This is a genomic window from Streptomyces sp. NPDC001156 (genome assembly GCF_053598275.1).
Genome location: NZ_JBSFJX010000050.1, coordinates 1 through 55,380 on the forward strand (window position 1 = coordinate 1; position 55,380 = coordinate 55,380).

52 protein-coding genes and 3 tRNA genes are annotated in these 55,380 nt (G+C 71.1%); 28 read left to right on the forward strand and 27 right to left on the reverse strand.

From position 1 onward, the window contains the following. The first annotated feature begins 425 nt into the window (after positions 1-425). Complete coding sequence (locus ACWDA7_RS23255; RefSeq protein WP_450606138.1) at positions 426-1,283, forward strand: fumarylacetoacetate hydrolase family protein; 858 nt, start codon at positions 426-428, stop codon at positions 1,281-1,283. Positions 1,284-1,786: 503 nt separating this feature from the next. Beyond that, positions 1,787-3,145: an IS4 family transposase gene (locus ACWDA7_RS23260; RefSeq protein ID WP_450606139.1), complete on the forward strand. Its 1,359-nt coding sequence runs from the start codon at positions 1,787-1,789 to the stop codon at positions 3,143-3,145. 36 nt (positions 3,146-3,181) lie between these two features. On the opposite strand, the gene ACWDA7_RS23265 is transcribed toward ACWDA7_RS23260, so the two are convergent. Continuing rightward, positions 3,182-3,655: a heme-degrading domain-containing protein gene (locus ACWDA7_RS23265; RefSeq protein WP_450606140.1), complete on the reverse strand. Its 474-nt coding sequence runs from the start codon at positions 3,653-3,655 to the stop codon at positions 3,182-3,184. Beyond that, complete coding sequence (locus ACWDA7_RS23270) at positions 3,652-4,737, reverse strand: Gfo/Idh/MocA family oxidoreductase (protein WP_450606141.1); 1,086 nt, start codon at positions 4,735-4,737, stop codon at positions 3,652-3,654. The genes ACWDA7_RS23265 and ACWDA7_RS23270 overlap by 4 nt, the downstream gene beginning before the upstream one ends. A gap of 56 nt (positions 4,738-4,793) precedes the next feature. Here ACWDA7_RS23270 and ACWDA7_RS23275 point away from each other — a divergent pair, with 56 nt between their 5' ends. The 12 genes from ACWDA7_RS23275 to ACWDA7_RS23330 all read left to right on the forward strand — a co-directional run bounded on the left by ACWDA7_RS23275 (position 4,794) and on the right by ACWDA7_RS23330 (position 15,884). Continuing rightward, complete coding sequence (locus ACWDA7_RS23275; RefSeq protein WP_450606142.1) at positions 4,794-6,032, forward strand: ROK family transcriptional regulator; 1,239 nt, start codon at positions 4,794-4,796, stop codon at positions 6,030-6,032. Positions 6,033-6,325: 293 nt separating this feature from the next. Beyond that, positions 6,326-7,093: a hypothetical protein gene (locus ACWDA7_RS23280; RefSeq protein ID WP_450606143.1), complete on the forward strand. Its 768-nt coding sequence runs from the start codon at positions 6,326-6,328 to the stop codon at positions 7,091-7,093. A gap of 59 nt (positions 7,094-7,152) precedes the next feature. Continuing rightward, a complete protein-coding gene (locus ACWDA7_RS23285; protein ID WP_450606144.1) occupies positions 7,153-7,908 on the forward strand; it encodes a GntR family transcriptional regulator in 756 nt (251 codons plus the stop codon). Between the two features lie 174 nt (positions 7,909-8,082). Next, the gene (locus ACWDA7_RS23290) at positions 8,083-9,204 is read left to right on the forward strand and encodes a TIGR03364 family FAD-dependent oxidoreductase (protein WP_450606145.1); all 1,122 of its coding nucleotides are present in this window, start codon (positions 8,083-8,085) and stop codon (positions 9,202-9,204) included. 8 nt (positions 9,205-9,212) lie between these two features. Further along, positions 9,213-9,905, forward strand: a complete 693-nt coding sequence (locus ACWDA7_RS23295; protein WP_450606146.1) for a phosphonatase-like hydrolase — start codon at positions 9,213-9,215, stop codon at positions 9,903-9,905. Then, positions 9,902-10,951, forward strand: a complete 1,050-nt coding sequence (locus ACWDA7_RS23300) for an ABC transporter ATP-binding protein (protein WP_359391566.1) — start codon at positions 9,902-9,904, stop codon at positions 10,949-10,951. Before ACWDA7_RS23295 ends, ACWDA7_RS23300 begins: the two co-directional genes overlap by 4 nt. Then, a complete protein-coding gene (locus ACWDA7_RS23305; RefSeq protein WP_450606147.1) occupies positions 10,944-11,762 on the forward strand; it encodes a 2-aminoethylphosphonate ABC transporter permease subunit in 819 nt (272 codons plus the stop codon). Before ACWDA7_RS23300 ends, ACWDA7_RS23305 begins: the two co-directional genes overlap by 8 nt. Continuing rightward, positions 11,749-12,546 carry an ABC transporter permease gene (locus tag ACWDA7_RS23310; RefSeq protein WP_450606148.1) on the forward strand — a complete coding sequence of 266 codons (798 nt, stop codon included), beginning with the start codon at positions 11,749-11,751 and terminating at the stop codon, positions 12,544-12,546. Before ACWDA7_RS23305 ends, ACWDA7_RS23310 begins: the two co-directional genes overlap by 14 nt. A gap of 50 nt (positions 12,547-12,596) precedes the next feature. After that, positions 12,597-13,658 carry a 2-aminoethylphosphonate ABC transporter substrate-binding protein gene (locus ACWDA7_RS23315; RefSeq protein WP_450606149.1) on the forward strand — a complete coding sequence of 354 codons (1,062 nt, stop codon included), beginning with the start codon at positions 12,597-12,599 and terminating at the stop codon, positions 13,656-13,658. A gap of 48 nt (positions 13,659-13,706) precedes the next feature. Then, positions 13,707-14,486, forward strand: coding sequence for an HAD-IIA family hydrolase (locus ACWDA7_RS23320; protein WP_359391562.1), 780 nt, complete (start codon positions 13,707-13,709; stop codon positions 14,484-14,486). Between the two features lie 204 nt (positions 14,487-14,690). Next, positions 14,691-15,215, forward strand: a complete 525-nt coding sequence (locus tag ACWDA7_RS23325; RefSeq protein ID WP_450606150.1) for a hypothetical protein — start codon at positions 14,691-14,693, stop codon at positions 15,213-15,215. Between the two features lie 3 nt (positions 15,216-15,218). Continuing rightward, positions 15,219-15,884: a class F sortase gene (locus tag ACWDA7_RS23330; protein WP_450606151.1), complete on the forward strand. Its 666-nt coding sequence runs from the start codon at positions 15,219-15,221 to the stop codon at positions 15,882-15,884. 107 nt (positions 15,885-15,991) lie between these two features. Here ACWDA7_RS23330 and ACWDA7_RS23335 read toward each other — a convergent pair whose 3' ends face one another. Together ACWDA7_RS23335 and ACWDA7_RS23340 are read right to left on the reverse strand one after the other, a co-directional pair. Then, on the reverse strand, positions 15,992-16,687 hold the full coding sequence (locus tag ACWDA7_RS23335) for a FadR/GntR family transcriptional regulator (RefSeq protein ID WP_450606152.1): 696 nt from the start codon (positions 16,685-16,687) through the stop codon (positions 15,992-15,994). A 90-nt stretch (positions 16,688-16,777) separates the two neighbouring features. After that, positions 16,778-16,851: transfer RNA gene (locus ACWDA7_RS23340), tRNA-Lys, on the reverse strand. Positions 16,852-17,075: 224 nt separating this feature from the next. Here ACWDA7_RS23340 and ACWDA7_RS23345 point away from each other — a divergent pair. The 4 genes from ACWDA7_RS23345 to ACWDA7_RS23360 all read left to right on the forward strand — a co-directional run bounded on the left by ACWDA7_RS23345 (position 17,076) and on the right by ACWDA7_RS23360 (position 20,829). After that, entirely contained in the window at positions 17,076-18,248 is a 1,173-nt protein-coding gene (locus tag ACWDA7_RS23345) for a peptidoglycan-binding protein (protein WP_450606153.1), read from the forward strand. Between the two features lie 89 nt (positions 18,249-18,337). After that, positions 18,338-19,477 (forward strand): SPFH domain-containing protein, encoded by a 1,140-nt coding sequence (locus tag ACWDA7_RS23350; RefSeq protein WP_450606154.1) that lies wholly within the window; start codon positions 18,338-18,340, stop codon positions 19,475-19,477. A 119-nt stretch (positions 19,478-19,596) separates the two neighbouring features. Then, positions 19,597-20,220 carry a lytic polysaccharide monooxygenase auxiliary activity family 9 protein gene (locus ACWDA7_RS23355; protein WP_450606155.1) on the forward strand — a complete coding sequence of 208 codons (624 nt, stop codon included), beginning with the start codon at positions 19,597-19,599 and terminating at the stop codon, positions 20,218-20,220. A 144-nt stretch (positions 20,221-20,364) separates the two neighbouring features. Continuing rightward, complete coding sequence (locus tag ACWDA7_RS23360) at positions 20,365-20,829, forward strand: DUF3592 domain-containing protein (protein WP_450606156.1); 465 nt, start codon at positions 20,365-20,367, stop codon at positions 20,827-20,829. 282 nt (positions 20,830-21,111) lie between these two features. Here ACWDA7_RS23360 and ACWDA7_RS23365 read toward each other — a convergent pair. The 7 genes from ACWDA7_RS23365 to ACWDA7_RS23395 form a co-directional block, all read right to left on the reverse strand. Then, positions 21,112-21,185: transfer RNA gene (locus ACWDA7_RS23365), tRNA-Lys, on the reverse strand. 77 nt (positions 21,186-21,262) lie between these two features. Next, the gene (locus ACWDA7_RS23370; protein ID WP_450606157.1) at positions 21,263-22,021 is read right to left on the reverse strand and encodes an IclR family transcriptional regulator; all 759 of its coding nucleotides are present in this window, start codon (positions 22,019-22,021) and stop codon (positions 21,263-21,265) included. 204 nt (positions 22,022-22,225) lie between these two features. Then, positions 22,226-23,002: an ectoine/hydroxyectoine ABC transporter ATP-binding protein EhuA gene (ehuA, locus tag ACWDA7_RS23375; RefSeq protein ID WP_450606158.1), complete on the reverse strand. Its 777-nt coding sequence runs from the start codon at positions 23,000-23,002 to the stop codon at positions 22,226-22,228. A gap of 10 nt (positions 23,003-23,012) precedes the next feature. Continuing rightward, complete coding sequence (gene ehuD / locus ACWDA7_RS23380; protein ID WP_450606159.1) at positions 23,013-23,663, reverse strand: ectoine/hydroxyectoine ABC transporter permease subunit EhuD; 651 nt, start codon at positions 23,661-23,663, stop codon at positions 23,013-23,015. Beyond that, complete coding sequence (ehuC, locus tag ACWDA7_RS23385; RefSeq protein ID WP_450606160.1) at positions 23,660-24,358, reverse strand: ectoine/hydroxyectoine ABC transporter permease subunit EhuC; 699 nt, start codon at positions 24,356-24,358, stop codon at positions 23,660-23,662. Before ehuC ends, ehuD begins: the two co-directional genes overlap by 4 nt. After that, a complete protein-coding gene (gene ehuB, locus ACWDA7_RS23390) occupies positions 24,355-25,260 on the reverse strand; it encodes an ectoine/hydroxyectoine ABC transporter substrate-binding protein EhuB (RefSeq protein ID WP_450606161.1) in 906 nt (301 codons plus the stop codon). The genes ehuC and ehuB overlap by 4 nt, the downstream gene beginning before the upstream one ends. A 137-nt stretch (positions 25,261-25,397) precedes the next feature. Beyond that, positions 25,398-26,360, reverse strand: coding sequence for a D-2-hydroxyacid dehydrogenase (locus tag ACWDA7_RS23395; RefSeq protein ID WP_450606162.1), 963 nt, complete (start codon positions 26,358-26,360; stop codon positions 25,398-25,400). 355 nt (positions 26,361-26,715) lie between these two features. On the opposite strand from ACWDA7_RS23395, the gene ACWDA7_RS23400 reads away from it, so the two are divergent. Next, positions 26,716-27,432 carry a maleate cis-trans isomerase family protein gene (locus tag ACWDA7_RS23400; RefSeq protein ID WP_450606163.1) on the forward strand — a complete coding sequence of 239 codons (717 nt, stop codon included), beginning with the start codon at positions 26,716-26,718 and terminating at the stop codon, positions 27,430-27,432. A 90-nt stretch (positions 27,433-27,522) separates the two neighbouring features. Next, entirely contained in the window at positions 27,523-28,605 is a 1,083-nt protein-coding gene (locus tag ACWDA7_RS23405; protein WP_450606164.1) for an LLM class flavin-dependent oxidoreductase, read from the forward strand. 100 nt (positions 28,606-28,705) lie between these two features. Here ACWDA7_RS23405 and ACWDA7_RS23410 read toward each other — a convergent pair whose 3' ends face one another. After that, positions 28,706-30,589: a putative bifunctional diguanylate cyclase/phosphodiesterase gene (locus ACWDA7_RS23410; protein WP_450606165.1), complete on the reverse strand. Its 1,884-nt coding sequence runs from the start codon at positions 30,587-30,589 to the stop codon at positions 28,706-28,708. A gap of 464 nt (positions 30,590-31,053) precedes the next feature. On the opposite strand from ACWDA7_RS23410, the gene ACWDA7_RS23415 reads away from it, so the two are divergent. Further along, positions 31,054-32,430 carry a M6 family metalloprotease domain-containing protein gene (locus tag ACWDA7_RS23415; protein ID WP_450606184.1) on the forward strand — a complete coding sequence of 459 codons (1,377 nt, stop codon included), beginning with the start codon at positions 31,054-31,056 and terminating at the stop codon, positions 32,428-32,430. Positions 32,431-32,673: 243 nt separating this feature from the next. Here the strand turns inward: ACWDA7_RS23415 and ACWDA7_RS23420 are convergent. From ACWDA7_RS23420 to ACWDA7_RS23450, 7 genes are all read right to left on the reverse strand, one after another. Next, positions 32,674-32,747 (reverse strand) — tRNA-Lys (locus tag ACWDA7_RS23420). Beyond that, the gene (locus ACWDA7_RS23425) at positions 32,738-33,367 is read right to left on the reverse strand and encodes a bifunctional DNA primase/polymerase (protein WP_450606166.1); all 630 of its coding nucleotides are present in this window, start codon (positions 33,365-33,367) and stop codon (positions 32,738-32,740) included. The genes ACWDA7_RS23420 and ACWDA7_RS23425 overlap by 10 nt, the downstream gene beginning before the upstream one ends. A 161-nt stretch (positions 33,368-33,528) precedes the next feature. Beyond that, positions 33,529-33,894, reverse strand: coding sequence for a hypothetical protein (locus ACWDA7_RS23430; protein ID WP_359391544.1), 366 nt, complete (start codon positions 33,892-33,894; stop codon positions 33,529-33,531). A gap of 305 nt (positions 33,895-34,199) precedes the next feature. Next, the gene (locus tag ACWDA7_RS23435; protein ID WP_450606167.1) at positions 34,200-35,552 is read right to left on the reverse strand and encodes an AAA domain-containing protein; all 1,353 of its coding nucleotides are present in this window, start codon (positions 35,550-35,552) and stop codon (positions 34,200-34,202) included. Beyond that, entirely contained in the window at positions 35,549-37,183 is a 1,635-nt protein-coding gene (locus ACWDA7_RS23440) for a hypothetical protein (RefSeq protein ID WP_450606168.1), read from the reverse strand. Before ACWDA7_RS23440 ends, ACWDA7_RS23435 begins: the two co-directional genes overlap by 4 nt. Then, the gene (locus tag ACWDA7_RS23445; protein ID WP_450606185.1) at positions 37,174-38,322 is read right to left on the reverse strand and encodes a hypothetical protein; all 1,149 of its coding nucleotides are present in this window, start codon (positions 38,320-38,322) and stop codon (positions 37,174-37,176) included. The genes ACWDA7_RS23440 and ACWDA7_RS23445 overlap by 10 nt, the downstream gene beginning before the upstream one ends. Then, entirely contained in the window at positions 38,273-39,226 is a 954-nt protein-coding gene (locus tag ACWDA7_RS23450; RefSeq protein WP_450606169.1) for a phosphatase PAP2 family protein, read from the reverse strand. Before ACWDA7_RS23450 ends, ACWDA7_RS23445 begins: the two co-directional genes overlap by 50 nt. Before the next feature lie 202 nt (positions 39,227-39,428). On the opposite strand from ACWDA7_RS23450, the gene ACWDA7_RS23455 reads away from it, so the two are divergent. Further along, positions 39,429-40,025 carry a histidine phosphatase family protein gene (locus tag ACWDA7_RS23455; RefSeq protein ID WP_450606170.1) on the forward strand — a complete coding sequence of 199 codons (597 nt, stop codon included), beginning with the start codon at positions 39,429-39,431 and terminating at the stop codon, positions 40,023-40,025. 9 nt (positions 40,026-40,034) lie between these two features. On the opposite strand, the gene ACWDA7_RS23460 is transcribed toward ACWDA7_RS23455, so the two are convergent. Beyond that, positions 40,035-41,498, reverse strand: a complete 1,464-nt coding sequence (locus ACWDA7_RS23460) for a hypothetical protein (protein ID WP_450606171.1) — start codon at positions 41,496-41,498, stop codon at positions 40,035-40,037. A gap of 302 nt (positions 41,499-41,800) precedes the next feature. Here ACWDA7_RS23460 and ACWDA7_RS23465 point away from each other — a divergent pair, with 302 nt between their 5' ends. Then, the gene (locus ACWDA7_RS23465; RefSeq protein WP_450606172.1) at positions 41,801-42,235 is read left to right on the forward strand and encodes a hypothetical protein; all 435 of its coding nucleotides are present in this window, start codon (positions 41,801-41,803) and stop codon (positions 42,233-42,235) included. 84 nt (positions 42,236-42,319) lie between these two features. Then, positions 42,320-43,186 (forward strand): spermidine synthase, encoded by an 867-nt coding sequence (locus tag ACWDA7_RS23470; protein WP_359391538.1) that lies wholly within the window; start codon positions 42,320-42,322, stop codon positions 43,184-43,186. 40 nt (positions 43,187-43,226) lie between these two features. Here ACWDA7_RS23470 and ACWDA7_RS23475 read toward each other — a convergent pair whose 3' ends face one another. Continuing rightward, entirely contained in the window at positions 43,227-43,760 is a 534-nt protein-coding gene (locus tag ACWDA7_RS23475) for a hypothetical protein (RefSeq protein WP_450606173.1), read from the reverse strand. Positions 43,761-43,891: 131 nt separating this feature from the next. Here ACWDA7_RS23475 and ACWDA7_RS23480 point away from each other — a divergent pair, with 131 nt between their 5' ends. The 3 genes from ACWDA7_RS23480 to ACWDA7_RS23490 all read left to right on the forward strand — a co-directional run bounded on the left by ACWDA7_RS23480 (position 43,892) and on the right by ACWDA7_RS23490 (position 47,577). Next, entirely contained in the window at positions 43,892-44,596 is a 705-nt protein-coding gene (locus ACWDA7_RS23480) for a response regulator transcription factor (RefSeq protein ID WP_450606174.1), read from the forward strand. Next, positions 44,593-45,990: a sensor histidine kinase gene (locus tag ACWDA7_RS23485; RefSeq protein WP_450606175.1), complete on the forward strand. Its 1,398-nt coding sequence runs from the start codon at positions 44,593-44,595 to the stop codon at positions 45,988-45,990. Before ACWDA7_RS23480 ends, ACWDA7_RS23485 begins: the two co-directional genes overlap by 4 nt. A 111-nt stretch (positions 45,991-46,101) precedes the next feature. Next, entirely contained in the window at positions 46,102-47,577 is a 1,476-nt protein-coding gene (locus ACWDA7_RS23490; protein WP_450606176.1) for a glycoside hydrolase family 18 protein, read from the forward strand. 68 nt (positions 47,578-47,645) lie between these two features. Here the strand turns inward: ACWDA7_RS23490 and ACWDA7_RS23495 are convergent, their stop codons facing one another. The 4 genes from ACWDA7_RS23495 to ACWDA7_RS23510 all read right to left on the reverse strand — a co-directional run bounded on the left by ACWDA7_RS23495 (position 47,646) and on the right by ACWDA7_RS23510 (position 52,503). Further along, complete coding sequence (locus tag ACWDA7_RS23495; protein ID WP_450606177.1) at positions 47,646-49,082, reverse strand: GH1 family beta-glucosidase; 1,437 nt, start codon at positions 49,080-49,082, stop codon at positions 47,646-47,648. Positions 49,083-49,247: 165 nt separating this feature from the next. After that, positions 49,248-50,156, reverse strand: coding sequence for a carbohydrate ABC transporter permease (locus tag ACWDA7_RS23500; protein ID WP_450606178.1), 909 nt, complete (start codon positions 50,154-50,156; stop codon positions 49,248-49,250). Beyond that, positions 50,153-51,181, reverse strand: a complete 1,029-nt coding sequence (locus ACWDA7_RS23505; RefSeq protein WP_359391531.1) for a carbohydrate ABC transporter permease — start codon at positions 51,179-51,181, stop codon at positions 50,153-50,155. The genes ACWDA7_RS23500 and ACWDA7_RS23505 overlap by 4 nt, the downstream gene beginning before the upstream one ends. Further along, the gene (locus ACWDA7_RS23510) at positions 51,178-52,503 is read right to left on the reverse strand and encodes an ABC transporter substrate-binding protein (protein ID WP_450606179.1); all 1,326 of its coding nucleotides are present in this window, start codon (positions 52,501-52,503) and stop codon (positions 51,178-51,180) included. The genes ACWDA7_RS23505 and ACWDA7_RS23510 overlap by 4 nt, the downstream gene beginning before the upstream one ends. Positions 52,504-52,876: 373 nt before the next feature. Here ACWDA7_RS23510 and ACWDA7_RS23515 point away from each other — a divergent pair, with 373 nt between their 5' ends. Beyond that, positions 52,877-53,932, forward strand: coding sequence for a LacI family DNA-binding transcriptional regulator (locus tag ACWDA7_RS23515; RefSeq protein ID WP_450606180.1), 1,056 nt, complete (start codon positions 52,877-52,879; stop codon positions 53,930-53,932). Positions 53,933-54,708: 776 nt separating this feature from the next. On the opposite strand, the gene ACWDA7_RS23520 is transcribed toward ACWDA7_RS23515, so the two are convergent. Together ACWDA7_RS23520 and ACWDA7_RS23525 are read right to left on the reverse strand one after the other, a co-directional pair. Continuing rightward, complete coding sequence (locus tag ACWDA7_RS23520) at positions 54,709-54,906, reverse strand: DUF397 domain-containing protein (RefSeq protein ID WP_450606181.1); 198 nt, start codon at positions 54,904-54,906, stop codon at positions 54,709-54,711. Positions 54,907-55,093: 187 nt separating this feature from the next. Next, complete coding sequence (locus tag ACWDA7_RS23525) at positions 55,094-55,324, reverse strand: hypothetical protein (protein ID WP_450606182.1); 231 nt, start codon at positions 55,322-55,324, stop codon at positions 55,094-55,096. Positions 55,325-55,380: the final 56 nt, after the last annotated feature.

Genomic DNA, 55,380 nt, shown 5'->3' on the forward strand with positions numbered 1-55,380 from the left:
CCACGACATCCCGTCCCCCTACCCAACGACCCCCGGCCGCGAAGGTCACGCATTCGGCAGACAAACTCCCGTTCCCATCGACCGGAAACCCGCCCGCACGCCCGGCTGCCGACGCGAGCACTCACTCACGCTCACCAAAGCGCACTCCAGCACGGTCAATCGGCAGCAGTTGCGAACCCCTGTCACGGTGGCGGTGGTGCCGCTGGCCGCCGCGCTGTACGTGGTGACCAGTACGACGTGGAGCGCGGTCGAGCGGACGGTGCTGTACCGCTGGGCGCGGGCGACGACGGTCCAGTCCGTGAACGGGGTATTGCAGACTGGACGGCTACCTTGGAGGATCGACCAGTCCTCCGATGGCTGCGTCCCCTGCCGCACTCAGGCCGTACCCATCGACCGGGCTGCCCGCGATCGAGGAGATGGGGATCATGAAGCTGCTGCGAGTCGGTACGGCGGGGGCGGAGCGGCCCGCGCTGCTCGACGCCGACGGGATCCTGCGGGACCTGTCGGGTCTCGTCCCGGACATCGACGGTCCGCTGCTCGCCGACGAGGCGGCGCTGAGCCGGATCCGGACTGCCGCCGAGGAGGGCGGGCTGCCGGAACTGGACGCCGCCGGGTTGCGTATCGGACCGCCGCTCGCCCGCATCGGCAAGATCGTCTGCATCGGCCTGAACTACCACGATCACGCGCGCGAGACCGGCGCGGAGCCGCCCGCCGAGCCGGTCATCTTCTTCAAGGCGGCGGACACGGTCGTCGGGCCCGACGACACCGTGCTCGTGCCGCGTGGGTCCGCCAAGACCGACTGGGAGGTCGAACTCGCGGTCGTCATCGGACGCACGGCCCGCTATCTGGAGTCGCACGAGGAGGCGCTCGCGCATGTCGCCGGATACGCGGTGGCGCACGACGTCTCCGAGCGCGAGTTCCAGATCGAGCGTGGCGGGACCTGGGACAAGGGGAAGAACTGCGAGACGTTCAACCCGTTCGGGCCGTGGCTGGTGACCGCCGACGAGGTGGCGGACCCGCAGGACCTGGCGCTGAAGCTCTGGGTCAACGGTGAGCTGAAGCAGAACGGGACCACGGCGGAGCAGATCTTCCCGGTCGCCGAAGTCGTGCGGTACGTCAGCCAGTTCATGGCGCTGTACCCGGGGGACGTCATCAACACCGGTACGCCGGCGGGAGTCGCGCTCGGGCAGCCCGACCCGAAGCCGTACCTTCGGGCCGGGGACGTGGTGGAGCTGGAAATTTCGGGGTTGGGGCGGCAGCGGCAGGAACTCAAGAATGCGTGAGCGCTCCGCTGGGGGTGGGGGGATTGCGTCCTTCCCCGCGGCCCCTGTTGGGCGTGACGGCCCGGGGGTTGCGGGGGGTTTGACGGGTGCGGGGCGCCGGGGGGTGTTTGCGCAGTTCCCCGCGCCCCTTTCGGGGCGCGGGGATTGGGGGCTGCGCGTGTGCGCGGCTGCGGGTTGTCGGGGGTGATTGCGTAGTTCCCCGCACCCCTATTGGGGCGCGGTCCTGTGGTGGGGACTGCGCGTGTGTGGCGGCCGCGGGCCGGCGAGGGTTGATCACGCAGTTCCCCGCGCCCCTTTCGGGGCGCGGGGATTGGGGGGTCGTGCGTGTGTGGCCGCTGACCGTTGTCGGTGGTTGAGCGCAGTTCCTCGCGCCCCTTTCGAGGCGGACTAGCCCCAATGCCGTGTAGATAGGCGTGGGGCCCGGGTGCGTCGAGTCGACCGCAAGAGGACGGAGCTCCTGCTAGAACCGTGTCGACCAAGATCACTGTTCGGCGGGAGCTCCGTTGGGTGCCCAGTCTGTCATCTCTCGTGAGGTTGTCGTTGCTGCGGGGGCTTTCGCACCCGGCCATCTGGGCGAGCTGACCCGGCTTGTCCCGTTCGAGATGGTCGACGAGGCGTTGACGCAGACGGGCAGGGTGCAGGAACGGGTGCGGGATCTGCCGTCCCGGGTGGTGGTGTATCTGCTGCTGGCCGGGTGTCTGTTCCCCGGACTGGGCTGGCGGCAGGTGTGGCAGCGGCTGACGGCGGGCCTGGAAGGGCTGGCAGTCGCGGACCCGACGGGCGGTGCGCTGGCGCAGGCCCGCAGGCGGGTGGGGGCCGAGCCGCTGCGCTGGCTGTTCGACCTGCTGCGTGGCCCGGCCGCCGGGATCGGCACCGCCGGCGTGTGGTGGCGCGGGCTGCTGGTCTGCGCGATCGACGGCACGACAATGGCGGTGCCCGACAGCCCGGCGAATCTGGCCGAGTTCACCAAGCACCGCTGCAACAACGGCGGTTCGGGATATCCGGCGTTGCGGCTGCTGGTACTGGTGTCCTGCGGCACTCGCACGGTCATCGACGCGGTGTTCGGACCGACCACTGACGGCGAGACGACGTATGCACCGCGCCTGCTCCGCAGCCTGCGCGAGGGCATGATTGTGTTGCTGGACCGGAACTTCGCCGCCCAAACGCTGGTAACCGCCATGGCCAAGACCGGCGCGCACGTGCTGGTCCGAGTGAAGAACGGCCGCCGACTGCCTGTGCTGGGCCGCTGTGGTGACGGCTCCTACCTGTCGGCGATCGGCGCCGTCCCCGTGCGTGTGATCGACTTCGAGATCACCATCACCACGGTCACAGGCCGCCGCACCGGCCTCTACCGGCTCGTCACCACCCTGACCGACCACCGAACCCACTCCGCCGCCGAACTGATCACGCTGTACCACCAGCGCTGGGAAATCGAAACCGCCTACCTGGAGATCAAGTCCACCATCCTGGGCAGCCGCGTCCTGCGCGCCCGCACCCCTTCTGGCATCACCCAGGAGACCTACACACTGCTGGTCACCTACCAACTCCTGCGCCTGGCCATGGCCGACGCCACCAGCACCTGCCCCGACATCGACCCCGACCGGGCCAGCTTCACCATCGCCCTGAACACCGCCCGCGACCTGGTCATCCAAGCCGCGGGTGTCATCGCCGGCTCTGTCATCGACCTCGTCGGCACCATCGGCCGCCGCGTCCTGGCAGACCTCATGCCCGACCGGCGCATCCGCAGCCGACCCCGCGTCGTCAATCGCGCGATCTCCAAGTACAACGCCAAAGGCACCATCGACCGGACCAGCTACAAGGCCACCATCAGCATCGACATCCTGAGCGCACCAGGACCTTGACACCCAGCCCGGCCGCCTATCTACACGGCATTGGGACTAGCCCTCCGTCCTGAAGCGCTCCAGCGCCTCCACCACCATGGCGTGGTCCTGCAGTTGGGGTAGGCCGGAGACCACAACCGTGCCGATCACGCCTGCGCCCTCGACCGTGATCGGGAACGCGCCGCCGTGTGCCGCGTACACGTCGGGGTCGAGGCGGGAGGACTCCTCGAACGTCGTGCCCTTGGCGCGGAAGCGGGTGCCGACCAGCAGGGACGAGCAGCCGTAGCGCTCTACGACGCGGCGCTTGCGGTCGATCCAGGCGTCGTTGTCCGGCGTCGAGCCGGGCAGTGCCGCGTGGAAGAGCTGCTGGCCGCCGCGGCGGATGTCGATGGCGACCGGGGCCTTGCGTGCCCGGGCCAGCTCCACCAGCAGCGTGCCCAGGGCCCATGCGTCGTCGTACGTGAAGCGGGAGAGCGTCAGGCGGCGCTCCTGCTCCTCGAGTTCCGCGATCTCGGGTGCGGTCGTGGTCACAGCTTCACCGCCACACCCTCGCGGGCCGAGCGTCGGGCCGCCTCGAGGACGTCCAGGGCCGCGGCCGCCTCGAGCGCGGTGACCGGGTTGGGGCCGCCCTCGCGTACGGCCTTCGCGATGGCCGCGTAGTACGCCGGGTAGTCGCCGGGGACGGTCGGCACGGGGTTGCCGCCGCCGGTGAGCGGGGACTCGCCGGCACCGATGCGGCCCCACAGGGGCTCGGGTTCCTGACCCCAGCCGGTGCCGGGGCGCAGGCCTTCGCGCAGGGCCGCCTCCTGCGGGTCCAGGCCGTACTTGACGTATCCCGCGCTGGAGCCCAGCACCCGGAAGCGCGGGCCGAGCTGGGCCGTGGTCGCGGAGACGTACAGGTGGGAGCGGACGCCGTTGGTGTGGGTGAGCGCGATGAACGTGTCATCGTCTGTCTCAGCGCCGGGGCGGCGGATGTCCGCCTCGGTGTAGACGGAGGCAGCGGGGCCGAAGAGGACCAGTGCCTGGTCGACCACATGGCTGCCGAGGTCGTAGAGCAGACCTCCGATCTCTGCCGGGTCACCGGACTCACGCCAGCCGCCCTTGGGCTGGGGGCGCCAGCGCTCGAAGCGGGACTCGAAGCGCCAGACGTCGCCGAGTTCGCCCTCGGACAGGAGCTTGCGGAGGGTCAGGAAGTCGTTGTCCCAGCGGCGGTTCTGGAAGACGGAGAGCAGCACGCCGCGCTTCTCGGCCAGCGCCGCCAATCCGCGCGCCTCGGCCGCCGTGCCCGCGATCGGCTTGTCGACCACGACCGGCAGGCCCGCCTCCAGGGCGGCCGTCGCGATCGGGACGTGCGTCTTGTTCGGGGAGGCGACGACGATCAGGTCGAGTTCGCCGGCGCGGGGCCACAGTTCGTCGGCCGTGGCGGCGATGCGCACGCCGGGGTGCTCGGCGCGGGCCTGCTCCTGCCGCTCCGGGTTCGAGGTTACGACCGTGTCGAGGACGAGGCCCTCGGTGGCGGCGATCAGCGGGGCGTGGAAGACGGAGCCCGCGAGGCCGTAGCCCACGAGGCCCACGCGGAGGGGGGTGTCGGTACCAGGGGCTGTGCCAGTCATGGGCACTACTTTCGCAACGCTGTTGCCAAAGTGCAAGCGCGAGAGAGAATGGCTGGGTGAACAGGACGTATGCGGGAGCCGGAGGAGGCAGGCGTGGGGTCGCGGGGACCGTGGCGGGTGGAGTGAACCTGCCGGCGCTGCGCAGCCACAACACGGCCCTCGTGCTGGATCTGCTGCGCACGGCGGGGGAGAGCGGGATCAGCCGTCTGGAGCTCGCGGAGCGCACCGGGCTGACCCCGCAGGCCGTCAGCAAGATCACGGCCCGGCTGCGTGCGGACGGACTCGTGGCCGAGGCGGGCCGCCGCGCCTCCACCGGGGGCAAACCGCGGACCGTGCTGCGGCTGGTGCCCGGAGCCGGGTACGCCGTGGGCCTGCATCTGGATCGGGACGAACTGCGGGCGGTGCTGTGCGACCTCACGGGCGCGGTGGTCGCCGAGCGCCGGGCCCCGCTGGACCTGGGCGCAGGAGCGCAGGCCGTGGTGGAGAGCGCGGCCCGGGAGGTGGAGGCGCTGCGAGCACAGGGCGCGGCGGTGCGTGCCGCCCGGGAAGCGGGGGCGGGACCGGAGTCCGACGAGGAGCCGGGGGCGCCCGCCGGCACGGGCGGTTCCGTGCCTGTGCTCGGGGTCGGCGTCGCGCTTCCCGGTCCCCTGGACCATCTGCACGGCGTGCTGCATCGCGTCACCGGGTTCCCCGAGTGGGACGGGTTCCCGCTGCGGGACGCGCTGGCGCGGCGGCTCGCGATGCCCGTGGTCGTGGACAAGGACACCAACGCCGCCGCGCTCGGGCTCGCGCTCGGGCTCGTGCTCGGCGGGGCGGATGGGGACGCCCACGCGTCGTTCGCCTATCTGCACCTCGGGACCGGGCTCGGCGCCGGCCTCGTCATCGGCGGGACCGTGCACCGGGGGGCCCGAACCGGGGCAGGGGAGTTCGGGCACCAGGTGATCCAGCTCGACGGGCCGTCGTGCGGCTGCGGCGACCGCGGGTGCGTCGAGGCGCTGTGCCTCGCCGCCGTCGGACGCGGAGACCTGGCCGAGGCGGCGCGCGTCCTCGGCGCGGGCGCCGCGAACCTGGTGGGGCTGCTCGACATCGACCTGGTGCTGCTCGGCGGGCGTACCGTCGCCGCCGATCCGGATGCCTTCGTACGGGGAGTGGGCGCCGTCCTCGACGCCCGCGCCCGGCGCGAGGGCTCGGCCGCGGCCGTCCCCGTGCGCCTCGCACCCGGCGGGGCGCGGGGCGTCGCGGAGGGCGCGGCCCAGCTGCTGCTCGCGCCGCTGTTCGGCCGGGCGGAGGACTGACTCCCGGGCGCGGGCGCCCGCCCGTGCCGATGTCCGACCGTCCCGCGCCCGCACCGGTGTCCAGTCGCGCCGCGCCTGCGCCGATGTCCGCGCCGGTGTCCAGCCGCGCCGCGCGCGCCGGTGCCCGGCCGTCCAGCGCCCTCGCCACTGTCCGCCCGCACCGATGTCCGCGCCGCCCCCCGCCCGCGCCGATGCCCGGCCGCTGCGCTGATCGAGGGGACTTGGCCGGTGGGCTGAGGCCGGTCGGGCGTGGCGTGCTTCAGGGGCCGCCGTCCATGGCCGGTCATGCTTCCATGCGACTGTCCAGACGCTCCCGACTGTCCCTGGTGGCGCTCTCCACGCTCGCCGCCGGCGCCCTCCTCCCGCCCGCGCTCGCCGTTGCGTACCCCGCCGACCAGCAGGCCACCTGCACCGCTTCGGCCGGCGGCTCCTTCCCGCTCGCCACCAGCATCAAGGGCGGCCCCGACCGGTACGAGCCCGGTGGTGCCGCGCAGACCTGGTTCATCGACCTCAAGAACACGACCAGGCAGGTCTGCGGCGCGATCCACCCGGTGCTGGTCCTGGTGGACACCAAGCGGGCGCTGACGGTCACCCAGCCCCAACTGGAGTTCTTCGACGGTGACCGCCCGCACCGGGTCACCTTCCGGCGCACCGACCGGGCCGAACTGGTCGGCGTCTTCGACGACGGCTTCCCCGGTTTCAGCATCGAGCCGGGCCGGACGCTCACCGTCAAGGTCCGGCTCGCGATCGGCTCCGGCGCAGGCGCGAACGACGTCGTGGCGAACGCCGCGATCGTGCAGCGCCACGGGAACGACGGGGACTGGGTGGGCGAGTCCAACGACTACCGGTTCCGGATCGTGGGGGCGGCCGGTGCCGGCACGGACCCGCCACGGAAGACGGCGTCGCCCACCGCGGGGCGCAGTCACGGCGCGGAGGAACTGGCCTCCACCGGGCCGCGGCAAGGGCGCGGGCTGAGGGGGGTCCTCAAAGGGCTGCTGCTCATGGCGGGCGGAGTCATCGTCGCGGGCCTGCCCATCCTGCTGTTCCGCAGGCGCCGCTGAGCCACCCGGCGCGCAGCCCCTCGACCCGGCGCCCCGGATTCGTCTGCGACGATCAACCCGTGGACTACCCGAACGACCAGGACCCCGGAGCCCCCGTCCGCTCCGGCATCCCCGAGCACGGCCGCATCCCGAAGTACTACGCGGTGAAGGCACAGATCGCGGCACTCGTCGCGGAGTTGGGCGAGGGCGGGCTGCTGCCCACCGAACGCGATCTGTCCGAGCGGTACGACGTGGCACGCGAGACCGTGCGGCAGGCACTGCGCGACCTGCTGCTGGAGGGGAGGCTGCGCCGTCAGGGCAGGGGCACGGTGGTCGCCGGGCCCAAGCTGGAGCAGCCGCTGTCCCTGGCCAGCTACACCGAGGGCGTCCGCAGACAGGGGCGCACCCCTGGCCGAAGCCTCATCACGCTCGACCGTTTTCCCTGCAACGACACCCTCGCCGCCGAGAGCGGACTGACCCGGGGCGAACCGGTCTGGCACATGGAGCGTGTGCTGCTCGCCGACGACGAACGAGTCGGCTTGGAGAGCACCTATGTGGCGGTGGCGCGGGTCCCGCGGCTCGACATCGACTTCGACCCCGACTCCTCCTTCTACGGCTACCTGCACGAGCAGGGCATCGGCTTCGGCGACGCCGACGAGCGCATCGAGACGGTGCTCGCCGCCCCGCGCGAGGCCCTTCTCATCGGGACCCCGCCGGCCCTGCCGATGCTGCTGATCCACCGTGTCTCCCGGGACACCGCGGGGCGGCCGCTGGAGCGGGTGCGGACGCTGTACCGGGGGGACCGGTTCTCCTTCTCGGCGCATCTCGGAGGCTGAGGGCGGCGGTCGGGGCGGGCCGGGTGCCCGCCCTTTTCGCATTGCTTTGCGTCGCATGCCCACTGTATTTCATCACGGAAAGATAACGGGTCTAGCCCAAACTTGAGGGTCGGTTCACCATCTGGTTGCCAGGAGGATCCTTTCGATTTCCCGATTCCAAGGAGCGTGACCGACGTGAGAGTGACAGTCGTCGGAGGCGGCGTGGTGGGCACCATGCACGCCTGGCAAGCAGTGGAACGCGGCCATGAGGTCGTACAGATCGAGCGGGAGGCCGAGGCCCGCGGCGCCTCGTTGCGCAACTTCGGTCAGGTCTGGGTGAGTGGCCGGGCGGGCGGCGAGGAGCTGGAAACGGCTCTGCGCGCCCGGGAGCTGTGGGAGGAGATCGGCGCCCGCGTGCCCGCGCTCGGCTTCCGCGCCAACGGCTCGCTGACCCTCGTCCGCACCGGCCGTGAACTGGCCGTCGCCGAGGCCGCCCTGGCCCGTGCGGACGCGGCCGCGCGCGGCTACAAGCTGCTGTCCGCGACCGAGGCGCGGGCCGTGAACCCGGCCCTGCGCGGCACCTACGAAGCGGCTCTGTACTGCGAGCGGGACGCCGCCGTCGAGCCCCGTACCGCCCAGCTCGCCCTGCGCGAGGCGCTGAAGAAGTCCCCGAACTACACCTTCCTGCCGGGTCGTGAGGTCCGCGAGGTCACTGGCCCCGGCACGGTCCGCGACGACCACGGGGACGTACACCGCGCCGACGCGGTCGTGCTGTGCACGGGCGCCTGGCTCGGCGGCCTGGTCAAGGAACTGGCGCCCGACCTGCCCGTGCGCCGCGTACGGCTGCAGATGATGCAGACCGCCCCGCTCGGCGAGCCCCTCCCCACCTCGGTCGCCGATGGGGACAGCTTCCGCTACTACCCGGCCTACCGGAGCGAGGCCCTCGACGGCCTCGAAGCCGAGGAGCCGCAGACGCCGACCGCCGCCGCCCACCGTATGCAACTGCTGATGGTGCAGCGTGCCGACGGCGGACTGACCATCGGCGACACCCACGAGTACGAGCACCCCTTCGCCTTCGACACGCTCGAGGACCCCTACGACCACCTCACCGAGGTCGTCGAGGGATTCCTCGGCCGGCCGCTGCCGAAGATCCGCCGCCGCTGGGCGGGGGTGTACGCGCAGTGCACCGACACCACACGCGTCGTGCACCGACAGCAGGTGCGCGACCGGGTGTGGCTGGTCACCGGGCCCGGTGGGCGCGGAATGACCTGCGCGCCCGCCATCGCCGAGACCACCGCGAACGAATTGAGCTGGTGATTCACCTCATGACCGACATACGTCTCGTCGTGCTCGACATGGCCGGCACCACTGTCGCCGACGGCGGTCTCGTCGAGCGCGCCTTCGCCGCGGCCGCCGCCGAACTCGGCGTACGGCCCGACTCCGCCGACCACGCCGAGAAACTGGCCTATGTACGCGCCACCATGGGCGAGTCCAAGATCTCCGTTTTCCGGCATCTGTTCGCCGACGAGAGCCTCGCCCAGCGCGGCAACGCCGTCTTCGAGAAGGCGTACGGGGACCTGGTCGACGAAGGGCTCATCTCCGAGGTGCCCGGGGCCCGCGCCGCCGTCGAGCAACTGCGGGCCGACGGGCTGACCGTCGTGCTCACCACCGGGTTCGCCCGGGTCACCCAGGACGCGATCCTCGACGCCCTCGGCTGGCGGGATCTGGTGCCGCTCACCCTGTGCCCGGCGGACGCCGGAGGCCGCGGCCGGCCCTACCCCGACATGGTCCTCGAGGCCTTCGTGCGGACCCGGACGGCCGAGGACGTCCGGCAGGTCGCGGTCGTGGGGGACACCTCCTACGACATGCTCAGCGGGGTGCGCGCCGGGGCGGGACTGGTGGCCGGAGTGCTCACCGGCGCCCACGACGGCACGGCGTTGCGCGCCGCCGGCGCCACGCATGTGCTCGGCTCGGTGGCCGAACTCCCGGCTCTGCTGAGTGGAGTCGGCGCGGCATGACCGGTATTCGCTTCGACCGGGTGTCGGTCGCGTACGGCGGGACCACCGTCCTGGACGGTCTCGACCTCACCGCTGAACCGGGCGAGGTCATGGCCCTGCTCGGGCCCTCGGGCTCGGGCAAGACGACCGCGCTGCGGGCGGTCGCCGGGTTTGTGCGCCCGTCCTCCGGGCGGGTGTTCCTCGGCGGACGCGACGTGACCGGGCTGCCGCCGCACCGGCGTGGCATTGGGATGGTCGTCCAGCAGTACGCGCTCTTCCCGCACATGCGGGTCGAGGAGAACGTGGCGTTCGGGCTCAAGGCGCAGAAGGCGCCCCGGCGGGAGATCCCCGGCCGGGTCGCCGAGGCCCTGGAGATGACCGGCATGGGCGAGTACGCCCGCCGGTACCCGCGCGAGCTGTCCGGCGGGCAGCAGCAGCGGGTCGCGATCGCGCGGGCGCTCGCCGTACGCCCCGGCGTGCTCCTCCTCGACGAGCCGCTGTCCGCGCTGGACGCCCGGCTGCGCTCCGGGATGCTCGCGGAGCTGGCCCGGCTGCACCGGGAGCTGCCCGACGTGACGATCCTCTACGTCACGCACGACCAGGTCGAAGCGCTGACGCTGGCGGACCGGATCGCGGTCATGGACCGCGCCCGGCTGCAGGACGTCGGCACACCGCAGGAGCTGTACCGGGCGCCGCGCACCGAGTTCACGGCGTCCTTCGTCGGGAACGCGAACCTGCTGCCGGTGACCGTGGGGGCGCAGGGAGTCGCCTTCGGCGGCGTCGACCTGCAGGTGGACACGCAGGGGGCGGCCAAGGGGGCCGCGGCGACCCTGTGCGTACGACCGCACCTCGTCCGGCTCGGGCCGGGACCCAATCGGCTCGCCGGAGTCCTCGGCGAGATCCAGTGGCGCGGCGCCACCCACCGCCTGTACGTGGACGTGGCGGGCCACCGGGTCATGGCCGATGTCGGGGAGCTGCGGCGCCCGCCCGCGCCGGGGGAGACGGTCGAGGTGCACTTCGCGCCCGAGGACGGCGTGCTGCTGGCCGCAGGGGTGAGCCGTGACTAGGCGTCTGGCCTGGGCACTTCCTCCCGCGGTCCTGCTCGCCACCGCGTTCCTCTACCCCCTGTCCCTGGTGGTCCGGCAGTCCTTCCAGCCGGACACCGGGGGCACCTCCCTCAAGCCGTACGCGGACGCCTTCGCCTCCGTGGCGTTCCGCGAGGCCCTGTGGACCACCGTCTGGCTGGCGCTCGCCGCCACCGCCTGCTGTCTGGTCCTCGGGTTCTTCCTCGCGCTGGTGATCGCCTTCGTCCCGTTCCCCGGGGCGAAGGCGGTCGCCCGGTTCGTCGACGTCTTCCTGTCCTTCCCTTCCTTCCTCATCACGCTCGCCCTGCTGTTCCTCTACGGCAGCGTGGGCATGGCCAACGGGCTGTGGAGCGAGGTGACCGGTGCGGCCTCGGGGCCTTTCCAGTTCCTCACCACGCCCTGGGGTGTCCTCCTCGCCGAGGTCACCTACTTCACGCCGTTCGTAATGCGGCCCCTCCTCGCCGCGTTCTCGCAGCTCGACACCGCGCAGGTGGAGGTCGCGGCGTCGCTCGGGGCGCGGCCCGCGCGGATCGTGCGGCGGGTGATCCTGCCCGAGGCGCTGCCCGCACTCACGGCCGGCGGAGGACTCGTCCTCGTGCTCTGCCTCAACGAGTTCGGCATCGTGTTGTTCACCGGCGCCAAGGGTGTCACCACGCTGCCCATGCTCGTCTACAGCAAGGCGATCCTGGAGTCCGACTACCCGGGCGCCTGTGTCGTCGCTGTCGTCAACGTCCTTGTCTCCGTGGGCCTCTTCGCCCTCTACCGGGTGGTGAGCCGCCGTGCTGGTGCATAGCCGCACAGGGAAGTGGGCCCTGTGGACCTGCTTCCTCGTCCTCTTCCTCCCGCTCTTCGCGCTGCCGCTGCTCGTCATCCTGGCCGCCTCGTTCGCCGGTCACTGGTCGGGGGCGCTGCCGTCCGGCTACACGACCGCGCACTACACCGCGGCCACGCACGGGGACTCGCTCCAAGCGCTCATCACCAGCCTGGTCACCGCGGTCACCGCCAGCCTGCTCGCGCTCGCCGTCGGCACCTGGGGCGCGATCGGTGCGCACGCCCTGCCGAAGCCTCTGAAGCGGGTGATGGACGCGCTGTTCGTACTCCCGGTCGCCGTGCCCTCGGTGGTGGTCGGGCTCGCGGTCCTCGTCGCCTTCTCGCAGCCGCCCGTGCTGCTCAACGGCACCCGCTGGATCGTGATCCTCGCGCACACCGTCCTCGTCACGGCCTTCGCGTACCAGTCGGTCTCCGCGGCCGTCCTCCGCCTCGACCCCGCCTACGAGCAGGCCGCGGCCTCCCTGGGGGCCCGTCCCGGCTATGTGCTGTGGCGGGTCCGGCTCCCGCTGCTGCTGCCATCCCTCACGGCCGCGGCCGGCCTCTGCTTCGCCCTGTCCATGGGCGAGTTGAGCGCCACGATGATGCTCTATCCGCCCGACTGGGCTCCGCTTCCGGTGCAGATCTACGCCGCCACCGACCGGGGCTCGCTGTTCACCGGCTCCGCCCTCGCCGTCGTCCTCATGACGGCCACCCTCCTCGTCCTGTTCGCCGTGGCCCGGATCCGTACCCGGGCCGCCTACCGCTGACCACTCGCTCCACCCCGACTCTCCCGTCCACGCAAGGAGTTCATCCCGTCATGCCCAGAAACCACATCAAGCCGATCGCCGCCGTCCTCGGCAGCCTCGTCCTCGCCGGTTCCCTCACCGCCTGCGGTGGCGACTCCTCCGCCGCCGACGCCAAGACCGTCACCGTCTACAGCGCGGACGGCCTCAAGGGCGAGAACAACGACGGCTGGTACGACCGCGTCTTCAAGGACTTCGAGAAGCAGACCGGAATCAAGGTCAAGTACGTCGAGGGCGGCTCGGGCGAGGTGGTGCAGCGCGCCCTGCGCGAGCGCAGCAACCCCCAGGCCGACGTGCTCGTGACCCTGCCCCCGTTCATCCAGCAGGCCGACGGCAAGGGGCTCCTGGCCAAGTACGCGCCGCAGGGCTCCGACCAGGTCTCCGGCCCCGACAAGGCGGCCGACGGCACTTGGACCTCCGTCGTCAACAACTACTTCGGGTTCGTCTACAACAAGAAGGAGCTGAAGCAGGCCCCCACCACCTGGGAGGAGCTGCTCGACGCGAAGTACAAGAACAAGCTGCAGTACTCCACCCCCGGTGTCGCCGGCGACGGAACCGCCGTACTGGTCAAGGCGATGCACGACTTCGGCGACAAGCAGGCGGCGCTCGACTACCTGAAGAAGCTCCAGGCCAACAACGTCGGCCCGTCGGCGTCGACCGGCAAGCTCGCGCCCAAGATCGACAAGGGCGAACTGCTCGTCGCCAACGGTGACGTCCAGATGAACTACGCCCAGTCCAAGAGCATGCCGAACCTCGGCATCTGGTTCCCGGCCAAGCAGGGCGGTAAGGCGACCACCTTCGCCCTGCCGTACGCGGCCGCTCTCCTGAACAAGGCCCCGCAGAGCGAGAACGGGAAGAAGCTGCTCGACTTCATGCTCGGCCGCACTGCGCAGCAGCAGGTCAGCGAGATCGGCGGCGGCTTCAGCGCCCGTACGGACGTCAAGGCCACCGACGCCAACGCCATCGCCCTCACCAAGCTGATGGACGGCGTCGAGGTCTTCGAGCCGGACTGGAACGACATCGACAAGAACCTTCAGACGTACGTCGACGACTGGAAGTCCGCCACGAACAGCTGATCGCTACGCTGGGACTCACGCAGCACCACGTAGGGCAGGAGATGGCACATGGCAGAGCGCAAGCCCATCGAGTCGTGGCTCACCGACATGGACGGTGTGCTCATCCACGAGGGTGTTCCGATCCCCGGTGCCGATGCCTTCCTGAAAAAGCTGCGTGAGTCCGGCAAGCCGTTCCTGGTGCTCACGAACAACTCCATCTACACCCCGCGTGATCTGCACGCCCGGCTGCGCCGAATGGGTCTGGAGGTGCCGGTCGAGAACATCTGGACCTCGGCGCTGGCCACCGCCCAGTTCCTGGACGACCAGCGCCCCGGCGGCTCGGCCTACGTCATCGGCGAGGCCGGGCTGACCACCGCGCTCCACGACATCGGCTACATCCTGACCGACCAGGAACCCGACTACGTCGTCCTGGGCGAGACCCGCACCTACTCCTTCGAGGCCATGACCAAGGCGGTCCGGCTGATCAAGGGCGGCGCCCGGTTCATCGGTACCAACCCCGACGAGACCGGCCCGTCCCCCGAGGGCCCGCTGCCCGCCACCGGCGCGGTCGCCGCGCTGATTACCAAGGCGAGCGGGAAGAAGCCGTACTTCGCGGGCAAACCGAACCCGTTGATGATGCGGACCGGGCTCAACACGATCGGGGCGCACTCCGAGACCAGCGCGATGATCGGCGACCGGATGGACACCGACGTACTGGCCGGAATGGAGGCCGGCATGCAGACGTTCCTGGTGCTCACCGGGCTGACCACGCCGGAGCAGATCGACAGGTTCCCGTTCCGCCCCTCCCACATCGTGAACTCCATCGCGGACCTCGTCGACCTCGCCTGACACCCCTGGCGGGCGGCGACGAGAGCCGCGTCCGAGGCCCGCTCGGCACAGGTCCCCCGGCACCCGGACGGAGTAGCCGGGGGTCCCGTCCGGATGCGCCGGAGTGCCTGAAAGGGGAATCTCCTGGTATCGGGAGGTTTCACGATGGGTTCACTACGGCTCACTCTGTGTGCTGGGGCCGCTGTCGCGACCGCCCTCGTTCCGATGGCGTACGCGGCGGACCAGCAGGGCGTCTGGATGACCCCTGCCTCCCCCGCGCCCGGCACCGACATCCAACTGGCCGTACGGGGTTGCCCCGGTGCGACCGGCACCGCCACATCGGACGCGTTCGTCGCGGATGCGCGGCTCGTCGGCGAGGACGGCCTGCTGACCGGTGACACCCGGGTCCGCACCGCGCTGGCGCCCGGCACCTACTCCGTCACCGTCGGCTGCGACGACCAGGAGGTCAAGGGCATGATCAGCGTCGCCGAACCGACGGCGACGGCGCCGTCCGCCCAGCCTTCCCCGAGCGGCTCCGCCTCCGCCATCCCGGCGGTCCCGCCCTCCGCCCCCTCCTCGCCGATCGCCCCGGTGCACGCGGGCGGCGGCGGTACGGCGCGCGGCTCGTCCGCCGACGCCCGGGTCGCGGGGCCCGGCGCCCTGCACGCGATCATCGGCCTCGTCCTCGCCGGCGTCGCGTGCGCCGCGGTCGTGGCCCGTAGTGCCCGCCGGGGCAGAGGCGCGGAGTGAGCCATGTCGGTACATGAACGTTCCTCCGTCACCGGACGCATGCTGATGGGCGTCGCCTGGGTGGTCCTGCTGCTGGGGCTGTGGCAGTGGGGCCGTGACGTCACCGACGTACGCCAGGGGATCTTCGCGCCGATGACCGGCGACATGGCCGCCGTCGGCCGACCCCCGCAGCCCGAACTGCCGCCTGCCGCGGAGCCGTTGCAGCGGGCGGTGCCATTGCGTGTCGACATCCCCGACCTCGGGGTGCAGGCACCGGTCGTGCCGCGCGGGCTGGACGGGCAGGGAGCGCCGGATGCGCCGCCCTACGACCAGTCGGGCGTCGTCGCCTGGTACCAGGCCGGGGTGGCGCCCGGCGCCGCCGGGACCGCGCTGTTCGTCGGACACCTGGACACCGACACCAAGCCGGCCGTCTTCTACGGGCTGAGCGGTCTGCGACCGGGAGCCAAGGTCCGGGTGTCCCGCGACGACGGGCAGATCGCGGAGTTCACCGTCGAGGACGTCAAGGTCCTGGCCCGCGAGGGCTTCGACGCCCGGCAGGCGTACGGGACACGCGAGGCGGGCCGGGCCGAGCTGCGGCTGGTGACCTGCGGCGGCACCTATGACCCGGTGAGCCGTACCTACTCGGCGAACGTGGTGGTGTCTGCGTACCTGACGGGCACCGGCCGGTGACATCCGCCCTCAGCGGGGCCGGTCGCCTCCGTCGACAAGGCGCCCCCTCGCGCCACCCGCCGTGTCCCCCGACTCGCGTGCGCCGGCGACCCTTGGCCTCCTGAGCTCTACGGCGTCCCACCGTCCGGGGCGGTTGCTGCGGTCAGTCGGGTGCGGATGCCGAGGAAGTGCTCCCTTATGGCCTTCTCCGCTTGTGCGGAATCCCCGGACCGCACGGCGTCGAGGATCTCCCGGTGCTGCCGGCAGGTGACCTTCGGGTCCCGCGGCCGGTCCACCAGATCCGTGCGGACACGGTGGAACGCGTCCCAGAAGGCCTCCAGCACCTCGCCCAGCAGGGTGTTGCCCAGCCCTCGGTAGAGGGTGGCGTGAAAGGCGCGGTCGGTCTCGGCGAGGTCGGCCCCTTCTGCGGCCTGCTGCTCCATGCGGTCCACGAGCGCGCCCAGTTCGACGAGATCGCGCTCCGGCAGCCGGCCGGCCAGGCGCGAGACCAGACCCGACTCCATCGCCTCGCGCAGTTCGAGGAGCTGCAGCAGGCTGTCCTCGCCGCGGTGGTGCCCGGCGACCGTGCGGAAGGCGAGGCCCTCGATCATCGGGGCCAGGGACATCGGGCCGACGTAGGTGCCGAAACCATGCCGGATCTCTACGATGCCCATCGCCTGGAGCGCCTTCAGAGCCTCGCGCACGGAGTTCCGGCTGGCGCCGAGCAGCGCCATCAGTTCGGACTCGGTGGGCATCGTCGCACCCGGGGGCAGCCGGCGGTCGACGATGAGCCTCTTGATCCGCTCCTGCAGGTCGCGTGCCATGGCCAGAGGGTAGCGGGGCGCCTCGGGGTGTTCGCCGGGCGCGAACGGACACGAAAAAGCCCCCCGCTCTCGCGAGAGGCCTTCCGGTCGTGCGCCGCCAGGGACTCGAACCCCGGACCCGCTGATTAAGAGTCAGCTGCTCTAACCAACTGAGCTAGCGGCGCCTGCTGACCTGGAGAACTCTACCCGACACCACGGGGTGCTCCGGACCACGGACGGCTCATGACGGCCTCCGTCCGGCGGGTGCCCGTACCGCCGGAGGAACGGAACGCCCGCAACATTCGGGCCGTCATCCCACGATTCCGCCGTCCAGTTAGTGAAACTGACATACATGCAGAAAACAGTACAAATCCTCCAAGGTGGCGACAGTGAGGGTGAAGGACGCGGCATGCGGACTCCGGTGTTCGAGGAATTCGATCCGGCGTCCGGCTGCGACTGCCCCGGCTGTGTTCACCGGCGCCGCGCTTTCCTCCCGGCATGTCGCACCGGGCGCTCCGGCCGTGTGACGTCCCGCACGACGATCGTGCTGGCCGCCGCGGTGGCCGCGGTGCTCGGTGCGGGCCAGGTGGCACCGGCTGTGGCGACCACCCACGCGCCGCCCCGCCCGGGTGCCCCCCGTGGCGACCAGCCGCCGGACACCCCGCAGGGATACACGGCTCCGCTGAACGGCCCCGCCGGGGCGCCTGCCGCCGCCGTCGCGCCCGCGACGACCCGTGCCCAGATCGTCAACCGGGCCAAGCAATGGGTCGCGGCCGGGGTGCCGTACAGCATGGACGACTACTGGTCGGACGGTTACCGGCAGGACTGCTCCGGCTTCGTCTCGATGGCCTGGAACCTCGGCACCAACGAATGGACCGGCAGCCTGGACAAGTTCGGCGTCCGCATCACCAAGGAGCAGTTGGAGCCGGGCGACATCCTCCTCTTCCACAACGTCGACGACCCCGAACGCGGGTCGCACGTGGTGATCTTCGGCGGCTGGACGGACTACACGCACACGCAGTACACGGCCTACGAGGAGACCCCGCCGAAGGCCCGGAAGCAGGCCACCCCCTATGCGTACTGGTCCAATTCAGACCGTTATGTCCCCTACCGCTACAAGAACGTCACCGAGAGCAAGGCCGGCCTCGGGGACAAGGACCTGCCGCTGACCGACGACGATCCGGCCACGGTGGACGGCTACGCGGGCGCCCTGTCCGGAGCGGGCGCGGTCGCGGGGCCGGGCGCGACGGCCTGGTCCATGGCACAGAAGAAGGGCGAGGACATGCCGATGGCCGGGATCTCCGTGACCGCTGACGAACTGCGGGCCGCATCCCGGGCCTTGATGCCCGGCTTTCCCGGCCTGGGCATGTTCCGGCCGGGCGCACACAACCCGTATGTCACGCGGCTGGGCCGCCAGTTGATCAAAAAAGGGTTCGGCAGGCACTACACCGGCGGGCCCGGGCCGCACTGGGGCGAGCCGGACCGACGCAATGTCGAAGCGTTCCAGCGGGCCCAGGGCTGGGACGGTGCCGAGGCCGACGGCTACCCCGGGCCGGATACCTGGCGGCGCCTGTTCTCCTGACCTGGCCACCGGCCCTTTCCGAACTCCCTTTCCCGGTCCGTATTCCGCGCCCCGTCACCACACTCCGGGGCCAAGGCAAGGAGGCACGAATGAGCACCACATCGCAGCACCCGGATTCCGAAGAGGCGCCGGACGAAGCGGAAGCCCGGCAGGCCCGGCTCATCCACGGCGACTCGACCACCGACATCCCCGTTCACCTGCTGTTCCGTGAGGACCCCGACGCAGCGGTGCCGGTCAACACGACGGTGGTGGGGCGGCGGCTCGGCACCGGCGAACAGCCGAAGGTCCGTCCCTCGACCCCGCCTGGCCGGAAGCCGCCCGACCTCGACCCCGACCTGGTGGAGCGGCCCGCATGGGTGCTGCCGGGTGCGCTCGGTGTGCTGGTCGGTCTGGCCGGCGTGGCCGCCTGCGGGGTCATCTCGTGGTGGGTGGGCTTCGTGTCGCCGGCCGCGCTCAGCCTGCTGCAGCTTCCGGCGTCCCTCTCCGTCGGGGTGGGGCTGCCGCAACTGGCCGCGTACGTCGGCGCGGGGCTGCTCTTCCTCCTCGGCTTCGGCGGGCTCATGCGGGGCCACACCGGGCGTGCCTGGGTGCTCAGTGTGTTCGGGCGCTACCGGGGCACGATCCGCCGTACCGGCCTGGTGTGGGTCAATCCGCTGGTGCTGCGCACACGGGCCGATGTGCGGGTGCGGCACTGGCGCAGCGAGCCGATGCCCGCGGTGGACGCCAACGGGGTCGCGCTGCACGTGGTCCTGATGGTGACCTGGCTGGTCCGGGACACCGCGCGCGCCATGCTCGGCATCGACGACCACGAGGCCTATCTGCGGGAGTGCGTCGAGGCGGCGCTCGCCCGTGTGCTGCCGCAGGTGCCGGCCGACGTGCCCGGCAGTACGGCCATCGTGAGCCTGCGCAACGCGGAGGCGGTCGGCGACGTGCTGACCCGGCTGGTGGCCGCGGACGCGGAACCGGTCGGTCTTGAGGTGTTCGTGGTGCAGCCGACACGGATCGAGTACGCCCCCGAGGTCGCCGCCCGGATGCAGCGCCGACGTATCGCCGCGCTCGAGGCCCAGCACCGCGACACGGTGCTCAGCTCGGTCGTCGACTCGGTCGAGGACACGGTTGTCCGGCTGACGAGGCGGGGTCTGGTCGAACTCGACGACTACGAGCGCAAGGCGCTGGTGAAGGATCTGACGGTCGCGTTCTACACGGGGCGGACCGCGGACGGGGCGTGAAAGCCGCGCCGAATTGGTATGGACATGTTCAACACCCGGCAATAATCTGGGACTTGGTCTAGACCTGAACGCTGCGCGCACGGCTCAAGGAACTCCCCACATCCTCCAGGAGCAGCAGCATGCGCATCCATGCGACCAGGAAGGCGAAGTGGTACGCGGCCGTGGTCGGCCTCGCCACCGCCGGCGCGTTCGTACTGTCCACCGCCGGTGCCGACGCCCACGGCTACACCGACCAGCCCCTCAGCCGGCAGAAGATGTGCGCCGCGAACGGTGGCATCGTCACCGGTTGCGGCGACATCCAGTGGGAGCCGCAGAGCGTCGAGGGCCCGAAGGGCTTTCCCGCGGCCGGGCCGAACGACGGTCAGATGTGTTCGGCGAACCACACCAACTTCGGGGCGCTCGACCAGCCGAGGACACCCTCGGGCGCGGCCTGGCCGACCACCCGGGTGACAGGCGGTCAGGGCTACACCTTCCGCTGGCAGTTCACCGCCTCGCACGCGACGACCGACTTCAAGTACTACGTCACCAAGCAGGGCTGGAACCAGAACCACGCCCTGACCCGGGCCGACCTGAACAGCACCCCGTTCCTGACGGTCCCGTACAACGGTCAGCGTCCGCCGTCCACTCTTAGCCACAGCGGCACCCTGCCGACCGGGCTGAGCGGGCACCACGTCATCCTCGGCGTGTGGACGATCGCGGACACGGCCAACGCGTTCTACTCCTGCGCGGACGTCACGTTCTGACCGGAGTCCTGTCCCGGGTTCGTGCCGGGCGTGCCTTCTGAGCATTGCTTGAGGAGCACCGGCTCCCCGGGAGGGTACGTTCCACGCACGCCGTCATGACCATGACCGCGTGCGTGGAGTCGTACCGGACTCGGGGGAGAAGCGATGGATTTCCTGTTCTACGTGGTGCCGGGTCTGATCATGGCCATGGCGCTGGTCGCGGCGGCTCGGGTGATCCGCCGCTCGCTGCGGTTGCGGAGCAACTGGAACAGCGGCCTGACCGCCGAGGCGCGCTGTCTGCGGACGTACACGACCACCCGTCGCGATGAGGACTCCGTGACGACGACACTGCACCACGTGTACGAGTTCACCACCCGCGAAGGCCGTACCGTCCGTTTCGAGGAGGCGGGCGGCCCGGGGACGACGGTCGAGGGCGACGTCGTCCCCGTCCACTACACGGCGGCCCACCCGGAACACGCCACCGCCCACCCGCCTGCCCGGGCCAAGACCCTGGCGAGCGCGGTCGGCATCCTGGTCTTCCTCGGGGTGATCGTCGCGTTCTGCATCGGCTTCATGGTGACCTACACCGAGGTCTTCGCCGGCGACACCCCGTTCGCGGGAACGCCGTAGCGGAGGCGCGCGCACCCAGGCGGTTCGCCGTGGCGCGCGGCGGAGGGGTGTGGGTGGCGAAGCCCCCACCACGTGCGGCGCAGCCGCGCAAAAACAACGATGGCGAGCCCGGTTCGAGCTGTCCGCGCACTCGTCCCGCACAGGCACCGTGCGCTCACCGCAGCAGGGTCCGGATGGGGGTGTGGGTGGCGAAGCCCCCACCACGTGCGGCGCAGCCGCGCAAAAACAACGATGGCGAGCCCGGTTCGCGTTGTTCGCGAACACGACTCGCCATCGCCATCGTGCGCCGCCAGGGACTCGAACCCCGGACCCGCTGATTAAGAGTCAGCTGCTCTAACCAACTGAGCTAGCGGCGCAGACTCCGTCGCACTCCGCTCTCGCGTCGGCGACAAAAGAAATACTACCTGGTCTGCGGGGGTGCTTCTGACCATCCTCAGATGGCCAGCGAGAGAAGCACCGGGGCCGCTCCCTTGTTCAGCCGGTCCGCCGCCTGCCGCAGTCGGTGCACGTGCTCGACCGGCAGGGACAGTGCCAGACAGCCGACCGAGGAGCCCGCGGTGATCGGGACGGCCGCGCAGACCGTGCCCACCGCGTACTCCTGAAGATCGAGGACCGGGACCGTCGGCGGTTGGGCGTCCAGGCGGGACAGCAGGAGCTTCTCGCTGGTGATCGTGCGCGAGGTCAGCCGGGCCATCTTGTGCCGGGCGAGGTGGTCCCGGCGGCCGTTCAGGTCGAGCTGACCCAGCAGGCTCTTGCCGACCGCGCTCGCGTGGGCCGAGGAGCGGAAGTCCACCCACTCGTGCACCGCGGGTGTCGCCGGGCTTTCGGCGCACTGGGTGACCTGGATCTCACCGTCGATGTAGCGGCTGATGTAGACGGCGGCGCCGACCGAGTCGCGCAGCCGGCCGAGGGTGTGCTGAAGGTTCTCGCGCAGCGCCTGGTCGCGGCCGTGGGCGGAGCCCAGGCGGCTGAGCGCGGCGCCGGCGACGTAGGCGCCGTCGGCGGTCTGATCGACGTATCCCTCCCGACGCAGCATCCGCAGCAGCGCGGTCAGCCGCTGGGTGCCGAGGCCGCACTGGCGGGCGAGCTCGGAGTCGGTGACGCCGGTCGGGCGCCGCGCCACCGTCTCCAGGACGCGCAGCGCGTCCTGGGCCGAGTGGTGCGGGGCGGTCGGCTCATGGGTCAGCGCCACGATCTCCCCCTGCGCTTTTTGGGCCGTTCTCGGGACAGCTTGGCTGACTCCACGATAAGGCTCAAGGGTCGGCCGGGGAGCGGGTGTTCGCCAACTTCGCGGCGTGATCGGCCCTCCCAGCAGGGCCGCGCCACCTTGGCATATGCCAAGGTCATGAACCGTCCGCCGTGACCGGGGCCGGACCGCTGTCTTCACTCCTCGCGTTCACAGCACTGCGCTGAGGAATTCCCGCGTCCGCTCCTGTTCGGGCTCACTGAAGATCTTCTCCGGGGCGCCGGCCTCGATGACCCGGCCCGAGTCGAACATCATGACCCGGTCGGAGATGTCCCGGGCGAAGTTCATCTCGTGGGTCACACAGAGCATGGTGATGTCCGTGCTGCGGGCGATGTCACGGAGGACGTCGAGGACCCCGGCGACCAGCTCCGGGTCGAGCGCGGACGTCACCTCGTCGAGCAGCAGCACCTGCGGGCGCATCGCCAGGGCCCGGGCGATCGCGACCCGCTGCTGCTGGCCGCCGGAGAGCTGGCTCGGGAACTTGTCCAGGTGGTCACTGAGCCCGACCAGGTCGAGCAGCTCCCGGGCGCGCTGCTCCGCCTCGTCCTTGGACATGCCGAGGACGGTCACCGGGGCCTCGGTGATGTTCCGCAGCACCTTCATGTTCGGGAACAGGTTGAACTGCTGGAACACCATTCCGATGTTCTTGCGGATCTCCCGGACCTGCTTCTCGCCGGCCGGGAACAGCCGCTGCCCGGCGACCGTGATCGTGCCCTTGTCGGGCTTGGTCAGGGTCATCAGCAGTCGCAGGATCGTGGTCTTTCCGGAGCCCGAGGGGCCGATCAGCGTGACGTGCTTGCCCGCGTCGACCGAGAAGTCGAGCTCGTCGAGGACCGTGTGGTCGCCGAAGCACTTGGTGACCTTCTCGAAGCGGATCAGCTCGCCGGTGGCCGCCGGCGAGCCCGTGTGGGCGTCGGGTTGCTTCATCAGAGGGGTGTCAGCGGACAAGGCGTCGCTCCAGGGCTCGCAGGAGGAGGGAGGCGGGGTAGGAGATGAGGACGAAGGCCACACCGATGACGGTGAGCGGCTCGGTGAACTGGAAGTGCTGCTGCGAGAAGAGCCGCGCCTCACCGAGCATGTCGAGGACGGTGATCGCCATCAGCAGCGGTGTGTCCTTGAGCATCGAGATCACGTAGTTCCCGAGCGCCGGTACGACCCTTCGGATCGCCTGCGGCAGGATCACCACAGTCCAGGTGCGCCGCATGGACAGACTCAGCGCGGTCGCCGCCTCCCACTGGCCGGCCGGGACGGCTTCGATACCGGCCCGGTAGACCTGCATCGTGTACGTCGAGTAGTGCAGGCCGATCGCGATGACACCGGTGGTCAGCGCGGAGAAGGTGAGACCCCATTCGGGCAGCACATAGAACAGGAAGAACAGCTGCACCAGCAGCGGGGTGTCGCGGATGAACTCGGTGACGATCCCCACGGGCCAGCGCACCCACCGGCTCGGTGTGCGCATCAGCAGCGCCCATACGAGGCCCAGGGCGAACGAGATCAGCGAGCCGAGGGCCAGCGCCTGGAGGGTGACGAGCAGGCCGTCCCAGAAATGCGGCATGAAGTCGCGGACGGCACCCCAGTCCCACTTCACGAGACACCACCTCCGACGGGCTCAGGGATGGACACCCGGGGCTGCGGCACCTTTCCGACCCCGGCCTTGAGGCGGCGCTCGAGCCTGCGCATCAGCCGGGTGAGCAGGAAGGCGATCACGAAGTAGATGAGCAGGATGTATGTGTAGATCTGCGCGCTCTCCTGCAGTGCGAGCCGCACCAGGTTGCCGCTGAACGCCAGGTCACCCATGCCCATCACGGAGACCAGCGCGGTGCCCTTGAGCAGCTCGACCAGCAGGTTGGAGAACGGCGGGATCATCTCCGGCACGGCCTGCGGAAGCAGGATCTTGCGCAGCCGCTGCCAGGGCGTGAAGCTCAGTGCGATCCCGCCTTCGCGCTGCGCCGGGTCGACGGAGTTGAGGGCGCCACGCACGATCTCGGCGCCGTACGCCCCGTAGGTCAGTCCGAGGGCGAGCGTGCCCGCCCACAGCGGCACCAGCTGCCAGCCGAAGGCGAGCGGCAGCACGAAGAACACCCAGAAGATCATGATCAGGGCGGATGTGCCGCGGAACACCTCGGTGTAGAAACCGGCGAGGAAGCGGACGATCCACCGACGGTGGGTGCGTGCGATGCCGACGGCGAAGGAGACGCCCGTCGCGAGCAGCGCGCTGAGCACGAGCAGCTGGACGGTGGTCCATACGCCCTTCAGTACGAGTTCCCAGAGTCCCGATGTCATCCGCGGCACAGCTCCTTCGCGGTCATGTCGGTCATCTCGGCCTTGGTGAAACCGAACGGGCGCAGGATGCGGAAGAGCTCGCCGCTCGCCTTCATCTTCTTCAGCTCGGCGTTGAAGGCGTCCCGCAGGCCCGTCTCGGTGGGCCGGAAGGCGAAGCCGCCGCCGTCGATGTGCGGCTTGCCCTTGACGAGAGGCGCGAAGGGCTTCGTGGCTTCCGCCTTGCGGGAATTCTTGACGACCTCACGGGTGGTGAGCGCGGTGCCGGCGAACACATCGGCACGCCCGGCCTCCACCGCGTTCAGCCCGGCGACCTGGTCGGGGACGATCAGGATGTCGCTTTCCTTGCAGCCGGCCTCGACGGCGTACTGGATCTCGGCGTACCCGGTGCCGGTGGCGAATTTCGCCTTCTTCGCGACGACGTCCTGGTAGGAGTGCAGACCCTTCGGATTCCCCTTGCTCACGATGAAGGAGTCGAGCATCTGGTAGTCGGGGTCGGCGAAGATGACCTGCTGACAGCGGTCCGCATTGATGTACATCCCGGCCGAGACGACATCGAACTGCTGTGAGTTCAGTCCGGGTATCAGCGAGCCGAACTCGGTCGGCACGGGCTGAACGCGGTCGACGCCGAGGCGTTTGAAGATGACCTTGGCCAGCTCCGGGGCCTCGCCGGTGAGGTCGCCGTTCTTGTCGATGTAACCGAAGGGGATCTCACCGGCGATGCCGAGGCGAACGACGCCCTGGGCCTTGAGCTGGCTGAGCAGATCACCGCCGGGCGTGGTCGAGGCCGCGGCCACCCGGCTGCAGCCGGCGGCGCCCAGCGCACCGAGCGCGGCGACGCCGGCCAGCAGCGACCGTCTGGTGGTTCCGGTTTTCCCTGGGTCATTCGTCCGTGGTGGAGCCATGGACGCGCCGCTACCCGAGACCGAGCGATGTATTCAGGCCCCTTTCGGCCCCGCGCTTCGCCTGGCTGCCCCGCCCGGACGGCGTCGTTCCGCTCCATCGCCGCACTGTCCTGCCACGATGCCGGCCTGGAGGACCCTCAGTGGCCGGGCACGTATCCACGATTCTTGTCGACCACATTCACAAGTGGTTCGCCTGCCGCCCAGCGCTCGTACAGCGCGACGAACTGCGCGCCGAGCTCATCGCGCCAGCCGGCCGTGTCGCCGCTCATGTGGGGGGACACGAGCAGGCCCGGAACACGCCACAACGGGCTGTCGGAGCCGAGTGGTTCGTGCCGGAAGACATCGAGGGCCGCGCCCGCGATCCACCGTTTCGTCAACGCCTCGGCGAGTGCGTCCTCGTCCACGAGCTGCCCGCGCCCGACGTTGATGAAGCGCGCGGAGGGCTGCATGACACCGAAGCGCCGGGCGTCGAACATGCCGTACGTCTGCTGCGTCAGCGGCGCCGCCGCGATCACCCAGTCGGCGCGGGTCAGCAGCCGGTCGAGGTCGGCCGGGCCGTGGATGCCGGTGCGCGGGACGCGGCCCACGACAGCCGTCGTGACGTCGAGCGCCTTGAGCGTACGGGCGATCGTCCGCCCGATCGGCCCGGAGCCGACCACGCACGCGCGGGTGCCCGCGAGCCGCGTCGTGTCGCGGTGCCGCCACTCCCGCTCCCGTTGCAGCTCCCAGGTCCGCGGCAGGTCCTTGGCCAGCGCGAGGACGAGCGCGGCCACGTATTCGGCGACCGGCTGGTCGAAGACGCCGCGCGCGTTCGTCACCACCGTGTCGGACGCGGCGAGTTCGGGGCACATCAGGTGGTCCACGCCCGCGCTGGCCGTGTGCACCCAGCGCGGCCTGCGGCCCGTACCGGGCCAGGCGTCGCGCACCGCCCGAGAGGTGAAGTCCCAGACGAGCAGCACGTCCGCGTGCGGCAGCCGTTCGGCGAGCGTCGAGGCGTCCGCGTGCTCGATCCGCACCCGGCCGGTCAGCCGGCCGAGGCGGGGCAGTGGCTCGGCGTCCAGGACGAGCAGGGTCGGGCGGCCGGGCGGGGGAGCGGTCATGCGGCACCCGTGTCCTCGATCGGCACCGGCCGACGGTGCCGACCGGGTGTCTGACATGCGCGGATGGACCACCGTCGCACCGGAACCCGGCGCCGTCAACACGCACGCCGTGCCCCGCACGCCGTCGCTTCGGCGTTAGCCGCCCGCTCCTGAGGGAAGGCGCCGTAACACGTCGCGGCCTATGTCCTCTCGGCCAACCAGGTGAGGATGTGGGCGGGGCTCGGCGTCATCTGGGTACCCGGGTGACGGGACCCCGTCAGGCTCTTCTGGGGGCCCGCTGTCACGCCCTCGAGGGCAGTGGCGGAGAGACAGAGCACCATGGACCCGCACCGCCGGAAGAACAGGAAGGTTCGGCATGACCGCACTTGGATTCCTCTACCCGGGCCACTCCGCGGAGGACGACTATCCACGCATCGAGCAGCTGCTGGCCAGCGACATCCGGGTGGACCTCGTGCACACCGACACCGGTCAGGGCGCGCTGCGGGAGATCGGCTCGCCGGAGCGGCTCGCGTCGGGCGTGGAGGAACTGCGCCTCGCGGGCGCCGAGGCGGTGGTGTGGGCCTCCACCAGCGGAAGCTTCGTGCACGGCTGGGAGGGAGCCCACGAGCAGGTGCGCGCTCTCGCCCGCACGGCCGGGATGCCTGCCTCCTCCACCTCGTTCGCCTTCGTGCACGCCGTGCGGGAGCTCGACGCGCGGCGCGTGGCCGTCGCGGCGACCTACCCGGACGATGTGGCGGACCTGTTCGCCGGGTTCCTGCGGGCGGCCGGTGTGGAGGTGGTCTCGGTCCGATCCGCGGGCGGCGCCACGGCGGCGGAGACGGCCGGCTGGGGCGCGAAGGAGGTACTGGCGCTCGCCCAGGAGGGTGATCACGCAGGTGCCGACGCGGTTCTGCTCCCCGACACGGCGCTGCACACGGCGGCGCATCTGACGCTCCTGGAGAAGGAACTGGCCAAGCCGGTCCTCACGGCGAACCAGGTCACGGTGTGGGAGGCCCTGCGCCTGGTGGACCGCCGTGTGAATGCCCCCCGCCTCGGGGCCCTGTTCACCAGGGAGCCGATCGTCCAGGTGTGACGCCCCGGCCCCGGGCGGTGACCGGGAATAACCAGGGATTGCCCCCTGTTGTGGCGCCTGAGTCGCGACCCAGACGCAGGAGGCAGTTCGGTGCAGGAGATCCGAGGTTCGGCGCAGGGCACGGCGCCCGTCCCCCTGTCCGTACTCGACCTGGTCACGGTCGGTGCGGGGAGTACCGCCACCGACGCGCTCCGTACCAGTGTCGAGCTCTCCCGGCTCGCGGAGTCCCGGGGATTCCACCGGTACTGGATCGCCGAGCACCACTCCATGCCGGGCGTGGCCTCCTCTTCTCCTGCCGTGATCCTCGCCCACCTCGCCGCGCACACGGACCGCATCCGGCTCGGCTCGGGCGGGGTGATGCTGCCCAACCACGCACCGCTGGTCATCGCGGAGCAGTTCGGCACGCTTGAGGCGATGGCACCCGGCCGCGTCGACCTGGGTCTGGGGCGCGCCCCCGGCACGGACGGCGCCACCGCCGCCGCGCTGCGCCGCACCGACCGGCTGAACGAGGGAGCCGACGACTTCCCTCAGCAGCTGGTCGAGCTGACCCGCTTCCTCGACGACGACTTCCCGGACGGCCATCCGTACGCCCGTATCCACGCGGTGCCCGGCCCCGTCCAGGCCACCTCCCCCGGTGGCGTCCAGTCCCCGCACCGGCCGCCGATCTGGCTGCTCGGCTCCTCCGGCTTCAGCGCCCGGCTGGCCGGCATGCTCGGCCTGCCCTTCGCCTTCGCGCACCACTTCTCGGCGCAGAACACCATCCCGGCGCTCGACCTGTACCGCGAGTCCTTCCGCCCGTCCGAGGTCCTCGATACGCCGTACGCCCTCATCGGCGTCGCCGCCCTCGCCACCGACGACGAGAAGGAGGCCCGCCGCCAGGTGAGGGCCGCCGCCCTGAACATGCTCCGGCTGCGCATGGGCCGTCCCGGGCTCGTTCCCACCCCGCAGGAGGCGGAGGCGTACGAATTCGGGCCGCTGGAGCAGGAGTTCTTCGAGAGCTGGAGCGCGAACGTCATTCATGGCACGCCGGACGAGGTCCGCTCCGGCCTGGACGGTCTGCAGAAGCGCACCGGCGCCGACGAGTTGATGATCACGTCGAACGCCCACGGCGGCGACGTACGGGTGCGCTCCTACGAACTGATCGCCGACGCCTACGGGTTGCCGACCGCCTGAGCGCGGGCGGAGGGCCGGCCTCGGGGTCAGGGCCGCGCACGGTCGGTCCGCGGCGCAGGGAGCCGGACGGGCCGGGAACCGCGGGTCGGCGCCCTCCCCGTCACGAAGGGCGGCAGGCCTCCTCGACCAGCTCGGAGATGCGGTCGGGTGGCACAGGCCGTGAGTACAGCCACCCCTGACCGGTGTCGCAGCCGATCCGGCGCAGCCGGGTGGCCTGCGCGGACGTCTCCACGCACTCGGCGGTGACCGTCAGGCCCAGCCGGTGCGCGAGCTGGATCATGGCCTCGACGATGATCTCGTCGGCGGGGTTCGGACGGTCGCCCGTGCCCTCGTACTGGAAACCCCGGACGAACGAGCCGTCCAGTTTCAGCACCGACACCGGCAGCCGACTGAGGTAGGCGAGGTTCGAGTAGCCGGTGCCGAAGTCGTCGATGGCGATCCGCACCCCCATGTCGCTGAGTGCCTGGAGTGCCTGGAGCGGGCGGCCCGACGAGCCCATGACGGCCGACTCGGTCAGCTCCAACTGCAGCAGGTGCGGGGCGAGTCCGGTCTCCGTGAGTGTGCCGGCCACGTCGGCCACCAGGTCGGAGTCCCACACCTGACGCACCGCCACGTTCACACTGACGAAGATCGGCGGCTCGTCCGGGCGTTGCAGCTGCCAGCGGCGCGCCTGACCGCATGCCGTCCTCAGCACCCAGCGGCCGAGCTGGACGATCGAGCCGTCCTCCTCCGCCAGTCCGATGAACCGATTCGGCGTCAGCGTGCCGAACTGGGGGTGATGCCAGCGCACCAGTGCCTCCACCCCGCGCACGCGCTCGTCCTCCATCCCCACGAGCGGCTGGTACTCCAGGGCGAACTCGCCCCGTTCGATCGCCGGACGCAGGCCGGAGGAGAGGGCCTGACGGGTCATGCGGTGGGCGTTGCGCTCGGGGTCGAAGAGGGTCCAGCGGGACTTGCCGTCGGCCTTCGCCCAGTACAGCGTCGTGTCGGCGGCCTGCATCAGACCCGTCGCCGTCGTCCCGGCCGCGTGCCGCTCCACGACGCCGATGGACGCCGACACGGACAGTCGCTGCCCGGACAGGTCGAACGGCGCCTGGAGTGCTTTCAGCACCGACCCGGCCAGTTCGGCGAGCTGGTCGGTACCTGTCGAGTCCTCGACGAGCAGTGCGAATTCGTCACCGCCCAGCCTGGCCACCAGGGGAGTGACCGCCCGCGCCTGGCCGGCCTCGTCCGCGCAGCGCGTCAGCCGCTCCGCCACGGCCGCGAGCAGCCGGTCGCCGACCCGGTGGCCGAGCGTGTCGTTGACAGCCTTGAACCCGTCGAGGTCCAGGTAGCACAGCCCGATCCGGCCCGTCCCGCTCTCCTCGTACGCCTCTGCCTCGAGCGCGGCCGACAGACGTTCGAAGAACAGTGTGCGGTTGGGCAGCCGGGTCACCGGGTCGTGCATCTGCAAGTGCCTGAGCTGCGCCTGGAGTTCGCGGCGGGCGTTGATGTCGGTGACCGAGAGCAGGACGGCCTGCTCCGTCTGGGGCAGCGGGGTGACGGTCACCTGGACCCAGAGCGAATGCCCGTCGGGATGTTTGAGCCGGCGCGTGCAGCGCAGCCGGGCCTGGCGCCCGCGCAGCACCTCGCGGAAGGCGTGCCAGGTGCGGGCGTCCGAGGACAGGTCCACCAGATCGGCGGCGACCTTCCCGAGCAGTCCCTCGGCGGCGGTGCCCAGCAGCGATCCCATCCCCTCGTTGGCGGTGACGACCAGCCCCTCCCGGTCGACGACCGCCATGGCGAGCGGCGCGGCGGCGAAGGCGGCGAACAGGGGATCCGCGGCACGGGGCGACGGCGGTGGATCGGTGGCCGACGGGACAGGACGCACGTCGGCGAGGAGCGGTGGCTGGGACGTACCGGATGGCATGGTCTCGTGACTGTCTGTGACGACCGGGCCGACGAGGTCTGCCGCGGGCGCCGGCCCTTCGGACGTTCCGCTCACCGCTCGCTCCCGCAGTGCACTCGTTCTTCGTACGGATCTCGTGGGTCTCGTCGGGGTCGACGGCCGCATGGCGAGCGACCGTACGAGCCGTGTCCGTGCAGGAAAGTGTGCCGATCATAGAGGCTGACTGGAGGGCCTTCCAGCCGCTGTCCAGCGTCCCGGGACGAGCACACGTCCTGACAGATCGTTTCTGCCCGCACCGGGCCCCGCTCTATCAGGCAGCCCTCGATTGTGACGTTGCGTGAGTGCTGGAGGCGCCGGACCGTCTCGGCCGCCCCCTCGAAAATCGTGCGCCGTTCTGCGCTCCCGCCCTGCACCGCCCCTCCCCGGTACTCGCGGTTCCCATCTGGCCTTTCCCCCACCTGACTGTGTCTCACCCTCCTGGGGCAGGCAAACAGGACATAGTCATACAAGTGCGACAAAGCTGGGTGCTGAGTTCCCGGATCCGCTCCCAGGAGGTCGACGTGCCATGCCCGCTGCCCCTCGTGGGGCCAATCCGGGACGCCCTGCAGAAGTCCGCCCGGTTCGGGGCGCCTGTCCTGCGCAGTGCCGCGTCCGTGGCAGCGGTGATGGTGGCGCTGGTGGCGACCTCGCTCATCACGGGGCCCGCGCTCGCCGACCCGACGGCGGCACCCTGTGAGCTCACGCGCAGCCAGGCACACCACTCGGAAGGCCTCGACACCTGGAACGCCGCGTATGCGCGTCCTGTCCGCCCGTTGGACGCGGTCATGATCTTCCTGTCCTTCCCGGACGCGAAGCCGGTGACCAAGCCGGCCCAGTTGACCGCGGACTACTTCCCGGCCACCAGCCGCTTCTTCGAGCGTGCCTCCTACGGCCGGTTCACGGTGCGCCCGCATCCGCTGAACCGCTGGATCCGGATGCCCCACCCGTCGGCCTGGTACGCGATGAAACGCGACTGGGACCCCGGGCACCGGGCCGCGTATCTGCGTGACGCCATCGCCGTGTCGGACAAGTACGTCGACTTCTCGCGCTTCCCCGTCGTGTACCTCGTGGCCGATCCGGACGCACCCGGAGTCGACTCGGACGCCACGAAGGTGGTCAACCTCGACTCACCGCTGCACGCCGACGGCACGGACATCCAGCGGGTGGTCACGGTCTTCGAGAAGCACCCGCCGGACCGGCTCGTCCTCGCCCATGAGACGGGCCATGTCTTCGACCTGCCCGACCTGTACCACCGCCCGGTCGACGGCAAGGGTGACTGGGACACCTATGTCGGCGACTGGGACCTCATGGGCAGCCAGTTCGGACTCGCGCCCGACCTGTTCGCCTGGCACAAGTGGAAGCTGGGCTGGCTGGACCCGAGCCAAGTCGTGTGCGTCCGGAGCGCGGACACGCGGCTGACGCTGGAGGCCCTGGAGGCGGGGCCGACCGGGGTACCGCAGGTGCCGGTGAACGCGACCACCGTCCGCGCGGCCGGGATGACGGGCGCGGCGGGCAGCGCCGCCGCGCAGGTACCGGGCGCCGGTTACGAGGCGTTCGGTTCGGGGCGCGGCACCAAGCTGGCAGTCGTGCGGACGGGGCCCGACAGTGTGCTCGCCATCGAGGCGCGCGGGATGGTGGGCAACGATGTCGAGGCCTGCACGCAGGGCATCCTCCTCTACCGGGTCCGCGGTGCGACGGAGTCAGGCGGCGGCCCGATCGAGGTCGTCGACGCCCATCCGCGGACCTCGGCGTGCTGGGGCACCTCGGTCAATCCCGACCTCGCGGACGCGCCGGTGCAGGTCGGCGAGAGCTTCACGGTGCCGGGGGACGGAGTCCGGGTGGAGGTGGAGGACCGTACGCCGACCGGGGCGTGGACGGTACGGATCACGAGGAGCTGAGGAGGACACAACGGTGAGTGTGCCGGGTGGCGGGAGGGTCTCAGGGTGTGTGGAGGGCGGAGGTGGCGGTCGGGGTTCACGCTTTCCGCGCACTCGTCCCGCAGGCAGCGGGCGGTGGCCGCCGCAGGGCCCGGACGGGGATGTGGGTGGCGAAGCCCTCACCACGCGCGGCGCAGCCGCGTAAAAACAACGATGGCGAGCCAGGTTCGCGCTGTCCGCGAACACGACTCGCCATCGCCATCGTGCGCCGCCAGGGACTCGAACCCCGGACCCGCTGATTAAGAGTCAGCTGCTCTAACCAACTGAGCTAGCGGCGCCTGCTGACGTCGTAGACCTTAGCATCCTGGTCCGTGGGAGGAAAAATCGATATCCGTACGGCAGTGGAGGCCGACGTGCGGGCCGCGCGGACCGCTGCCCAGAGGAAGATCTCCGGGCCGGGAAGCCAGGGGTGGCGGGTGTCGGGCGCCGCCAGCCAGCGGGATTCCGGGCGGGGAGTGGCGGGTACGACGGGTCGGACGGCGGGCACGGTCACCGCATCACCGGGGCCGTGACAGAGCAGCGGGGGAATCGGGTGGGCACGGCCGCCCCACTCCTCCCAGTCGAGCAGTGCCGGCAGTCGGCGTGCCGTGCCCGGCGCCGCGAACAGCAGCATCCGGCCCCGGTGCGCGGCCACGGGCCCGGAGCCCGGCCCCTCGTCCCAGAGCCGGTCGAGCATCCGGCGCCCGAAGATCGCGGGAGCGTTCACCACGTCGAACGCGACACCGCAGGGCAGAACCACCGGCGCGGTGGGGCGCTCGGCCCAGTGCGCGAGGGCGCTCCGGGGATACGTTCCTGCCGAGGCGAGCCAGGCGGCGCCCTCCGAGGTGACCCCGGAGACGTCGAACCGGTCGGAGAGGGGTGCGCGGAAGGGTGCGGGCAACGGCGTTCGGCTGCTCATACCGTCTTGTCTACCGGCAGTGAGCGAACCGTCTCGGCGAGTTGCGGAAAATCGGGACGGGAGGGGGCAGGGCGGAGTATTGTGCCGCACGGCATATGCCAAATGATCATTCGTGCGGCGGCGAGAGCGGACCCGGGTGGACCGGGGACCCAGTCCCCGGCTCAGCCCAGGCTCTCCGGCCCGCTCGCCTCGGCGCCGCGCAGCAGGTCCCGGCCGAACTCCACCATCTTCTTCGCGTAGTCCTCGGTCCACTCCGCCTGCTCGCCGATCGCCGCGGGCGTCAGCCGGTCGAAGCGGCGCGGATCGGCCAGCTGGGCCGCGGCGATCGCCTGGTACTCGGCCGCCCGGTCCGCCGCCGCGCGAAACGCCTGGGTCAGCTCCGTGGCCCGCGCGAGCAGTGCCCGCGGGTCGTCGATCGACTCCAGGTCGAAGAAGTGTTCCGGGTCGGAGGCCGCCTCCGCGGGCTCGAAGAGCAGGGGCGCGGGGCGTAGCCGCGGCTCGTTCCGACGCGGCGTGGGCTCCGACATGTCTTCTCCTCCTCGTACGGTTCGGGTGGCGCCGTCATTTGGTTGGGCCACCGTCCATTGTCTCGCGACGCCGCAAGGGCGCGGGGGGTGCGGGGACACCACCGCCCCGCGCTCCCCCCGCCGCACGTCATCCGCAGTCTCAAGGCCGCCGGGTCACATGATGTTCCCGGCCGCCCGGAAGTCGTCACGAGCGTCGGCCTTCGCACTGGTCAGGACCGTCGTCCGGCCAGGCCTCCCCGAGGGTCAGGACTGCCGGCCCGGCCTGTGTCACGCCGGACGCGGCCAGGCGTTCCCGGGTTACGCCGTCAGGGGCGCCACGCCACGCGATGCTCCGCCAGATGGGACAGCACCGCGTGATTCGCCTCCCAGCCGTCCGGGAACTTCACCGTCACCCCCAGCTGCACGGGCTCCGTGGAAGGATGGTCGTCCAGCAGCTCCGACACCCCCGCCCGGCACACCACGATGCATGCGTGGCGGTGCCGGGACGCCAGTACGCACAGCCGCCCGGTCTCCAGATGGAACGCCGTGGCGTCCGGGCGCCCCGACAGCGGATGCAGCACCACCGTCACATCGAACTCCCGGCCCTGGAGCCGGTTGGCCGTGTCCACCGTCACGTCCCGCACGCCGAGGTCCGCCAGCGCCGAGCGCACCGCGGCCGCCTGGTCCCGGTGCGCCGTGCCGACGGCGATCCTGTCCGCGGTGAGCGGCATCGGCTCCCCGGCCCGCTCCGAGACCGCCGCCCCGCCCCGGTCCAGCAGCCGCCGTACGACCGTCGCGACCGCCCGCACCGCCTCGGGGTCCGTGCGCGGGGTGTGCCGGGCAGGCAGCTCCAGCAGCCCCCAGCCGGTCTCGGCCGCCTCGTCGATCACCCGGTCGGGCCCGGAGCCGTCGGACGCCACTGCGAAGCCGAGCCGCCGGTCCCCGTGATCGGTTCCGCTGCGGAACGGCGTGTACGGATAGAACGCGTGCGACACGAGCGGCGCCGCGGAGGCCGGGAGCCGCCAGGACACCGGGAGCCGGTGCTGCGGTAGCTCTGGATTGTGGGCCAGGAGCGTGGTCACCGCGGACGCGGACGGGTCGTACGACAGGCCCGCCCACTGCTCGGCACCGACGACCGAGAACGGGTCCAGCTGTCCGGGGTCCCCGACGAACAGTGCCCGTTCGAACAGGCCGGCCACCGCCAGCAGTGCGTCCGAACGCATCTGGTACGCCTCGTCGACGATGGCGTGCCCCCACGGCTCGACATCCTTCACGTGGGCCCACTTGGCGGCGGTCGAGATGACGACGTCGAGGCCTGCCAGATCGGCCGCCTTCGTCGACTTCCGGACGTGTGGAAGATCGTCGAGAGCCCGGTCGTAGGGGTCCGGGTCGCTGCTGTGCAGCCGGCCGACCGGCAGACCCGGATCCTTCTCCGCGAGCCGCACCACCAGGTCGTCGACCTGTGCGTTGGTCTGCGCGATCACCATCAACGGCCGGCCGGCCGCCGCCAGTTCCAGCGCGGCGCGGACCACGAGCGTCGACTTTCCCGCGCCCGGCGGCGAGTCGACGACGACCCCGCGGTGCGTGCCGTGCAGCGTGTCGCGCAGGATCGCCTCGGTGGCCCGGGCGGCCGCGCTCCCCGGATCGAAGGCGCTGCCCGGCTGGGCGAACACGGTCACAGGACGTCCTCCTCGGTCACCGGATCCGGCAGCGGCAGTGCCCCCGCTTCGCCCGGCGGCCCGCCGTGCGTCCAGGGCGTCTCCTCGGGCTCGGGCAGCTTCGCCCCGCCGCGCTGCTCGTGCTCGAACAGCGTGAAGCACACATGGTCGCCCTTCTCGGGCACGGACCCGGCCTCGGGTTCCTTGCCGCGGCCCATCTTGTCGACGATGCGCAGGACCACCATGCCGCCGCCGCCCCCGTCGCTTCCCTCGTCGTGCCGCCCCTCGTGCTGCCCTTCGTATCCGACGAACTCGGCCCCCTGGGGCTTCCCGCCGAGCGAGCGGTACACCTTCGAGCGCTCCCCGAGATGCGGCCGGTCCTCGGTCCGTACGGTCACCAGCGGGCGCGGGCTCGGCCGCTTGCCTTCGCTGTACGTCATCACGACGTCCGTGACCTCGCCCGCGAACGCCTCCCCGGTCAGCCGCCGCCCGGCCATGACCAGCGGATCGTCGAGTGCCTGCTGGGCGTCCAGCCGGGCCTGTTCGCGCTCGCGGGTGGCGAGTTTGTTCGCCGCCGTGACCGCGTCGTCGCGGCGTGGCTGCGGCGGTTCCCCGGCGGCGACGCGGTCCCGGTGGCCGGTGAACGACCAGCGGTCGCGGGTCCACCGCTCCGCGACGTGCGCGCCCTCTGGCAGGGCACGCAGCAGGTCGAGGCCGTGCCACACCGCGTCCCAGGTCGGACGCGTCCGGCTCTCGACGAGGGCGCGGATCTCGCGCTCGGCTGCGGTGAGTTCGGCGAACCTGTCGTCCGCCTCGACACCGTCCTCGGCGGTGGCCAGCCGCGTCCGCGCGCGGTCGTACCGCTCGATGGCCGGGGCGAGCAGCTTGTTGTCGAAGGCCGGGTCGGTGGCGGGGCCCGCCGGTGGGCACAGCAACTGGCCGTGCGTGTCCCGCGCCAGCTCCGCCCGGAGCGCCGCTTCCGCGCCCGTGGCGCTCTGCGGCGGGTCGATCCACGCGAGCAGCGCGCCCAGATGCTGGTCCTCGAGCCCGGACTGACCGGTCGCCCAGTGCTGCGTCAGTACATCGGTGACCGAGAGCAGCAACGAGGAGCCCGGGACCCGGGAGCGCTCCTCGAGGTGGGTGAGCCAGCGGCCGAGCAGCGGCACCCGCGGGGGCGCCGGGTGCGGGGTCTCGGGGTCCTGTTCGGCGGTGCGGCGGAACCGCGTGGAGCGCCCCAGCAGCCGTACGAAGTCGATGCCCGCCCGGCTCGGCACGATCAACTGCGGGCTGTCCGCACACAGGTCGACCTCGACCTTGACCCGCTTGCCGGTCTCCGGGTCGGTCTCGGTGCGCTCGGCGGCCTCGACCGCCTCGGCGTACCCGTCGATGTACGGCAGGACGAGGTCGGCGAGGTCGGCGAGGAAGGCGAACCTGAGGTCCCGGTCGCGCGGCTGCGGCACCACGAGCAGCCGGGGCGCGTCCCGGTCGGTGCCGACGAGCGCTCCGAGCGGCGCACCGGCCTCGCCCGCGGTGGTCAGCGGCACGAAGACGAGGGGGCGCTCCGACAGGTGCCGGTGCCGGACCGTGGCCGTGGGCTGGGCACGGCCGGACCGCACGGCCTCCAGGCGGGCGAGCGTGGCGATCAGTGACATACGGCGCCCTCCCGCGCGGCGAGCGCCTCCGTCCGCAGCCGCGCCGCCCGGCGCAGGGCCGCCACCGCCGGGTCGTCCGGGTCTCCCGCTGTGCCGTGGGCGGCGGCCAGTACCTCGTCCACCGTGGTCAGTCCGCCCAGCTCGGCCCGCAGCGAGCGGCCGTAGGACGTCACCGCGCCCTCGGCCCGTGAGCGGCTGCGGCAGTGGAAGGCCAGTTCACAGGCGGCCAGGCACTCGGGTGCATAGGTCGCCGGGACCGACTCCACGGCGGCCGTCAGCTTTTCCTGCGGGAGGTCGGGCGCGAAGCACGTGCCGCCGGGGAGGCCGTCCGCGATCTCCTCGATCCGGGTGAGCCGGGTCAGCTGGCGCCGGGTGACCGCGCGCTGTTTGCGGATGTCGACAGGGGACGCGGCCGGCAGGTTGGAGAAGTCCTTCGGGCACACCAGCAGGACCTGGTGGCGCACCTGCGCGGAGGCATGCCCCTCCGGCGTCGTGCCGAGGCGCGCCGCGACCGCCTCAAGCGCCAGCACGTACACCGCGGACTGCCGGGCGGCCGCCCCCACCTTCGCCGGGTCGGCCGATCCGTCCAGCAGCGGGAAGGACTTGATCTCCACGACGGTCCAGCTGCCGTCCGGATGCACCACCACCGCGTCCGGCTCCAGGAACGCGGGGGAGCCCGCCACGTCGAGGGCGAGCATGGGGTGGTCGAGCAGCGCCCAGCCGCGTGCCTCGGTGGCCTCGCGCAACGCCAGCGCCGTACGGGCGGCGCGGCCTTCGGGCCCTATCGCGGCGAGATCGGGAACCAGGGCTTTGCGCGGCGGCTCGGCGGTCGGGTCCAGCTTCTCGTGCACCAGCCGCAGCAGCTCGGCGCCGCCGTCCGCCTTGACCCTGGCCTCGAACGCGTTGCCCCGCATGAAGGCGAACTGGGACTGGCCGAACGCCGACGGGGCTCCCAGCGCATCGGCCAGCGACGACTTGTCCACCCCGGCGCCGTCGAGGAGCGCGCGGCGCCTGCACCCCGGGTTCGCGGCGAGCGCGGCCAGCGCGCGGGCGTCGAGCGCCTTCGGCGGTACGGCCGGGCCGCGCAGGTCAGCGAGCCGCTGCCGCAGCGCCGTCCCCCGCGTCCGCGGGGGAGGCACCCGGCCCGGCGCCCGGTGCGGTGCGGGAGATGCGCTGTCGGGGAATTCGCTCACCCGCCGAAGTCTGGCATCCAGCACTGACAATCGAGGAACTTGTGGTCGTAGAGGCGTCCGTGGCGGGGGCGGTCGCGGTCCGCAGCCGGGCGCGGACCGCGTCGGCCGCTCGCGTCATCGGCCGCGACAGCAGGAAGCCGGCGCCCATGACGGCGATGCCCGCGACCGCGTCGAGGAGGTAGTGGTTCCCGGTGCCCATCACCACGATCGCGGTCAGCGCCGGGTAGGCGACGCCCGCCACCTTGGCCCAGCGTGTGCGGCCGTATCGCCAGAGCATCACTCCGCACCACAGCGCCCAGCCGACGTGCAGACTCGGCATCGCCGCGTACTGGTTCGTCATGCCGCCGAGACCACGCGGCGCGCTCGCGTCGCCCGCCCACCAGCCGTACGAGCTGTACTGGGCCATCGTGTCGACGAAACCGTGGGCCGCGGACAGCAGCCGGGGCGGGCAGGTCGGCGTCAGCGTGAAGCCGACCAGGCCGATGAACGTGGAGGTCATCAACCAGGTCCGGGCCGCGCGGTAGTGCTCGGAGCGACGCCTGAACAGCCATACCAGGATCACCGGCGTCACCAGGTAGTGCAGTGACGCATACCAGAAGTCGGCCGGTATGCCGAGCCATGGCTCGCGGGTGAAGAGACGGTTCAGCGGGTTCTCGGCGTTGATACGGAGCACCTTCTCCAGGTGCAGTATCGCCTTGCCGTGCTCGACGGCGTCGTCGACGTCACCCCGGGCGAGCAGCCGGCCGGCCGAGTACGAGGCGTACACCAGCAGGATCAGGGGAAGTTCGGTCCACCAGCGCGGCCGGACCGGCGGGTTCACCCCGGTGCCTGGTGACTCGGCCTGCGGCATCCGATTCGCCCTCCCCCTTCTGCGCTGCTGCTCCCGGTGACCCGGTCGAGCCACTTTATGGTGTACGCGCCCATTCGTCAGGACGCGGCCCCGGCCCTCAAAGACGCAGAGATCTCCCACCGGGTTGCCCGTGAACGGGGTGCGCGATGATGGTGTGACTTCCTTGTTGTTTTCCTCTCGGTTCATCCCGGAAAGGACGCTCATGGCACCGCGCATCCTGCTGGCCCGGCACGGACAGACGGAGTGGTCTCTGTCCGGCAAGCACACCGGCAGGACCGACGTGCCGCTCCTGGAGGAGGGGCGACGGGGCGCCAAGCTCCTCGGCGAGCGGCTGAACCGGGCACCCTGGGACGGGCTGCCCGGAGTCGAGGTGCGCACGAGTCCGTTGGCACGCGCGCGTGAGACGTGCGAACTCGCCGGTTTCGGTGAGCGGGCGAGCGCCTGGGACGCACTGCTCGAGTGGGACTACGGCGCGTACGAGGGGATGACGCCGGCCGAGATCCAGGCGGGCCGGCCGGGCTGGCTCATCTGGCGCGACGGTGTCCCGGAGGGGGAGTCCCTGGCCGAGGTCTCCGCACGCGCGGACGAGGTCGTGTCCTGGGCCCGCTCGGCGGACCGGGACGTCCTGGTCTTCGCCCACGGCCACATCCTGCGCTCGCTGGGAGCGCGCTGGCTGGGGCTACCACTGGAGTTCGCCGCCCGCATACGACTCAACCCGACGTCACTGTCGGTGCTCGGATGGGCGTACGGGGAACCGGCGATCGAGTCGTGGAACGACTGCGGTCACCTCACGGCGTAGCCGTCGTCCTCACGGGATCCTGGGCAGCGCGGCATGGCGGTCCAGGAACGCCGACACGCCGGAGGTCCGGCGGTGGGGCAGCAGGACTCTCGCCGTGCCCGCCAGCATCGTCTGGATCCTGGACGACTGGACCTCGCCCAGCAGGTCGATGACGCGCTGTCCGGCCTGCGCCGCCTCGTCGGGGCGGCCTCCGCGGGCCAGGTCGTCGGCCAGCTCCGCCGTGTACAGGGCGATGTTCCGGGAGAAGTGCGGATCCTGAAGATGTGCGGCGCGCCGGGCGTGCCGGGCCGCGCGCGGCCAGTCGCCCAGCGTGGACCAGCACTGCGCCTCCAGGCCCTCGAGTTCGGCCTCGCCGTAGAACGTCATCCACTCGGGGTCCGCGTCCGACGTCCCGCGCTCGAACAGGGCTTGCGCCCTGACCAGCGCCTGCTCGCAGCCCGACCGGTCGGCGAGCCCGGCCCAGCCGCCCGCCTCCCGCAGGGCGAGCAGCGACATCAGGCGGTTCGAGCCGAGCGGACACGCGGCGCGCTGGGCCGCCTGCGCCGCCCGTACGGCCTCCCGCGGCCGTCCGGCGTCGCGCGCGAGGAACGCCGTGTTGCAGAACGCGTGGGCTTCCAAAGCCGGGTCCCCGGACATCCGGGCCGTGGCCAGCGCCTCCGCGTAGTGCGAGCGAGCGTCGTCGAAGCGTCCTGAGTCGTGGGCGAGCCAGCCGACCGAAATGGCCAGTTCCCCGGCGCCCGCGTACAGCCGGTCGGCCACGGCCTGCCGGGTCGTACCGGCGTCCAGCAGCGCGTACGCGGTGCGCAGCGGGGCGGCGGCACGCCGGTACAGACCGTCCGCGCCGTGCCGGTCGTCGAGCAGGCGGATCTTGCGTACGGCCTCTTCGAGCGCGCAGGCCTCGGACGAGCCCGTACGGTGGAGAGGGCGTTCGGCGGCCGCTGCGGTGCCGCCGAAGGTGAGCACCAGCGGGCTCAGGGAGGCGGCCGCCACTGTGAAGGTGCCGCCGGTCATGAATGCGCGACGTTGCACGTCGCTCTCCTCGTGGTTCTGTTCGTCGTACGCGCATGTGCCGTACGGCTCGTGCGTCTCGTAGGTATCTGGCGTTTCATACGTCTCGCCCGCCCCGCGCGTTTCACTCAGAGCGTACGGACGGCGGCCGGCGTGTGCGGGGGGCGCCTCGTCGGCGATGCGCGCCGCCCGGCCGCGTACGGCCGAGCGAGGTGCGAATCCCAGGTCCGTCAGCGTGCGACCGGGGAACATATGCAGGAACACCCGTTCGTAGGCGTAGTTGGGGCAACGGATCTCGCCCGCCTCCACCCGTCCGATGTACCGCGCGTCACAGCTGACCCGCTCACCGATCTCCATCGCGGCGCGTCGAACCGCCGCGGCGAACTCGCCGGGCGAGCGCTGTCCGCGCAGCTGCCGGAAGGCGAGGTTGGGCCGCGGTGGCCTGGGGTACTGGGACGTGGTCATGGTCGGGCCCTCTCGTGCGAACCGTCGAACCATGCCGGATTCGGGACGACTTGCCCGCGTGGTGACAGTTGGTTCCCTGAGTCCGGCGGTGCAAGAACGTACCCGTCCCGTGAGAGTGGTCACGCGAGGTTTAGCTACAAACCGGATATCTCATACGCGATCTGCCATGAACTGCCATCCTTTGCGGCGGTGTTGTGCCCGTTGCCGTTGACGGTCCGAAGCGTTTAACCCGGTGGACCGGGAGCCCCCCGAACTCCCGACCCAACTCACTGCCGAGGAGGGGTTCCACTTTGGAGGCCGGGATGCAGACCACGCAGAGCACCGAGTTCCGTACGCAGCCGCCGGGCGCGCGCCGCATGCCCGCCGCGGACCGCGGCGCGCCGCCGACCCAGGCCCCCGACCTTGTGACCGTCCCGGCCCGGCAGGGACTCGAGGCCGTCGACATCCTGCGCCGCGGTGCGGGCGACTGCGTCGGGCCGGTCCTCCACGACGACGGCTGCGACACCCTGGGTTTCCTGGTCCCGCCCGGGACCGCCGACGCCTGGGACGTCCCCGGCAGCACCTGCACGCAGACGGCGGGACGCGGCATCAGCCTCGTCGCTCCGGAACCTCCGGTCGAGGGCACGGGCTGGCTGCTCCCTCCCGGCGAGGTGGAGCCGGCGACGGACCCCGTGGTGCTCCGGGAGGCGCTCGGGGAGGCGGCCCGGCTGCTCGAGGCCGCCGACAACTGTCGGTAGTCGGACGCTGACGGTCCGCGTGAGGCGGTCGCCACGCGGGCGGCCGGGTGGGCCGCCCGCGGCAGGGCCCCGGATAATGGCTGGATGGGCAGGTCACGGAACGCGCGGCGGGAGAAGGCCGTCGAGCCGGTGGTCGAGGCGGTCGACGGCGGTCTCGCCCAGCTGATACCCGACCGGGACCGGTCGCGCGCCTGGACCCTCCTCATCGACGGCGCCCCGCAATCGATGGTCGACCTGGACGACCCGGCGTACCTCGGTTTCGAGTACCAGCGACGCCTCGGCCATGTCATCGATCTGGCCGCGCCGCCCGGCCGGCCGGTGCAGGCCGTGCACCTCGGCGGAGGCGCGTTCACCCTCGCCCGCTACACCGCCGCCACCCGCCCCCGCTCCACCCAGCAGGTGGTCGAGCGCGACGCCTCGCTCGTCCAACTGGTGCGGCGCACGCTGCCCTTGGACCCCAACGCCCGCATACGGGTGCGTTCCGCGGACGCCCGCGTGGGACTCGCCAAGGTGCCGGACGGCTGGGCGGACCTGGTCATCACGGATGTGTTCAGCGGGGCGCGCACCCCGGCCCATCTGACATCGGTCGAGTTCCTCACTGATGTCCGCAGGGTGCTCAAGGACGGCGGCCAGTACGCGGCCAACCTCGCCGACGGCCCGCCGCTCGCCCATCTGCGCGGGCAGATCTCGACCGCCGCGGCCGTCTTCCCCGAACTCGCTCTGATCGCCGACCCCGTCGTACTGCGCGGCAAGCGTTTCGGGAACGCGGTCTTGATCGCCTCCGCCCACCCTCTTCCGCTCGCCGAACTCACCCGCCGCGCCGCCTCGGACCCGCACCCCGCGCGCGTGGAGCACGGCAGGGCACTGACCGACTTCACCGGTGGCGCGGTGGCGGTCACGGACGCGGCGGCCGTGGCGTCACCGGCGCCCCCGCCCTCGGTCTTCCGCTGACCCGCGTGGCCGGCAGGCACCACGCTGCCCCCGTGGCGGACTAGTACGTCTCGACGTCCACATGGGGCGGGCCGTCGTGCCACGTGCAGAACACCGTGACCCGTTGCGTGCCGGAGGCGAACTCCACGCGGATCCACGACTCCGTCTTCCACACCTGCATCGACCAGCCCGGACCGGGCGTCGCGGACACCAGCGTCGCGGACGTCGTACCGAGGTCGAAGACCGCCCGCCCGCCGGTGGTGTCATAGCTCTTGACGCGGCTGGTGGAACTAGAAGGGGAGGACGGCGGCGTCGTCGGGGAGGGCGAGGGGCTCGTGCCGGACTTCTTCGAGGAGACCGGCGTCGTGCTCGGCGCGGGCGTCCCGCTCGCACTCCGCGACGGTTCCGGCCGCTCCGTCGACGCGATCTGTGGCCTGGTGCCCTGAGTCGTCGCGCCACCCGCCGTGATGGGCAGGGCGCGCGGGGGGTCGTAGGCGGTCCCCGCCATCACCGTGTGGACGCCCCACCACGACAGCGTGACCGCCGCGCCTGTGGCGAGCGACCAAGCCAGTACGTGTACGAGTCCTCTCAACATCCCGGCCATACTGCCCCACGCGCCCCACCGGTGTCCCGCGAGTCGCACACAGTTCCGCTTCTCGCGCTACCGCACGGGGAGTTGTCCACAGCCCCCGGAAGCACGTCCCCGTATGGCGTACGGTGCCGCCCATGGCAAGTGTGCTCGTGGTCGAGGACGACCAGTTCGTACGCTCGGCCCTCATCAGGCACCTGACGGAGGCCGGGCACACCGTGCGCAGCGTCGGCACCGCACTGGAGGCACTGCGCGAGGTCGCCCACTTTCCCTTCGACCTCGTGATCCTCGACCTCGGACTGCCCGATCTCGACGGATCCGAGGCGCTGAAGATGCTGCGCGGCATCACCGACGTACCGGTGATCATCGCCACCGCACGCGATGACGAGGCAGAGGTGGTCCGCCTGCTGAACGCGGGCGCGGACGACTATCTGACCAAGCCGTTCTCGGTCGAGCACCTGTCGGCACGGATCGCGGCGGTGCTGCGCCGGGCCCGTGCGGCCGCCGTCGGAGCCGCGCCCCCGGCGGTCATCCGCGTCGGCGGCCTCGCGATCGACCTCCTGCGCCGGCTCGCCGAACTGGACGGGCACCGACTGGACCTGACCCGCCGTGAGTTCGACCTGCTCGCCTTCCTCGCCGGCCGGCCCGGTGTCGTGGTGCCCCGCAGGGAACTGCTCGCCGAGGTGTGGCAGCAGTCCTACGGGGACGACCAGACCATCGACGTCCATCTGTCCTGGCTCAGGCGGAAGCTGGGCGAGACGGCGGCCAAGCCGCGCTATCTGCACACGCTGCGGGGCGTCGGCGTGAAGCTGGAACCACCGAGGGCGGAGCCGTTGCCATGAGATGGGCGCTGGTCAAGGTCTGCCTGGCGGTGACCGCCATGGTCGTGGTCGCCTTCGCGGTACCGCTCGGCCTCGTCGTCAAGGAGATGGCGCGCGATCGCGCCTTCTCGAACGCGGAGCGCGAGGCCGCCGCGATCGCGCCCGCCCTGTCCATCACCACCGAACGCGACCAGCTGGAGCGGGTGGTGGCCTCGACGGGTTACGACGACGGGATGGCTGTGCACATCCCCGCGGCTGGCGGCACCAAGGCGCTGGACATCGGCCGCCGACGCGCCCCGGCCGAGGACATCGCGGCCACCCGCAGACTGGGCCGGGCCTCCACCACCGAGGTGCCCGGCGGCTCGGCGCTGCTCCAGCCCACCGCCCTCAGCTCCGGTGGCATCGCCGTGGTCGAGGTGTACGTCCCCGAGTCCGAGGTGACGAACGGCGTCGGCACGGCCTGGGCGGTGCTCGCCGCGGTCGGTGTCGCACTGATCATCGGCTCGGTGGCGGTCGCCGACCGGCTCGGCGTGCGGATGGTGCAGCCCGCCCAGCGTCTGGCCGAGGGCGCGCACAACCTGGGGGAGGGGAAGCTCGGCGCACGGGTCCCCGAGGACGGCCCGACCGAACTGCGCCTGGCAGCGGTCGCGTTCAACTCGATGGCCGACCAGGTGGTGCAACTCCTGGCGAACGAACGCGAACTGGCCGCCGATCTGTCCCATCGGCTGCGTACCCCCCTGACCGTGCTGCGGCTGAACGCCGCCTCCCTCGGCGACGGACCGGCCGCCGAGCAGACACGCGCCGCGGTGGCGCAACTGGAGCGCGAGGTCGACACGATCATCCGTACGGCGCGCGAGGCCAAGCCGCAGACCGTGGCGGCAGGACCGGGCGCCGGGTGCGACGCGGCCGAGGTCGTGCGGGAGCGGATGGAGTTCTGGTCGGCGCTCGCCGAGGACGAGAGGCGCAAGTGGCGGGTGGCCGGAGCCGACCGGCCGGTACGCATACCCGTGGCCCGCGCCGACCTCGCCGCCGCGCTCGACGCGCTGCTCGGGAACGTCTTCCGGCACACCCCGGAGGGCACGGCCTTCGCGGTCGACGTCCACAACGGCGAGGACGCGGTCATCGTGCTGGTCTCCGACGCGGGACCGGGGATCCTCGACCCGGAGACGGCCATGGCCCGGGGACGCGGTTCGGGCAGCGACGGCTCGACGGGCCTCGGCCTGGACATCGTGCGCCGGCTCGCGGAGTCGACCGGCGGGGACGTGCGGATCGGCTCCTCGGTGCTGGGCGGCACGGAGGTGCGCATCTGGTTCCAGCTCGACGGGCGGGCCCCGGTGCGCCGGGGGCACCGGGTACGGCGTCGGCGGTCCGGCAGATCGGTCTCTCCCTTTAATCGTCCCCGATCTCTTCCTTAAGCGCACCCTAAGATCCTCAACTCCGTTCCGGATCAATCCGATTGGCCCGATTCGGGATCGCTAGCGTGCTGCCGCACCCCACCCCCCGTGAGCAGCGAAGGCAGGCACGCGATGAGCAGCACGCACCGGCGCAGGATCAGCGGCAGAAGCAAGGCGATCGGCGGTGTCGTCGCCGCCTCCGTCGTGGGCGGCGGAGCGCTCCTGGTCACCGGCACCGCGCACGCCGCGGGCGTCGGAGCCGTGTACACGAAGACCAGTGACTGGTCGACGGGCTACACCGCGCAGTACGTCGTCTCGAACGACAGCGGCCAGACCAAGGGGGACTGGACGCTGCAGTTCGACCTGCCGTCCGGTGCCAAGATCAGCTCCCTGTGGAACGCCACATCGACGGTGAGCGGACAGCACATCACCGTGAAGCCGCCGTCCTGGGACAAGGACGGGCTGGCAGCGGGCGAATCCGTGACGGTCGGCTTCGTCGTGACCGGCTCCGGCGATCCGGGCGGCTGTCTCATAGACGGCGCGAAGTGCTCCGCCGACGACGGCGCGACTCCGGAGCCGAGCGGTCGCCCCACCACGTCCGCGACCCCCACGGCGACTCCGACTCCGACTCCGAGCACGACCATGAAGCCGACCGCCACGGCGACCCACACTCCCTCGCCGACCGCCTCCCAGACCTCCGGCTCCGGTACGGCCACGAGCGCGCGCTTCGCCCCGTACGTCGACACGTCTCTCTACCCGGCCTTCGACCTGATCGCCTCAGCGGACGCGACCGGGGTCAAGGACTACAACCTCGCCTTCGTCACCGACGGCGGCGCCTGCACGCCCAAGTGGGGCGGTGTCACCGCCATCGGCAGCGACGCCGTGGCCGCGCAGATCGGCGCCCTGCGGGCCAAGGGCGGCGACGTCCGGGTCTCCTTCGGCGGCGCCTCCGGTTCGGAACTGGCCACGGCCTGCTCCTCAGCGGACGCGCTGGCCGCGGCCTACGGGAAGGCCCTGGACGCCTACAAGCTCTCCAAGGTCGACTTCGACGTGGAGGGCGGCGCGCTGCCGAACACGGCCGCGAACACTCGCCGCGCCCAGGCCATCGCCAAGCTCCAGCAGCAACACCCGGGCTTGGACGTGTCGTTCACGCTCCCCGTCATGCCGGAGGGCCTGACCCAGGACGGTGTCAACCTCCTGGCCGACGCCAAGGCCAACGGTGTGCGGATGTCCGCCGTCAACATCATGGCGATGGATTACGGCGCCTCGTACAGCGGTGACATGGGCACCTACGCGGAGCAGGCCGCCACCGCCACCCAGGCCCAGATCAAGAGCGTGTTGGGGCTGTCCGACAGCGCGGCCTGGAAGACGGTCGCGGTCACCCCGATGATCGGCGTCAACGACGTGTCGTCCGAGATCTTCAAGGTCGACGACGCCACCCAGCTGGTGGACTTCGCCAAGTCGAAGGGTCTTGGGTGGCTGTCGATGTGGTCGGCCACGCGCGACAAGCAGTGCGACGGCGGTGCCAAGCCGACGGCGGACGCGACCTGCAGCTCGGTCGTCCAGGACAGGTTCGCCTTCTCGAAGGCGTTCGGCGCCTTCAAGTAGGGCTCTGCCCGGCGTGGTCGAGCCCCCGGGGGCGCGGCACCTCCCTCTCGTGTCGCGCCCCCGGGTGGTCAGTCCTCCAGCGGCGGCAGCGCCCCGGTCCGGGCCGCCCGGGAGTACCAGTGCGCGCTGGACTTCGGCGTGCGGGCCAGCGTCGCGTAGTCCACGTACACCGCCCCGAACCGCTTCTCGTAGCCGTAGGCCCACTCGAAGTTGTCCATGAGGGACCACAGGTAGTAGCCGCGGACGTCCGCGCCGTTCGTGATGGCCCGGTGGACTGCCGACAGGTGGCTGTGCAGGTACGCGGTCCGCTCGGGGTCGTGGACGCGGCCCTCCGGGTCGGGCTTGTCGTCGTACGCCGCGCCGTTCTCCGTCACATACAGCGGAAGCCCCGGCGCTTCCCGCGAGTACCGCATGATCAGCTCGTGCAGGCCGGTCGGGTCGATCGTCCAGCCCATCTCGGTGCGCTCGCCGGGAGTCTGGTGGAAGGTCACGTCGTCCGCGCCCGGCCAGGGCGAGTAGGCGCTCGCGCCGTGGCCGTCCGACCGCGAACCGCTGCCGGCCGTCTCCGAAGCCGCCGACACGAGCGTCGGCGTGTAGTAGTTGAGACCCAGTGCGTCCAGCGGCTGGTCGATGGTGGCCAGGTCGCCGTCGAGGACGTACGACCAGTCCGTGATGGCAGCCGTCGCGGTGAACAGGGTCTCCGGGTACGCCCCATGCAGCATCGGGCCGTGGAAGACGCCGTTCGCCAGATCGTCGATCTTCTGCCGCGCGGCCAGGTCCGCCGGGTCCTGCGACACCGGCCGTACCGGACACGAGTTGAGACTCACCGCCACCGTGTTGCGGGACGGCATCACCGAACGGAGCGCGGAGGTGCCGAGGCCGTGGGCCAGGTTCAGATGATGGGCCGCGCGCAGGGCCGCCGCCGCGTCCGTACGGCCCGGGGCGTGCACGCCGGAGCCGTACCCCAGGAACGCGCTGCACCAGGGCTCGTTCAGGGTGATCCACTGTTCCACCCGGTCGCCCAGGGCTTCGCCCACGATGCCGGCGTACTCGGCGAAGCGGTACGCGGTGTCCCGCTCGGGCCAGCCGCCCGCGTCCTCCAGCTCCTGAGGCAGATCCCAGTGGTAGAGGGTGATCGCCGGCTTGATGCCGTGGGCGAGCAGTTCGTCCACCAGGCGACGGTAGAAGTCCAGTCCGCGCTGGACCGCGGGCCCCCGGCCCGTCGGCTGCACGCGCGACCACGAGATCGAGAAGCGGTACGCGCTCAGGCCCAGCTCGGCCATCAGCGCGACGTCCTCGCGGTAGCGGTGGTAGTGGTCGACAGCGATGTCACCGGTCTCGCCGCCGGCCGTCCTGCCCGGCGTATGGCTGAAGGTGTCCCAGATCGAGGGGGTGCGGCCGTCCTCCCGCACTGCTCCCTCGATCTGGTACGCGGAGGTCGCGGCGCCCCAGAGGAAGGTGGGAGGAAAGGTCACCGGGGTCACCGGCTGTGCGGATTCAGGCATGGAAGCGCTCCCATAGATGGTCGTCGGGATCGACGGAGGTAGGGGAAAGAGGGGACGAGGGGGCCGGGGCGGCGATGACCCGGCCCCCGATGACGCAGGGGCGGCGGCGCCGGGGAGTCCGTTGCGGGACCCCTCCCGCGCGAGGCTGCCGAGCGTGGCGAAGGGTCAGCCCTTGATCGCGCCCTGCATGATCCCGCCGACGATCTGCTTGCCGAACAGCAGGAAGGCGATCAGCAGCGGCAGTGTGCCGAGCAGCGCACCCGCCATGATCACCGCCTGGTCGGGGACATATCCGGTGCCGAGCGAGTTGAGCGCCACCTGTACGGTCGGGTTCTGCTGGTTCAGCGCGATGATCGGCCACAGGAAGTCGTTCCAGGCGAATACGAAGGTCAGCAGTCCGAGCACGGCCATCGCCGGCCGCGCCGCGGGGAAGACCACGTGCCACACGACGCGCAGACTGCTCGCGCCGTCCACCCGCGCCGCCTCGATCAGTTCGGTGGGCAGTGCCTGCACCAGGTACTGCCGCATGAAGAACGTGCCGAAGGCGGTGACCAGCGTCGGCAGGATGACGGTCTGCAGCTGGTTGGACCAGCCCAGGTCCGACATCCACAGGTACAGCGGTACGACGGCCAGCTGCGGCGGGATCATCATGGTGCCGATGGTCAGCAGCAGCAGCACGCTGGAGAACCGGAACCGCAATTTGGCGAAGGCGAATCCGGCGAGCGTGGAGAACAGGACCGTGCTGACCGTGATGGTGGTCGCGACCAGCGTGGAGTTGAACATCGCCGTGCCGAGCCCGGCCTGTTCCCAGGCCGCCTGCAGGTTCTTGAACAGGTTCCCGCCGAACCACAGCGGAGGCGGCGTCTCGGCGAGCCGCCGGTCGTTGCGGGAGGCCGCGACCGCCGTCCACACCAGTGGAGCCAGCGAGACCAGCGCGAAGACGGTCAGCACGACATAGGTGACGGGCCCCGCGTCCAGCTGCTTGCCCGCGCCCATCGCCCCGCGGCGCCGGGGGGTCCGCTCGCCCTTGGCCTTCGTCCCCGCCTGAGGCAGGGTCAGGTCGGTAGTGGTCATTGGGACTTCCTCAGCCGTCGGGTGAGCAGCATGTTGATCACGGCCACCACCAGCAGGATCAGGAACATGGACCAGGCGATCGCGGACGCTTTGCCGAGGTTGCCGATGATCCAGCCCTGGTCGTACATGTACAGGCCGAGCGTCTGGTACTGGTGCTCCGAGCCGCCCTTGGATCCGCTGACCCCGCCGAACAGCAGGGGTTCACCGAAGAGCTGCGTCGCGCCGATCGTCGAGACGATCACCGTGAACAGGATCGTGGGCCGCAGCATCGGGACCGTCACATGGCGGAACTGCTTCCAGCGGTTCGCTCCGTCGAGGGCGGCCGACTCGTACAGGTCGCTGGGGATCGCCTGCATCGCCGCGAGGTAGATCAGCGCGTTGTAGCCGGTCCACCGCCAGATCACGATCGAGGAGACGGCGAACTGCGAACCCCAGTCGGACTCCCGCCAGTTGACGGGGTCGACCCCGACGAAGTGGAGCAGCCAGTTGATCATGCCGCCGTCCCAGGAGTACAGCAGCGTGAAGACCAGCGTCGCCGCCGCCACCGAGGTGGCGTACGGGGTGAGCATCACGACCCGCCAGACGGTCGAGCCGCGCAGCCGGTAGTTGAGCAGATGCGCGAGCCACAGCGCCGCGAGGAGCTGCGGCACCGTCGAGATCACACCGATGGTGAAGGTGTTCCCCAGGGCGTTCCAGAAGAACTCGGAGGAGAACAGGTTCTTGTAGTTGTCCAGACCCGTCCAGGTCTGGTGGTCCAGGGCCGAGAGCTGCACGTTGTGCAGCGAGTACCAGGCCGTGTAGAGCAGCGGGACCAGCGAGAAGGCCCCGAAGACGATGAAGAAGGGGGCGATGAACACATACGGAGACGCCTTCATGTCCCAGCGGTACAGCCGGCTGCGCCAGGAGTCTGTGCCCGTCGCCGGCCTGCCGCGACCGTGAGCGCCCCCGACCGCGCCCGGCTGCTTGCCGGGCGCGGTCTCGGCGCTCGACGCGGGGTGCGCGAGAGCCTCTTTGGAGCTGGTCACTGGCCGAGCACGTCCTTGATCTCCTTGCCGGCCGCGTCCCAGCCCTGAGCGGGGGACTTGCCCTTCTGCTCGACCTGGAGGATGCCGACGTCGGTGAGCGCGGAGTTGATCGGCTGGTCCTTGATGCCGAAGTACTGCGTCGGAATGGTCTTCGCCGAGTCCGAGAAGATCTGGGTGATCGGCGCGTTGGAGAAGTACGTCGTCGTGTCGGCCTGCGGCTGCAGGCTCGCGTACGCGGACGGCGTCGAGGGGAAGCTGGCCTGCTTGGCGAAGACCTTGGCCTGCTGCTCGGGCGCGGTCAGCCACTTCGCCAGGTCGATGGCCTCCTTCTGGTGCTTGCTCGCCGTCGGCACGCCGAGGAAGGAGCCGCCCCAGTTGGACGCGGTCGGGGCCGCCGCGACGTCCCACTTGCCCTTGCCGGAGTCACCGGACTTCTGCTCGATGTAGCCGAGCATCCATGCCGGGCAGGCCACCGTCGCGAAGGTGCCGTTGGCGAAGCCCTGGTCCCAGGTCGGGTCGAACTGCTTCAGCTTCGCCGACATGTTGCTGGTCGCCACCTGCATGGCGACGTCCCAGGACTTCTTCACACCGTCGGACTTGTCCCAGACGACGTTGCCGTCCTTGTCGTAGTACCGCTGCTCGGCGCCGCCGAGGGCCGCGTTGTAGACGGAGGACGCGGAGTCCACGAACTTGGTGCCCTTGGGCGCCTTCTTCATGTACTCCTTGCCGACGTCGACGTACTTCGACCAGTCGCCCTTCCAGGACTCGGCGAGCTTGGCGCGGTCCGTCTCGAGGCCGGCCTTCTGGAAGAGGTCCTTGCGGTAGCAGATGGCCATCGGGCCGATGTCGGTGCCGAGCCCGATCGTCTTGCCGTCCTTGGTGGTGGCCTGCGCCACCTTCCAGTCCAGCCACTGGGACTTGTCGACGTCCTTGCCGAGGTCGACGAACTTGGCGGCCTGCGTCTGCACGGCCTCGGTGATGTTGCCGACCTCGATGGCCTGGATGTCGTCCGTGCCGGAACCGGCCTGCAGGCGGGTGAGCACCTTGGGCCAGTACACGTCGGTGCGGGTGGTGACGTTCTCCTTGATGGTGATGTCCGGGTGGAGCTTCATGTACTCGTCGTAGAGTCCGGCCTGCTTGTAGCCGAAGACGCCGAAGGTGCCGACGGTCAGCGTCGTCTTGCCCTTGCCGCCGCCACCGCCGTTCGAGTTCGACGAGTTGTCGTCCGAGTCTTTGGCGCAGCCGGCCAGCAGCCCCGTCGTCAGCGCGGCGACGGCCGCGAGGGCCACCAGCCCGTGGGACCGGCGAGTACTCGTGCGCATTGCGTCCTCCTGTTGCCTGACGTGCCGACCCCCCGGCCAACTGCATTGGTTGGGCCCGTTCGTGCTCGCTGCGGCTCGGGCGGGGAACGTGCGGGATGTGTATGTGTCAGGTACCGTGGGAGCGCTCCCACAGGTGATGAGTTGAAGAGTCGTCGGTTCCCGCGAGGGTGTCAAGGGAGCGGACACGCACAGATGCGTTCGGTTATCGGGCTGTTAACTGGACCGGGCGGGAGCGGATGGAAACGGGCAAGGGCCGGCACGGTCCGGGCCGGATCCGGGGGTCGGTGACGTCGGCGCCCGGTGACGGTCACCTGGACTGCGGCGACTGTTAGATTCCAGGCCAACGTGGGTTCGACGGCGGGAGGCGGGGCCAATGGTAAGCCACGGAGCGCGGGGCCGCAGTGGCGGTCGACCCACCCTCGAAGAGGTGGCCGCACGCGCCGGCGTCGGCCGCGGCACGGTCTCCCGGGTGATCAACGGCTCGCCCCGGGTGAGCGATGCGACGCGCGCGGCCGTCGAGGCGGCGGTCGCGGAGCTCGGTTATGTACCGAACACCGCGGCCCGCGCACTGGCCGCCAACCGCACAGACGCCATCGCCCTCGTCGTCCCCGAACCGGAGACCCGCTTCTTCGCGGAACCGTACTTCTCGGACATGCTCAAGGGCGTGGGGGCCGAGCTGTCGGACACGGAGATGCAGCTGCTGCTGATCTTCGCGGGCAACGACCGGGAGCGCCGAAGCCTGGCCCAGTACCTGGCGGCGCACCGGGTGGACGGCGTGCTGCTGGTCTCGGTGCACGCGGACGACCCCCTGCCCGATCTGCTGGCCCAGCTGGAGATCCCGGCGGTGATCAGCGGTCCCCGTTCGGCGGGCGAGGCGCTGCCGTCGGTGGACTCGGACAACTACGGCGGCGGCCGCTCGGCGGTCGAGCACTTGATCGCCCGGGGCCGCGCGCAGATCGCGACGATCACGGGCCGGCTCGATGTGTACGGTGCCCAGCGGCGTGTCGACGGCTACCGTGACGCGCTACGGGACGCCGGCCGAGAGGTGGACGAGAAGCTGATCGTCCCCGGTGACTTCACGGAGGAAGGCGGCCGCCGGGCCATGGCGGAGCTGCTGGCCCGCCGCCCAGGTCTGGACGCGGTGTTCGCGGGGTCGGACGTGATGGCCGCGGGCGCGCGACAGGTGCTGCGTGAGGCGGGCCGCCGCATACCAGGTGACGTGGCGCTGGTCGGCTACGACGACTCGGCGATCGCCCGCCATATGGACCCGCCCCTGAGCAGCGTGCGCCAGCCGATCGAGCAGATGGGCCGCGCGATGATCGACCTGCTGCTCGACGAGATCGCGGACCAACGCCCGGCGGGCTCCCGGACCCTGGACCGCCGCCAGGTGGTCCTGCCGGCGGAACTGGTGGAGCGGGACTCCTCCTGAGGCGGTGGACAGACCCGGACGGACCCGGCGTGCCGGGTTGGGGTCGATGGTGACGGATGTCTCCGATGCGCTCCGCGCCACGGCGTTCCGGCGCGGAGCGCCGGGCTGTGTGCCGGGGGGATCGAGGGGCCGGGTTGTGCGCATGCCGCCGGGCCGGCCGCCCGGCTGTCCCCGGGGCTGAGTGCACGTTCGCCCATGTGCCGCGTGCCGGGCCGTGGGCGGAGGACGGCCCGCAGGGTCGCGGGTCCTGAAACGAGATCAGCCGGTGACTCGTTTCTCCGGGGTCACCGGCTGACTTCACAGGGTGAGTGACGGGATTCGAACCAGTTTTTTGACCCATCCGTGACCTGCGGCGACGCGGAATACCCGGACAAACAGGTGTAGTTCGATGACGCTGCAGACGCTCAGTTGCCTCGAATGCGGGTCCGTGTTCCCACGGGAACAGCCCACCCGCGGGCCACCGAGCGCTCGCCGCTGGTGAGTAGAAAAAAGCCCACCCGTGATCACAACGACAGCGCCCCCGCACGAAGCGGGGGCGCTGCGACCCTTCCCCGACGCCTGGGGGCCACCAGCCGGGCAGGGTCGTTCGTTGAGGGGGAGGTGCTCACCCGCCTCTACCCGCTCGACGCCGAGCTCACGGCCGTCCGTCGCCGGCATCGGTCACCTACACGAAACCCGCGCACTCCTCACAGCCGTGGCTTAGCCGCCGGGCCAGACACGGGACGGCCCCGGCCGGGGCATGGATCCCGACCGGGGCCGTCGTACAGGGGTGCAGATCAGGCGTCGAACTCGCCGGCCTTCACGCCCTTGACGAACGCGTCCCACTCGGCGGGGGTGTAGAACTGCGTCCCGCCCGCGCGGTCCTTGGTGTCGCGGACAGCTCGGCCCCCGTCGGGAGTCTTGGCGACCTCGACGCATGCGCCGTTGCCGCCCGAGAACGAGGACGTACGCCAGTTCAGGGTGTTGCTGTGCATCGTTGCTGTGCCTTTCAGTAGTGTTTTTGATCTCGGCGGGGGTAGGTTCGAGGGCGCGCCACGGCGGGAGGGCGCGCGCAAAGGTGCTTGTGCAGGTAGATGTCCGACCCGGCAGCGCTCGCCCCGGGGTTGGCTTCGGTGGTGTACTCCTGGCCGTCCCGGATCGGCTTGTCGCAGCGTGCGCAGATCATCGGCGGCCCTCCCGGATCAGGCGCCGCAGCGCGATACCCGTCTCGCAGCTGCCGGCGTCATCGACGCACTGCTCGCAGTTGGGTGTGCGGTCGTGGAGAGCGCGGAATGCGGCGGTGGCGGAGCAGGGGCGGCAGCCGCGCGGGAACGCCGTGACGTGGCTGTCGAGGACCCTGATGCGTCGCTCGCCGAGGTCTACGGCCGTCTCCGCCGTGAGACGCTCCCGCACCACACGCATCCCGCGCCGCGCTGCTGGTCTTCACTCAGGTCGCCCACGCTCGGCAG

What these genes read in the sequence shown, in the direction of transcription:
- ACWDA7_RS23255 (WP_450606138.1), top strand. Translation starts at nt 426, where the DNA reads ATGAAGCTGCTGCGAGTCGGTACGGCGGGGGCGGAGCGGCCCGCGCTG.
- ACWDA7_RS23270 (WP_450606141.1), bottom strand. Translation starts at nt 4,737, where the DNA reads ATGACTGGCACAGCCCCTGGTACCGACACCCCCCTCCGCGTGGGCCTC.
- ACWDA7_RS23280 (WP_450606143.1), top strand. Translation starts at nt 6,326, where the DNA reads ATGCGACTGTCCAGACGCTCCCGACTGTCCCTGGTGGCGCTCTCCACG.
- ACWDA7_RS23295 (WP_450606146.1), top strand. Translation starts at nt 9,213, where the DNA reads ATGACCGACATACGTCTCGTCGTGCTCGACATGGCCGGCACCACTGTC.
- ACWDA7_RS23300 (WP_359391566.1), top strand. Translation starts at nt 9,902, where the DNA reads ATGACCGGTATTCGCTTCGACCGGGTGTCGGTCGCGTACGGCGGGACC.
- ACWDA7_RS23315 (WP_450606149.1), top strand. Translation starts at nt 12,597, where the DNA reads ATGCCCAGAAACCACATCAAGCCGATCGCCGCCGTCCTCGGCAGCCTC.
- ACWDA7_RS23320 (WP_359391562.1), top strand. Translation starts at nt 13,707, where the DNA reads ATGGCAGAGCGCAAGCCCATCGAGTCGTGGCTCACCGACATGGACGGT.
- ACWDA7_RS23325 (WP_450606150.1), top strand. Translation starts at nt 14,691, where the DNA reads ATGGCGTACGCGGCGGACCAGCAGGGCGTCTGGATGACCCCTGCCTCC.
- ACWDA7_RS23330 (WP_450606151.1), top strand. Translation starts at nt 15,219, where the DNA reads ATGTCGGTACATGAACGTTCCTCCGTCACCGGACGCATGCTGATGGGC.
- ACWDA7_RS23335 (WP_450606152.1), bottom strand. Translation starts at nt 16,687, where the DNA reads ATGGCACGCGACCTGCAGGAGCGGATCAAGAGGCTCATCGTCGACCGC.
- ACWDA7_RS23345 (WP_450606153.1), top strand. Translation starts at nt 17,076, where the DNA reads ATGCGGACTCCGGTGTTCGAGGAATTCGATCCGGCGTCCGGCTGCGAC.
- ACWDA7_RS23350 (WP_450606154.1), top strand. Translation starts at nt 18,338, where the DNA reads ATGAGCACCACATCGCAGCACCCGGATTCCGAAGAGGCGCCGGACGAA.
- ACWDA7_RS23355 (WP_450606155.1), top strand. Translation starts at nt 19,597, where the DNA reads ATGCGCATCCATGCGACCAGGAAGGCGAAGTGGTACGCGGCCGTGGTC.
- ACWDA7_RS23360 (WP_450606156.1), top strand. Translation starts at nt 20,365, where the DNA reads ATGGATTTCCTGTTCTACGTGGTGCCGGGTCTGATCATGGCCATGGCG.
- ehuA (WP_450606158.1), bottom strand. Translation starts at nt 23,002, where the DNA reads ATGAAGCAACCCGACGCCCACACGGGCTCGCCGGCGGCCACCGGCGAG.
- ehuC (WP_450606160.1), bottom strand. Translation starts at nt 24,358, where the DNA reads ATGACATCGGGACTCTGGGAACTCGTACTGAAGGGCGTATGGACCACC.
- ehuB (WP_450606161.1), bottom strand. Translation starts at nt 25,260, where the DNA reads ATGGCTCCACCACGGACGAATGACCCAGGGAAAACCGGAACCACCAGA.
- ACWDA7_RS23395 (WP_450606162.1), bottom strand. Translation starts at nt 26,360, where the DNA reads ATGACCGCTCCCCCGCCCGGCCGCCCGACCCTGCTCGTCCTGGACGCC.
- ACWDA7_RS23400 (WP_450606163.1), top strand. Translation starts at nt 26,716, where the DNA reads ATGACCGCACTTGGATTCCTCTACCCGGGCCACTCCGCGGAGGACGAC.
- ACWDA7_RS23425 (WP_450606166.1), bottom strand. Translation starts at nt 33,367, where the DNA reads ATGAGCAGCCGAACGCCGTTGCCCGCACCCTTCCGCGCACCCCTCTCC.
- ACWDA7_RS23430 (WP_359391544.1), bottom strand. Translation starts at nt 33,894, where the DNA reads ATGTCGGAGCCCACGCCGCGTCGGAACGAGCCGCGGCTACGCCCCGCG.
- ACWDA7_RS23440 (WP_450606168.1), bottom strand. Translation starts at nt 37,183, where the DNA reads ATGTCACTGATCGCCACGCTCGCCCGCCTGGAGGCCGTGCGGTCCGGC.
- ACWDA7_RS23450 (WP_450606169.1), bottom strand. Translation starts at nt 39,226, where the DNA reads ATGCCGCAGGCCGAGTCACCAGGCACCGGGGTGAACCCGCCGGTCCGG.
- ACWDA7_RS23455 (WP_450606170.1), top strand. Translation starts at nt 39,429, where the DNA reads ATGGCACCGCGCATCCTGCTGGCCCGGCACGGACAGACGGAGTGGTCT.
- ACWDA7_RS23460 (WP_450606171.1), bottom strand. Translation starts at nt 41,498, where the DNA reads ATGACCACGTCCCAGTACCCCAGGCCACCGCGGCCCAACCTCGCCTTC.
- ACWDA7_RS23465 (WP_450606172.1), top strand. Translation starts at nt 41,801, where the DNA reads ATGCAGACCACGCAGAGCACCGAGTTCCGTACGCAGCCGCCGGGCGCG.
- ACWDA7_RS23470 (WP_359391538.1), top strand. Translation starts at nt 42,320, where the DNA reads ATGGGCAGGTCACGGAACGCGCGGCGGGAGAAGGCCGTCGAGCCGGTG.
- ACWDA7_RS23475 (WP_450606173.1), bottom strand. Translation starts at nt 43,760, where the DNA reads ATGTTGAGAGGACTCGTACACGTACTGGCTTGGTCGCTCGCCACAGGC.
- ACWDA7_RS23480 (WP_450606174.1), top strand. Translation starts at nt 43,892, where the DNA reads ATGGCAAGTGTGCTCGTGGTCGAGGACGACCAGTTCGTACGCTCGGCC.
- ACWDA7_RS23485 (WP_450606175.1), top strand. Translation starts at nt 44,593, where the DNA reads ATGAGATGGGCGCTGGTCAAGGTCTGCCTGGCGGTGACCGCCATGGTC.
- ACWDA7_RS23490 (WP_450606176.1), top strand. Translation starts at nt 46,102, where the DNA reads ATGAGCAGCACGCACCGGCGCAGGATCAGCGGCAGAAGCAAGGCGATC.
- ACWDA7_RS23495 (WP_450606177.1), bottom strand. Translation starts at nt 49,082, where the DNA reads ATGCCTGAATCCGCACAGCCGGTGACCCCGGTGACCTTTCCTCCCACC.
- ACWDA7_RS23500 (WP_450606178.1), bottom strand. Translation starts at nt 50,156, where the DNA reads ATGACCACTACCGACCTGACCCTGCCTCAGGCGGGGACGAAGGCCAAG.
- ACWDA7_RS23510 (WP_450606179.1), bottom strand. Translation starts at nt 52,503, where the DNA reads ATGCGCACGAGTACTCGCCGGTCCCACGGGCTGGTGGCCCTCGCGGCC.
- ACWDA7_RS23515 (WP_450606180.1), top strand. Translation starts at nt 52,877, where the DNA reads ATGGTAAGCCACGGAGCGCGGGGCCGCAGTGGCGGTCGACCCACCCTC.
- ACWDA7_RS23520 (WP_450606181.1), bottom strand. Translation starts at nt 54,906, where the DNA reads ATGCACAGCAACACCCTGAACTGGCGTACGTCCTCGTTCTCGGGCGGC.